Annotated in this window: 31 protein-coding genes, 1 tRNA gene and 2 pseudogenes (1 of these 34 only partly in view); 16 read left to right on the top strand and 18 right to left on the bottom strand. The window is 26.4% G+C overall.

Annotation, left to right across the window (positions count from 1 at the left end; all coding sequences use genetic code 11):
* On the top strand, positions 1–535 hold the 3' portion of the coding sequence (locus ERUM_RS01455; protein WP_011154949.1) for a 2-oxoglutarate dehydrogenase E1 component. The gene continues 2207 nt to the left of window position 1, outside the view; 535 of the gene's 2742 nt are visible here — the last part of the coding sequence; its start codon lies off the left edge, out of view; its stop codon occupies positions 533–535.
* Between the two features lie 1333 nt (positions 536–1868).
* Here ERUM_RS01455 and ERUM_RS01460 read toward each other — a convergent pair.
* From ERUM_RS01460 to ERUM_RS01475, 4 genes are all read right to left on the bottom strand, one after another.
* Positions 1869–3059 carry a phage major capsid protein gene (locus tag ERUM_RS01460; RefSeq protein ID WP_044148627.1) on the bottom strand — a complete coding sequence of 397 codons (1191 nt, stop codon included), beginning with the start codon at positions 3057–3059 and terminating at the stop codon, positions 1869–1871.
* 234 nt (positions 3060–3293) lie between these two features.
* Entirely contained in the window at positions 3294–4184 is an 891-nt protein-coding gene (gene dapA / locus ERUM_RS01465; RefSeq protein WP_011154951.1) for a 4-hydroxy-tetrahydrodipicolinate synthase, read from the bottom strand.
* A 358-nt stretch (positions 4185–4542) separates the two neighbouring features.
* Positions 4543–4884: a histidine triad nucleotide-binding protein gene (locus ERUM_RS01470; protein ID WP_011154952.1), complete on the bottom strand. Its 342-nt coding sequence runs from the start codon at positions 4882–4884 to the stop codon at positions 4543–4545.
* Between the two features lie 11 nt (positions 4885–4895).
* Positions 4896–5954 (bottom strand): hypothetical protein, encoded by a 1059-nt coding sequence (locus ERUM_RS01475; protein ID WP_011154953.1) that lies wholly within the window; start codon positions 5952–5954, stop codon positions 4896–4898.
* A 220-nt stretch (positions 5955–6174) separates the two neighbouring features.
* Between ERUM_RS01475 and mutS the strand changes: the two genes are divergently transcribed.
* Complete coding sequence (mutS, locus tag ERUM_RS01480; protein WP_044148716.1) at positions 6175–8559, top strand: DNA mismatch repair protein MutS; 2385 nt, start codon at positions 6175–6177, stop codon at positions 8557–8559.
* A 617-nt stretch (positions 8560–9176) separates the two neighbouring features.
* Here the strand turns inward: mutS and ERUM_RS01485 are convergent.
* The 3 genes from ERUM_RS01485 to hemB all read right to left on the bottom strand — a co-directional run bounded on the left by ERUM_RS01485 (position 9177) and on the right by hemB (position 13685).
* Positions 9177–9386 carry a hypothetical protein gene (locus tag ERUM_RS01485; RefSeq protein ID WP_011256041.1) on the bottom strand — a complete coding sequence of 70 codons (210 nt, stop codon included), beginning with the start codon at positions 9384–9386 and terminating at the stop codon, positions 9177–9179.
* Between the two features lie 502 nt (positions 9387–9888).
* Positions 9889–11430 carry an NAD(+) synthase gene (gene nadE / locus ERUM_RS01490; RefSeq protein ID WP_011154955.1) on the bottom strand — a complete coding sequence of 514 codons (1542 nt, stop codon included), beginning with the start codon at positions 11428–11430 and terminating at the stop codon, positions 9889–9891.
* A gap of 1265 nt (positions 11431–12695) precedes the next feature.
* Positions 12696–13685, bottom strand: coding sequence for a porphobilinogen synthase (gene hemB, locus ERUM_RS01495; RefSeq protein ID WP_011154956.1), 990 nt, complete (start codon positions 13683–13685; stop codon positions 12696–12698).
* 1848 nt (positions 13686–15533) lie between these two features.
* Between hemB and ERUM_RS01500 the strand changes: the two genes are divergently transcribed.
* On the top strand, positions 15534–18272 hold the full coding sequence (locus tag ERUM_RS01500; protein WP_011154957.1) for a PD-(D/E)XK nuclease family protein: 2739 nt from the start codon (positions 15534–15536) through the stop codon (positions 18270–18272).
* Positions 18273–18440: 168 nt separating this feature from the next.
* Complete coding sequence (locus ERUM_RS01505) at positions 18441–19673, top strand: MFS transporter (protein WP_044148718.1); 1233 nt, start codon at positions 18441–18443, stop codon at positions 19671–19673.
* A gap of 1377 nt (positions 19674–21050) precedes the next feature.
* Here ERUM_RS01505 and ERUM_RS01515 read toward each other — a convergent pair.
* From ERUM_RS01515 to ERUM_RS01540, 6 genes are all read right to left on the bottom strand, one after another.
* Complete coding sequence (locus tag ERUM_RS01515; RefSeq protein ID WP_231837238.1) at positions 21051–22589, bottom strand: hypothetical protein; 1539 nt, start codon at positions 22587–22589, stop codon at positions 21051–21053.
* Between the two features lie 952 nt (positions 22590–23541).
* Positions 23542–25101 carry a hypothetical protein gene (locus ERUM_RS01520; protein WP_011154960.1) on the bottom strand — a complete coding sequence of 520 codons (1560 nt, stop codon included), beginning with the start codon at positions 25099–25101 and terminating at the stop codon, positions 23542–23544.
* Positions 25102–25249: 148 nt separating this feature from the next.
* Entirely contained in the window at positions 25250–26830 is a 1581-nt protein-coding gene (locus ERUM_RS01525; protein WP_011154961.1) for a hypothetical protein, read from the bottom strand.
* Between the two features lie 241 nt (positions 26831–27071).
* Positions 27072–28646: a hypothetical protein gene (locus ERUM_RS01530; protein ID WP_011154962.1), complete on the bottom strand. Its 1575-nt coding sequence runs from the start codon at positions 28644–28646 to the stop codon at positions 27072–27074.
* 177 nt (positions 28647–28823) lie between these two features.
* On the bottom strand, positions 28824–30785 hold the full coding sequence (locus ERUM_RS01535; protein WP_011154963.1) for a hypothetical protein: 1962 nt from the start codon (positions 30783–30785) through the stop codon (positions 28824–28826).
* 537 nt (positions 30786–31322) lie between these two features.
* On the bottom strand, positions 31323–32714 hold the full coding sequence (locus ERUM_RS01540; RefSeq protein ID WP_231837239.1) for a hypothetical protein: 1392 nt from the start codon (positions 32712–32714) through the stop codon (positions 31323–31325).
* Between the two features lie 1346 nt (positions 32715–34060).
* Here ERUM_RS01540 and ERUM_RS01545 point away from each other — a divergent pair.
* Positions 34061–35314, top strand: coding sequence for an MFS transporter (locus ERUM_RS01545; protein WP_011154965.1), 1254 nt, complete (start codon positions 34061–34063; stop codon positions 35312–35314).
* 1846 nt (positions 35315–37160) lie between these two features.
* Positions 37161–38408, top strand: a complete 1248-nt coding sequence (locus ERUM_RS01550) for an MFS transporter (protein ID WP_011154966.1) — start codon at positions 37161–37163, stop codon at positions 38406–38408.
* Positions 38409–40121: 1713 nt separating this feature from the next.
* Here ERUM_RS01550 and ssb read toward each other — a convergent pair.
* Complete coding sequence (gene ssb / locus ERUM_RS01555; protein ID WP_011154967.1) at positions 40122–40592, bottom strand: single-stranded DNA-binding protein; 471 nt, start codon at positions 40590–40592, stop codon at positions 40122–40124.
* A 147-nt stretch (positions 40593–40739) separates the two neighbouring features.
* On the opposite strand from ssb, the gene ERUM_RS01560 reads away from it, so the two are divergent.
* From ERUM_RS01560 to ERUM_RS05065, 7 genes and pseudogenes are all read left to right on the top strand, one after another.
* The gene (locus tag ERUM_RS01560) at positions 40740–42122 is read left to right on the top strand and encodes a malonyl-CoA decarboxylase (protein ID WP_011154968.1); all 1383 of its coding nucleotides are present in this window, start codon (positions 40740–40742) and stop codon (positions 42120–42122) included.
* 37 nt (positions 42123–42159) lie between these two features.
* Positions 42160–43605, top strand: coding sequence for an Asp-tRNA(Asn)/Glu-tRNA(Gln) amidotransferase subunit GatB (gatB, locus tag ERUM_RS01565; RefSeq protein ID WP_011154969.1), 1446 nt, complete (start codon positions 42160–42162; stop codon positions 43603–43605).
* 349 nt (positions 43606–43954) lie between these two features.
* Positions 43955–44028, top strand: a tRNA-Asp gene (locus ERUM_RS01570).
* Between the two features lie 74 nt (positions 44029–44102).
* Positions 44103–44924, top strand: a complete 822-nt coding sequence (gene fabI / locus ERUM_RS01575) for an enoyl-ACP reductase FabI (RefSeq protein ID WP_011154970.1) — start codon at positions 44103–44105, stop codon at positions 44922–44924.
* A gap of 296 nt (positions 44925–45220) precedes the next feature.
* Positions 45221–46615 carry a chromosomal replication initiator protein DnaA gene (gene dnaA, locus ERUM_RS01580; protein WP_011154971.1) on the top strand — a complete coding sequence of 465 codons (1395 nt, stop codon included), beginning with the start codon at positions 45221–45223 and terminating at the stop codon, positions 46613–46615.
* Positions 46614–47114: pseudogene (locus tag ERUM_RS01585) on the top strand (malonyl-CoA decarboxylase domain-containing protein); the annotation flags it as partial. The gene dnaA and the pseudogene ERUM_RS01585, both read left to right, overlap by 2 nt.
* Before the next feature lie 39 nt (positions 47115–47153).
* A pseudogene (locus ERUM_RS05065) lies at positions 47154–47291 on the top strand (hypothetical protein); the annotation flags it as partial.
* A gap of 579 nt (positions 47292–47870) precedes the next feature.
* Here ERUM_RS05065 and ERUM_RS01595 read toward each other — a convergent pair.
* A complete protein-coding gene (locus ERUM_RS01595) occupies positions 47871–48866 on the bottom strand; it encodes a hypothetical protein (protein WP_011154972.1) in 996 nt (331 codons plus the stop codon).
* 317 nt (positions 48867–49183) lie between these two features.
* Here ERUM_RS01595 and ERUM_RS01600 point away from each other — a divergent pair, with 317 nt between their 5' ends.
* Together ERUM_RS01600 and ERUM_RS01605 are read left to right on the top strand one after the other, a co-directional pair.
* A complete protein-coding gene (locus ERUM_RS01600) occupies positions 49184–49747 on the top strand; it encodes a nucleotidyl transferase family protein (RefSeq protein ID WP_231837240.1) in 564 nt (187 codons plus the stop codon).
* Between the two features lie 453 nt (positions 49748–50200).
* On the top strand, positions 50201–50917 hold the full coding sequence (locus ERUM_RS01605) for a pyridoxine 5'-phosphate synthase (RefSeq protein ID WP_011154974.1): 717 nt from the start codon (positions 50201–50203) through the stop codon (positions 50915–50917).
* On the opposite strand, the gene ERUM_RS01610 is transcribed toward ERUM_RS01605, so the two are convergent.
* The 3 genes from ERUM_RS01610 to ERUM_RS01620 all read right to left on the bottom strand — a co-directional run bounded on the left by ERUM_RS01610 (position 50904) and on the right by ERUM_RS01620 (position 54002).
* On the bottom strand, positions 50904–51188 hold the full coding sequence (locus ERUM_RS01610; protein ID WP_011154975.1) for an HU family DNA-binding protein: 285 nt from the start codon (positions 51186–51188) through the stop codon (positions 50904–50906). The genes ERUM_RS01605 and ERUM_RS01610 overlap by 14 nt on opposite strands.
* Positions 51189–51500: 312 nt before the next feature.
* Positions 51501–52391, bottom strand: a complete 891-nt coding sequence (locus tag ERUM_RS01615) for an AAA family ATPase (protein WP_011154976.1) — start codon at positions 52389–52391, stop codon at positions 51501–51503.
* Between the two features lie 1011 nt (positions 52392–53402).
* The gene (locus ERUM_RS01620) at positions 53403–54002 is read right to left on the bottom strand and encodes an L-threonylcarbamoyladenylate synthase (RefSeq protein ID WP_011154977.1); all 600 of its coding nucleotides are present in this window, start codon (positions 54000–54002) and stop codon (positions 53403–53405) included.
* Positions 54003–55294: 1292 nt separating this feature from the next.
* Here ERUM_RS01620 and coaE point away from each other — a divergent pair.
* Positions 55295–55900, top strand: coding sequence for a dephospho-CoA kinase (coaE, locus tag ERUM_RS01625; RefSeq protein WP_011154978.1), 606 nt, complete (start codon positions 55295–55297; stop codon positions 55898–55900).
* Positions 55901–57671 lie beyond the last annotated feature (1771 nt).

Genomic DNA, 57671 nt, shown 5'->3' on the forward strand with positions numbered 1-57671 from the left:
TTTTCATGTTTTACGTAGACAAGTGAATAGGGATTTTCGTAAACCACTTGTTGTTTTTACTCCTAAATCTTTACTGCGTCATAAAATGGCAGTATCTAAATTGACTGATTTTTCTGGAACCTTTTTACCTGTAATTGGTGAAGTATATCCATTGTGCAATAATAATCAGGTACGTAAGGTTGTAATATGTAGTGGTAAAGTGTATTTTGATATTATTGAAGCTCGGAGTAAAAATAAAATAGATAATATAGCGGTAATACGTTTAGAGCAATATTATCCTTTTCCAGAAGAACAAATAGCACTTGAGTTACAAAATTATAAAAATGCGGAAGTGATATGGTGTCAAGAAGAACCAATGAATATGGGAGCATGGAGCTTTGTTAACAATTATATTGAAAATGTTTTAAAGAAAATTGATATAAAATCTAAAAAAATATTATGTATATCTCGTCCTGCTTCTGCATCTACTGCAGCAGGATATACAAGTAATCATATCAAAGAACAAAATGATATTTTATCATGTATCTTAGAATAAACTAATATCACCTGTTTAGACTAGTGTTTATTAACTAACATAATATCTATAATATTTGAAAAGATATAGAATAAATGTTTATCTTATACTAGTATGTTTTGTTTATAGAAAATATTGATGCAAGGTGTCATATTAGCTTAGTGAATTATAATGGTGTTTTAAAGGTGATGTTTTAATCACTATGTATTGTTTTTAGTGTATAATGTACAGATGTTTAGAAATGTATACATAGTTAGATTTTGTGAAAATTATTTAGAAAGTTTTTTTGTAGATATATAAGTTGTTTGTTAACAGGTCATTTAATTATAGAAAAATAATTATCTTTGGGTATAGCAATAGTAACCCAAATAGGTTTAATTATGTGTATATAATCCACATACATAATAACTTTATGGAATATAAAATGACGGTGTTTGCAAAGGTAAATAGGATTAGAGTATTTCATAACAAATACTGATATACAGTATGTATAATAGTAGTAAACAAGTATTTATTGCACACAGGTGATTTATATATTTCATATCTTTGAATCAAAGTGATAATTTTATTGCAGAGTAAACTTTTAATAAATTGTGTAGTGAGAAAGAAATACTTGTGTTTAAGACAGTAGTAATAACAAATGATATTTATACTAAAAATACTTTAATTGTGCTATGCATAAGATATGTATAAGAATCTTATACATTATATAAGGAGGTAATACTAATAAGTATCATAACATGTATTAATAAGTTATAATTAATATTTGTATGTAAAAAAAATTCAATATTGATATTAATGATTGTATTAATAGTAGTTTACGATTTTCAAATAAATATAGAAGAAAATTAGTACAATTTTATATTGAAATCTATGTTTAGTACTCAAAAGTGATGTTAAATATAACTATATGCATAGTAATGTTACTTACCTAAAATAGCTTATTGATAGAGTAATACTATTTTGTGTAGAAGAATATAGTAATACGATCGTAGAACTGATTTTATATTGAATAAATAGTTACTATATTAAATGTTTAGTTATTGTCTGAGGTTCTATGATTTAATGTAAAGATCTATAGTAGTGTAAATTTTAATGTTATTATATGTATGTTAAATATATGATATAATATACTAGTTGTAATCTTATTAAAAAACTATGCAATTAATATACATTATGTTGTTAATAAGAAATATTCTGTATTGAAGTTATTGTTAGGATAAAAGGTAATTATTATATGATACACATATGATATATCTTGTTATGTCTTGTATAAAATGCTATACACATATGTGTACCATGTAAAAAAATAGGAAATATTTGTTCTGGTATTGTTAAATATTTATTATTTATATTAATCTGATTTTTCTGTATTATTGATTTGTAATATTCTCATAGCACTGCTATTAATTACTCCTCCACCTACTCGCTTTGTGGTGTAAAATGTTACAAAAGGTTTGTCTGTAAAAGGATCTCTTAGTATTCTAATATCACGATTTTCAATTATTTTGTATGCATTTTTGAAATCTGCAAGTACTATAGCTGGTTTTGGAATATCTGATGATTGTAGGATTGAACTTAATGCTGGCATATCTGATGTTTGATATACTGGTATTCCCATTAATGTATCTGGAGATCCAGTATTTAATCCTGGGTACCAAAGATATTGTCCTGAAGGAGATTTAATAGACCTAATTTCTTGTAGTACACTTCTGTGCATTAAGAACACTGCTTTTGCAGCAAAATATTCATCAAGAGAATAATAAAGTTTTATGATTGTATCACTGTCAATCTTGGTAGATGTTATCGTGTGTGAGTCATCTGTATATGATATAATGCCTTTTGGTTTACCATTTCCATCTCCAGATATAAAAGCTGCATTTTCTGTTCTACTAAAAGCATCTATTAGATGATCTATTAACCATTTACCCATGTCTATTGAAGAGTCTTCCAGTAATTTTTTTGTAATTTTTGGTTGAGCATATAATTCATGTAGATTTATGGTGTGCTTATTAACTTCTGGTAATGATTGTTGAATATTTTCGGTTTTGTGTTCTGCTCTCCAGTTTACAGATGTTTTGTCGTTATTTGTTACAAAACAATCTAGGCTATCACCAGATATTTTTTCTATAGAACATAGTTGACGCATTACTGAGTTTTTTGTCAAATTTTTATCTATATAATACGATACATTTTTTGGGATGAAGTATGATTCGTTTAAAGATGGTATTTGAGTTATAGGATGTGATTCTGGGGTACTACCTTTATACAAGTATTCTGTAAACATTTTGTAGTCATAATCTAGGTTATGATTTTTTTCGTCATACATCATTGGGCGCTGTGATAATGTTTCTAGCATATCTAAACGTTCATTCTGTTCTTCAATTATAGTTTCTGTTTTTTCTAGTTTTTCTAATATGGAAGGATATAGAGCACTTTTTTTACTGATATCTAGCAGTTTTTCTTCATTTAATGTTTTGAACTCTTCCCATGAAGATGTGAGATGGTTTAGAGATTCTTGAATTTCTGACATTGGTATTGTCATACTTACTCCGTTTTTATGAATTATGATTATATAATGAGATATCACAGCACGTATGAATCAAAAGAAAGTAATTAGAATATAATTTTAAGGAATTTATTGATTGCTGTGAAGTTTATAAGCTAATTGTATTTTATTATAATATATTATGTCAAGCATATTATCTAATGAAGTAACACACAAACATTACTATAATTATGCTATATAATGATAGCTTTAATTGAAATGATATTTTTTTTAGATAAATCCTAGCTCTTTTAATGTATTTTCAACTTTTAATTTATTCTCTTGAGTTAATTCTACTAATGGTAATCTTACTATTGGAGATATATATTCTGTAATTAAGCTCAAAGCATATTTTGCTGGTGATGGGTTAGATTCACAGAATAATGCTTGTGATAATTTAAGTATTGTCTTACTTATTTCTATAGCTTCTTTTATATTATTGGAAAAGAAAGCACTTTGCATATCTGAACATATTTTAGGTGCTACATTTGAAACAGCAGATATGCATCCAGAACCACCATGAGAATTGAATGCTAAACATGTAAAATCATCTCCTGAGAACAGAACTATATCTTTCTGTACCAATGTTTTTAAATTCAGTGGCCGACTTATATCACAAGTTGCATCTTTCACTCCTATTACTCTAGGTAAAGATAAGATACGTGCAAGTAATGTATCGCTTACATCTACTCCAGTTCTTTTTGGGATATTATATATAATGATAGGAATATTAGTTGCATCATGTACTACCTTAAAGTGTTGATATATTCCTTCATCAGTTGGTCTATTATAATATGGAACAACTACCAATGCTGCATCTACATTTAAGGAATTAACAAATAATGTACGTTTAATTGTTTCTTGTGTAGAACATGAACCTGAACCAGCTATTATTGGAACTCTGTTATTTGTAGTTTTAATACATAGTTTTATTATTTCACAGTATTCTTCAAAAGTTAAAGTTGTACTTTCTCCAGTACTGCCACATGGTACTAAACCATGAACATTATTGCTAATCTGATACTCAATAAGCTGAGTAAATGCATCTTGATCTACAGAAAAATCGTTTTTAAACGGTGTAACAAGTGCAGTAAATACACCTTTAAATTTCTCACTGTTCATCTGTAGTACCTCAATATTTTTAATCAATAATATACTAGTTTATTAATTCATATTTGTCTTTATTGTAAACTTTGTCAATAGAGATTTATTACTTTGTTTAGTTGAATATTATTGTTTATATGATTGATCATAGATTATCACATAATATACTAGCTTAATGTGTATCTTTTTTTTGTATAAGGCTGTTGTACATAATACTTATGTAACTTGTGATTTTATTAAGCATATGTCTGAATTATATTAGTATACTATTAGTTTTATTATTAATCATAAGTTGTAATATGTTAGAATACGATTAATTTTTGTGTATAGATCGGATAGTAGTATAACTAATTAAAAAAGAGAGTTGAGATAAAATTTAAAGCTGTTTACCACCTAAAATATGTACATGAAAGTGTGGAACTACTTGTCCACCTTCTTTTCCATGATTTGTAACTAACCTATAACCGTTTTTATTGAGTTGAAATTTATGAGTGATTTTTTTTACTATAGAAAAGAAGTGTATAATATCAGGCGAAGAATCAATAAAATCATCAAATGAAATATGTTTATTTTTTGGAATAACTAAAATATGTATAGGGGCTTGAGGATATATATCATGAAATGCTAGTACTAATTCATCCTCATATACTATATCACATGGAAGTTCTTTCCTTAATATTTTTGCAAAAACATTATTATTATCATAAAGATTATTCATCGTCTTATTATCTACCTATGCACTTTTCCTTGGCTACTTGATGACTTACCTTTGCTATTAGCTCCTGTAGTATTGCTTGGTGCATCAGAAATAGTACTCGATAAATCTTGTGCTATACCATCAACAGCTGCTTGTATACTACTAGGGATAGAAAAATGTTGTGATGGAGGAGGACTACTCTGCATCAGTATTTGGTTTTGAAGCTGCTGTAACATTTGTGAGCTTTGTAGAGGACTTCTCGTATAAGGCATGTCTTTAGGGTTTGTAAGTGAAAATCTGTTACTTACTATTTCTGATTCAGGATCAAATCTTTCTATGGACTCACTAGCGTCTTTTGTAGGAGCTGATGGACTTGCGGAGCTGATTTTGTCAGATTCTGGTTCTTCTTTACTAGTGGTATCTTTAGGATGGATATCGGCTGAAGTAACTTTTGGATCGAGTGAGGATTTATAAAGACGTAAAGCAGAACTTTTTACTAATTTACTGTCACGTATTCCCAAGGCCTTGAGTGCATTGTTGACTTCATTTTCTATCTCTTCTAAAGACTTATTAGATACATCTATTTCTATATTTAAGCGCTGTTTATAACTACCTGGCTTGGATTCTACAGTAAGTTTTCCACCTGTTTTTTTTAGTATTGCATCTAATTCCTTTAATTTCTGAAAATTAGAATCTGCTTCATGGCTTTTTAACAATTCTCTAGCTGCTCGAGATGGATCTAACATTGATTGTGCAATACCGCTTTTAGTCTCTTCTATATCTCCTTCTTTATCTTGTTCTTGCCATGCTGCAAATTTTTGTAAAGATTGAACAGGTATCTTGTAGTTTGGTACTTTTACTGTAACTTCATCTTGATGTCCTGGTATTCTTGTTGATGCTGGTAATTCAATACCTGCTTTATAATTATGATCTTGTATTTGTAGATCAAAATGTTTTTCAGGAGCATTTTTACTTGGTAAAAAACCTTGAATAATTTTACCTAAGCTTTCTTTATGTGGTGATTTAGTAGTGACTGGTGTAGTAGCTACTTTAAAAACAACTGCTGCACCTTTCTTGAGAAAAGAAAGCATTATGATACCATAATTAATGTCTAGATAAAACTAATACAGAATAATTATACATTACGATTTGTAATATGTCATTATGTATTATTAATATTTTGATTTGATAAGTGTACTTAAATTTTATAAATACTCATTATATTTTCATATTTATTTATGAGGTATATAATGTATGATAAAAGTTAATAATAGGTAAAAGGTGACTAATAGTAACAGTATTACTCCTGTCATGCAACAGTATGTAACACTTAAGCAACAGTATAAAGAGTATTTGTTATTTTATAGATTAGGTGATTTTTATGAATTGTTTTTTGATGATGCAATAAAAACATCTAAGATATTAAATATAGTATTAACTAAAAAAGGTAACGTACCTATGTGTGGTGTGCCTTTTCATAGTAGTGAGACCTATTTAAATAAACTGGTGAAGTTGGGTTATAAAATAGCAATTTGTGAACAGTTAGAGACATCAGAAGAAGCTAGGAAAAGAGGATATAAATCTTTAGTAAAGCGTGATGTTGTGAGAATTGTTACTCCTGGTACTATAGTAGAAGATTCTTTACTTGAAGCAAAGGAAAGTAATTACTTAGCTTGTATAGTAATGATTAAAGATAGTTGTGCAATTGCATGGTTAGAGTTATCTACTGGATTGTTTTGTTATCATATGACTTATATCAGTAAACTTGATAGTGATTTGTTACGTATTGGTCCTAAAGAACTTTTGGTTGCTGATGATTTATTAGAAATAGAAGCAGTATATTCTATTATCAAGAAATATAGGTTTTCTATAACTCAGTATTCAAGTAGTTTTTTTGACGAAAACAGAGCTTATAATACATTATGTAATGTATATGGTGTATCTACTTTAAAGGGATTAGGTGATCTAAAAGGTGTAGAAATTTCTGTATGTGGTTCTTTATTGGAGTATGTAATAGCAACACAAAAAGGTAGTTTACCTAAGTTAGGATTTCCAAAAGCATATGTACAGAGTGATTTTATGTTTATTGATGCTGCAGCATTACGTAATTTAGAATTGTTTAGTACTCAATCTGGAGAATTAGAAGGATCGTTGATTGCATCTATAGACTTTACTGTTACAGCATCTGGTGGAAGATTATTAAAAAGGTGCTTATCAGCTCCTCTTGCATCTGCTGATGCTATAAATCGTCGATTGAGTGTTGTTGAATTTTTTGTTAATAATCAAAATTTGTACAAAAGTGTTAGACAAGTATTGCGAGGTATTGCAGATATAGAGCGTATTTTAACACGAGTGAAAATTGCACGGTGTTCCCCTAAAGATTTGTATTCTTTAAAATTGACGTTAGAGAAAACTTGTGAATTAGTTGAATTGTTATGTAAGTTCAATATTGATATTATTAGTGAATTTTGTTTAAGATTAGGAAGGTATGAAGATTTAATTTGTATTCTTAATAATTCACTATTACAAAATAGTGTAAGTAGTGTAAAGGATGGTGGATTTATTAATCCTGAGTGTGATGCTCAATTATCTGAATACATATATATTCAGGAGTGTAGTAATCAGCTGATTCAGGAGTTACGTGATAGATATCGCAATATTACTAATATCCAAAGCCTGAAAATATTATATAATAACATTTTAGGGTATTATGTTGAAGTTTCATCGAATCATTTAATTGATGATAAGAATTTTATCCATAGGCAAAGTCTAGCTAATAATGTCAGGTATACAACTACTGAGTTAAAAGAGTTAGAAAGCAAAATAATATCTGCAAAAGATGCATCTATTAGTTTGGAAATCAAGATTTTTGGTCAGTTATGTTCAGATGTTATTAAATATGCGGATAAAATAACTATTACTGCTCATACTATTGCTGAAATAGATATGTTAACTTCTTTTGCTGAGTTAGCTGTGCAATATTCTTATAGTAAACCTATCATTGATGATAGTTATGAGTTTAATATTAAAAAAGGTAAGCATCCTGTAGTTGAGCGAAATGGTAAATTTATTGCAAATGATATTAATCTTTCATCAGAACAGCGAGTGCATCTAATTACTGGTCCTAATATGGCAGGTAAGAGTACTTTTTTGAGACAAAATGCATTAATAGGCATTTTAGCTCATATTGGGTCGTTTGTTCCTGCTGAATATGCTCATATAGGAGTGATTGATAAAGTATTTAGTAGAGTAGGTGCATCTGATAATATTGTCTGTGGATATTCTACATTTATGGTAGAAATGATAGAAACTGCTGCAGTAATTAATCAAGCTACTGAAAGATCTTTTGTAATACTTGATGAGATTGGTAGAGGTACAGGAACATATGATGGTTTATCTATTGCATGGTCAGTTATTGAGCAGATCCATAATGTTAATAAGAGTAGAGCTATTTTTGCAACACATTATCATGAGTTATCAAAATTAGATAAGTATTTAAAACATATAAAGTGTTTTTGCATGAAAGTAGAAGAATGGGATGGGAAAGTAGTGTTTTTACATGAAATAATACCTGGTGCAAGCGATAAGTCTTATGGAATACATGTAGCAAAACTTGCAGGTTTTCCACAGTCGGTTGTTAATAGGGCAGAATACTTAATGGACAAATTAAAAACAAATGAAGATTTATTAACTTAATAAGTAGTAATGGTTATTTAATATACTGGTTTTTACGTCTGATTTTTGATGTATAAATAATTTAGCTTTTAAGTACTATATTGTATATTTCCACTACTAAAAATATGTTATATACTAAAATAAAAAACCTAATACCTAATCTTTTGTACGATGTAAACATTATAAAATATCAATTTATCTTTTCCTAACAAAAAACTGTTAAAATTTAATTTTGTCTACAAATATATTATATATTTACGGTATAAAAACTTAAGTTAAGCATTTACTAGTCAAACATTAGTACTTTAACTCCAAATACTATACTTCTCATACCAATAAATAAACTGGTATTTATTGAACATCTATTCTATCGTAAATCATTAACTATCACACCATGTCAATATAATTGGTTGCAATTTATTATTGAGATAGATTACTTAAATACCAATAAACAAGCCAGTACTGTAAAATATCTAGTTCTATCATAATGTAATCTTTATACAAATTAACAGTAACAATATATCAAACTATGATACAACTTAGACATTTCTGGACATTACATAGAAAATTTAGGAAAAACAGTTTATTGATTATTCTGGTATCTCTTAAAAACCATTAGCTCAACTATAACAGCATCTTTAACAAATTGGCAATAATAAAAAAACATACCATATATCAGTTATCTTAAATGGCGTTCCATCATTATCTCTTTCTGATGGTTCATTTACTATACTAAAGCCAAGAGGCTTAATAATATTTTCTATAATCAGAGAATCATAAACGTTAATACAAATTCTACACACCAAAGACACTCTAATATTAACCATTACAACTTGTTTATTACTCACAACTCTAATTAAATAATATATGTCTTATGTATAAGTTTTTATTGCATAATCCCTCTTCCTACAAATTTATGAGTGTATACATAATTTCTCGTGATTATAAAATATTCAGGAAGTTAACATAACAAAAACTATTGTTTTGATTTATTAATTATTATATGCTTACAAACTAAAATGGTTGTTTGTAAAACTAATGCAAGGTCTATATATAAAGTCATACGGCTGTCAGATGAACGTTTACGACTCTCTGATTATAGAAAATATTCCTTTATTATTTCCATCAAAAAAAGATTTATAACTTTGGATTTGTAAGTGTGTAATAAATATATTAGGCTAGTATAGAGTTATGTTTCAACATATTAGTAATGCAATTTAATAGTGAAAAAATCGAATAAGATTTGTAGTTAAAAAAATTAAGTATTATTTGTATTACATAGTGCTATGATATGTTTTTGTTAAAATCTACTGTTACGTGTTATTTTAAACTATTATTTTACTTGAGAAGTCATTTATTATGTGGATGAGTTATTATTAATCCTGTAGGGGCTTGTTTCCTTTTGAATTCAGATTTTTTGATTAAATGTGCTACATAATTTACATTTTTACTACTATGACCTTTATTAATAACTTCTTCTATAGAAAGACGTTGATCAACTAATAATGTGAGAATTGAGTCTAATATAGCATAAGCAGGTAATGTATCTTGATCTATTTGATTGTAACGTAGTTCAGCAGATGGATGTTTTGTTATTATACGGTATGGAATAATATCTGTATTCTTACATAAACTATTTATAGGTATGTTTTTGTTTCTCCATTGACTTAATTCATATACCCTAGTTTTGTATATATCTTTTATTGGAGCAAATCCTCCACACATATCTCCATATAGTGTTGCATATCCGACTAATGATTCTGATTTATTACCTGTTGATAATAACATCAGTTTAAATTTATTACTTAATGCCATCAAGATTAATCCCCGAATTCTGGATTGTAAGTTTTCTTCGGTTATATCTTCTTGTGTGCCAGCAAAAATGTTGTTAAGAATTGTAAGTGAAGTTTGAAATATTGTTTCTATCGATAATGTATTATAGGAAATTCCTAATCTTGTAGCACACTCTTGAGCGTCAATCATGCTAGTTTCTGATGTATATTTTGTTGGTAACATAAATGAAAGAACATTGGCTGGTCCTAATCCATCTGCAGCAATTGTTGCTACAAGTGCAGAATCTATTCCTCCTGATAACCCTAGTATCACTTTGGTCATAGAATTTTTTTGTACATAATCTTTTAATGCAAGCATAAGTGCTTGATAATCTGATCTAATATTATTATCGCTATATACAACAGCATTGTTATAGTTACTTTTTCTTGAATCTGCTTTGAAAATTTTACTATCTTCTTCCCATGTATTTAAAAAGTTATATTGATTATTAAAAGTAAAAAAGGATTTTCCATGAAAAACTACACTATTATATCCACCTATTTGGTTTATATATACTACATGTTTGTTGTGTGTTAGTTTTACAATTGCCTCATGTCGTATATTGGTATTTTGAGTATATGGAGTATTATCCATGATTAATAATATAGTATTTTCTGAATGTATGGGTAATTCTAATTCTTCTGATATAGGATATAGTGTAAATATTGTTTTATTGATTGAAAAAGTAGTAGGAATAATTGCATGTAAAGTATTTGTTATGAATGTTACAAGTTCTGTAATTATACCATTTTTTATTAAGTAGATAGTTTCGTGTATTATATTGTTAAATTCTTTTATACTACCAATAAGTATTGCTGTATTATGTTTTTTGGTATGTATTGCTAATTTTTCAATAATATTTGAGCATTGATTAAAAAAGTCTTTGGATAAAGTTGGAATGTTTTGTATATATCCTGAAATTGCATATCGTGAAAATATTGCTATATCAGCTGATAAACTTGTTGACTTGTTATATGATTTTAAGATTTTATTATAATTATAATTAGGATCTTCTGGTATATAATTGAGTTGAGAAATAAAAATTGATAACTTATTCATAAATTATGGTTTAGTTTAGTGTTAATATTTAGTATGTATTTATTACAGTAGTTTATTATAGTTTCTATACTATAGAAAAATATATCTATGATAATATTATCAGTAATAATTTTATTTTAAATAAAATTACATCAATAATAACTAAAGTAGCTGTTTTTTTGAATTATATTGATATTATGCCCATGGTAATAAGATATGTAAATTACTATGTTATTTATTAAGATATGTTTATGCTTGTTTTTTATATTACAAATGATTTTATAGTATGTAATGTATTTTCTATATTCTGAAGATATATGTTGATATTTAAGATATCTTATGTAAGTAGATATATGAAAGAGTTGATAGCAAGCTAATTTATTTTTTTTATTGATATTAGCTATAGTAAATATTTTAAAATATTTTTTTGTTGCTATGTATTTAGCACTTAATTGGGATTTTTACATAACTTAGTTATCATGTATGATGATGCTGTGATGCGTTTTTAATTTTTATATGCATATTTAGGTATTTATCTAATCTATATAAGAATATGATAAGGTAAGATATTGCTATAGTAGTAAAATGTACTTTTACATTATCAATCTTGCTTGGTATGTATATGTTTTTTATTACATTATGTAAAAGCTAAATATATATAGGATTAATAAAGCTATAGATTATTTAAAGTGGTAATGTGTTGTACTTAAATACTTAACGTGAATCTATGCATAACTAAATTATAATTTAAACAGATTGCTTGGTATGTATATGTTTTTTATTACATTATGTAAAAGCTAAATATATATAGGATTAATAAAGCTATAGATTATTTAAAGTAGTAGCGTGTTGTGCTTAAATACTTAACGTAAATCTGTGCATAACTAAGTTGTAATTTAAACAGATTGCTTGGTATGTATATGTTTTTTATTACATTATGTAAAAGCTAAGTATATACAGGATTAACAAAGCTATGGATTATTTAAAGTGGTAGAGTGTTGTGCTTAAATACTTAACAGAAATCTGTGCATAACTAAGTTGTAATTTAAACAGATTGCTTGGTATGTATATGTTTTTTATTACATTATGTAAAAGCTAAATATATATAGGATTAACAAAGCTATGGATTATTTAAAGTGGTAGAGTGTTGTACTTAAATACTTAACATAAATCTATGCATAACTAAGTTGTAATTTAAACAGATAGTTTTGTAGTGCAATTATAATGAATTGTACTCTAAATATCCTTATAGTATTACTAGATAATACATGTGGTATATCTGAGAATTAATTATTTAAAATCATAAGAGCTACATCCATAGCTGCATATGTAAGTATACTTTTTGCTCCTGCACGTTTAAAGCTTAATAAAGATTCATATATAGCTTGATCGTAATCTAATAAATGGTTTTGTGAAGCAACTTTAATCATTGCGTATTCACCACTTACTTGGTATGCAAATATGGGGATTTCATATTTTTGACTAACAGATTTGATCACATCAAGATATGGCATCCCTGGTTTTATCATAACAATATCTGCTCCTTCATTAATGTCCATTTGTACTTCAATAAGTGCTTCGTTGATATTTCCAGCATCTACTTGATAAGTACTTTTGTCTATAGTTTTAGATGTTTTGCATGATCCAACAGCTTCACGAAATGGTTTGTAAAAACTTGAGCAATATTTTACTGCGTAAGATAAGATGCAGATGTCTTGAAAATTACAGTTATCTAGTGAGTTTCTAATTTCTTTAATTCTACCATCCATCATGTCTGAAGGTGCTATAATATCACATCCTGCTGCTGCTAATACTAAAGCTTGCTTACATAAAGTTGCTACAGTTGCATCATTATCAATTTTTTGATCTATGATAATTCCATCATGACCTGAAATTGTGTAAGGATCTAGTGCTACATCGGCAATTATGCCTATTTTTGGAATGTTGTCTTTCAATGTTTTTATTGCTCTACATATGAGGTTGTTAGGGTTGAATGCTTCCTCTGCCTTTTCAGATTTTAAATTGTTTTTTACTACTGGAAATAGTGCTATTGCATTTATTCCTAAATCTGCAGCTTGTGCTACTACATTTAACAATTCAGGGATAGAATATCTTTTAATATCTGGTAATTGTTTTATGGGTTCTGATACTCCTTCATCATCATGAACGAATAAGGGAAGAATTAGATCATTTACAGATAGATTATTTTCTCTTACTAGATTGCGTAACCATTGATGTGAGCGTTTACGTCTTAGTCTTGTGGTAGGAAATTGCATATTGTTCTATTTTTTGTTATACAGGTATGTTATTTTTTTTGATACTGAATATCAATATTATTCTTTCAAAATGACAATGAGTCTGGAATATACTTAACTGAGGTATATGTATTATTGCTAATATTATTAAATAAATAGTGATTTTGTCAGTATCACCTATTTAATTTTATATTGATCAATTTAAAAGTAAGCATTGAATTTACAAATAAGCAATGTTCCAATAGTAAGTAGTATCTATATAATGTAATCTCATTTTTAAAAAGTGAGAAGTGGGTAATAGAATAAGTTAACTTTGTTAGAATGTAATATAATAATCTTGACTTTTGTAAAGTAGGAGGTAGTCAAGCTACAAATTTCAACAGTTTATATATAGGCTTTTTTTAGAGTAAAGTGGATTATTGGAGTAGTTAGTTTTGTTAAGGTAGTAGTGTATTTATAATTGATGAAAAAAGCATTGGTATTTTTTTTATTATATTGTCTTTCTTATCAAGAAAATCTATTTAGAAAATACTACAATTATATTTTGTGAATTTGCTGTTCTTTATATAAAGAGAAATTAAGTGTATGTTCTTATTTTTTAGATCAAATCTCTTTCATATTTTATAAAGATTGTAAAACTCTTCTATGGTTTGTGAGAAGATGATTATTAACTGTAAATTAAATATCTTAATATTTTTAGTAGTTAGTATTGTTTATATATTTTTTATAAAAAGTCTGTTTATAAAACACTAATATTAACTAATTAGTAGTTTGTTGCTTTTTTGCTTGGAAAAAAATCTATTACATAAGCTTCTTATGAGTGTTGTTGTAGTGCAGAGATAGTACTTGATATATTTTATCACTATGTTTTTTATAATTATATATTAAGTAATATAACATTAGTTATATTAAAATAGATTTTATGTATTATTCTGTAACAGAGTTTCTCTGTTATATAAGGAATTTATTTGTATAATTCAGTTTGGTGTTACTGTAGTGCAGGTGTATTCCTTGGCATATCTTTGATAATTTTATATTAAGTTTGTAACATTAGTTATATATAAAATAGATTTTATGTATTATTCTGTAACAGAGTTTCTCTGTTATATAAGGAATTTATTTGTATAATTCAGTTTGGTGTTACTGTAGTGCAGGTGTATTCGTTGATATATCTTTGATAATTTTATATTAAGTTTGTAACATTAGTTATATTAAAATAGATTTTATGTATTATTCTGTAACAGAGTTTCTCTGTTATATAAGGAATTTATTTGTATAATTCAGTTTGGTGTTACTGTAGTGCAGGTGTATTCCTTGGCATATCTTTGATAATTTTATATTAAGTTTGTAACATTAGTTATATTAAAATAGATTTTATGTATTATTCTGTAACAAAATTTCTCTATTATACGGGAAATGTTATTTGTATAATTCAGTAGCATTTAATATTTTTGTGGCATATTTAATTTTTTTTAATTCAGTAAAGTATCGATAGTAAGAAATGTTATATTATCAGTATTGTTAGGGGATTATTATTACATTATAAATTATCTTCAGCTGACTGTTTAGGTATTATTGGTATATTTTTTATTTAAATACTGTGTACTTTTTTATTGACCAAGTGGTATTGTTTTATATGTGTAGTATTCTACATGTAAGTCTTAAGATTAATTTGTGAACTACTTTGATAGCTGATTCCTATTACATTAGGAAGATATCTAAATTATGTGTTTTTTATTGATAAAGTTACTATTGAAATCTTGTTGGTAGTTAGTAAAAAATATAAGCAGCTACTCTTGTTATATTTTTCTGATAATTTATCAGAATAACGTGATATAAGAAGTTATCTTATGTATATTTTATATATTAATGGGAAAAGTTTTTTCAGTTCATTGTTCAGAATCTTTTTTAAATGTAGTAGCAGAATTTACGCTAGATGTATTCTATAGTAGTACAAATTCTGTTTCTAATATTATAGTTATAGTTTCTAGTAATGAAGAGATGACATTATTAGATAAGTTATTAGCTAAATCCTCTTATGGTAACTATTCTAGTCTCAAAATCAAAGTTATATCATTGTCTGATATAGATCATGATGTATTAGTAAATAATAGTGATTTTGTCAAAATTATTAGTCCACTTAGAAAGCTAATGCTATTGATGGAATTCATAAAATTATGGAATTCTGAACATTGTGATAACTATCCTTTGTCTTTAAGCTATGAATTATCTGCTTTGTTAAATGAAATGTATACGCATTGTATACCATTATCTAGTTTTGAAAATTTATTTGAATATGATTTACCTGAACATTCTCAAAAAGCTGTAAAATTTCTATCGTGTTTTTCAAAGAAATGGACAGAAATACTACAACAAGAGAATGTACTTGATATATTAGAGCATAGAAGCTTGTATATTAATACCTTAATTAGGTATTTAGAAGAAGGTTCTAGCAATAGTACTATTATATTTGCTGGAATGGCATTTAATACTCTGATTATAGATTTTGTTAGAACTTTATATAAATTACCTAATACTCAAATAATACTTCCATATGTAGATGTGAGTATTGATGAAAAAAATTGGAAATTGTTAGAAGAGTCACATTATCAATATTGTGTGAAAAATTTGTTAGATGTTTTAAAAATTGGTAGAAATGATGTTGTTTTTTTGGGAAAACAAAATAATCGTGTATTTATAGATAGTATATTTAATTTCGATCTATTTTTAGAAGAGTATCATAAAGGTAGGATTCAGATATGTGATAGTTGTGATTATGTTCAAGTAATTACTTGTATGTCAGATGAAGAAGAATCTCACGTTATATCTGCACTTATGAAAAAATATAAGTCTAAAGATGTTGCTGTATTTACAAATAATGTTTTGTTAAGTAAGCGAGTAGATTCAATAGTAAATTTAGAGAATATACCTCATGAATTAGATGTTAATTATTTGATATTATCTTTTGTATCTAATGTATTAGAAGTTGTTATTAGTTCTTGGAATCCTATATCGTTACTCTCATTACTGAAACATCCTTTTATCAATTTAGGATATAGTGAAGATGAATACAGTACTTTAATATCTAATTTTGAATTGAAAGTTATTAGATTGTATTCTAGTTATGATTTTGTGAGTATAGATGGTAATGTAAGAGAAAAGGTTCCTGACTTAATACATTTTTGGGAAAAGATAACTAGTATTGTACTTCCTTTAGTTGATGTAAAGCATTGTACTATTTCTTCTATAGTAAAGGCTCATATTGTATGTTTACGTGATTTACTAACTGGTAGTACTGTGTTTAGTTATGAAAAAATAGAAGGGTTTTTTGATAATTTTCAAAGTGCATGTGCTAATATCAGAATGAGTGGTATAGATATATATTATGAGATTTTGATATCAGTGTTGCATAATAATCTTTTTGTTGAAAATTATAGATTATCTTCTGTGAATTTATATAAAAGGGAGGTTGTGATTTTTTCAGGATTCAATGAGCTAAATTATGGAACTGGCTTACATAGTACATTATTAAACAACCGAATGCGTAGTAAATTAGGATTACCTTCTATTCAAAGGGAAAAAGGTTATTTTGCCTATATGTTATATAGTTTTTTTTATTCAGATAAGATTTATATTACTCGATCTTTAAAAAGTTTTGGGAAAGTCAATGAAGAATCTATCTGGATAAAAAAAATTAAAATTATGGCAAAAATCTATAACTATAAAAATTTAGAGCGTGAAGATTATTTAAGATCAGAAAAGGGATGTACAAATAGTGTTACTAATTTGTGTTATTTAAGACCTCAACCTAACCCAGAAATTAATCATAGGGTAATGGCATTTAATATCCTTTCAACAACTGCTGTGGAAATTTTAGTAAAAAATCCATATGTATTTTATTTAAACAATATTCTCAATATTTTGCCGTACAAAGATATTAATGAAAAATTTTCTATGAGAGATTTTGGAATTATTGTACATAATGTGTTACATAAGTATTTAGTGACTCCTAAAAATCAGCAGGACTATGAAAGATTAATAAAAATTGCAGAATCAGAATTTCTTAATAAGTATAAAAATTTTCCTCAAGTTGAAACTATTTTATGGCCTAAATTTCAACAAATAGCTGAACAATTTTTTGAAATGAACTTAAATAGAAATAGTAATATCGATAAAATTATCACAGAACATTTTTTTTCTTGGGAAATTAACAACAATGTTAAAATAATATCTAAGTGTGATAGAGTAGAATGTTTAAAAGATAATAGTATTGCAATTATTGATTATAAAACTGGTGTGATTCCGTCTCAGGTAGATATCAGCCGTGGAATAGCATTACAAATGATAATACAAGCATTAACTGTAAAAAAAAGTTTGAAAAAAAATATTTCGGATTTGATGTACTGGAAAATAGGTGCAGAAGATATTAAAGTAGTTTCTATAGATAATTATGAAGAAATTATGGAAAAAACAGAGATTGCTTTAAAGGAACTGATATTAGAATATTTAGTTAATAGAAAACCATTTATTGCATCTCATGATATTGCTGGATTTGGTAGTTATGATCTTTTAATTCGTCTTAAAGAGTGGTGGAATGTAATATATTAAGTTTTAGCATGAAAGTCATAACTCTTTTGATATTGAGTTTGATGATGAGTAAATATGACTAAGTATACTATCTCATTTTGGATTAATTGGTAATTAATATGCTTATCAAGATTAATATCTATGTTATACATAATATACTTGGTGTATTTTATTGGTAATAGTTTATACATGTCACATAACATTAGTATTAAATCTATAATTGCAATTCTTTTAGGTGCTTTCATAGAGTGTTATGATTTTTTACTCTATGGAAATTTTAGTCACATATTTAGTAAAATATTTTTTTCTCATATTAATGAAACTTTATCCTTAATATTATCATTTATTATATTTGCTATAGCTTTTTTTGTTAGACCTTTTGGATCATTGTTATTTGGGTATATTGGAGATAAATATGGGAGAAGAGTTTCTCTTTTTATGTCTGTAAGTTTACTCATGATTTCAATGGGAGGTATTGCATTTTTACCTCTTTTTGATTCTATAGGTATATTATCACCAATTTTGTTAGTTTTATTACGTACTTTGCAAGGATTATCTTTTGGTGGTGAAGCAGGTGCAATTGTATTAATGGCGGAAAGTGTTAAAGAAGATCAGGTTATATTGATATCATTTGCACATTTCGTAATAGCGATACTTGGAGGTGCAGCTGGTTCTTTTATTTTTCAGTTATGTTATAGTTTTATTTCAGAAACTGAATTTTATGTTTGGGGGTGGAGAGTTCCTTTTATTATTGGTTTATTTATGTCTACGTTATTACCTGTTTTGCGTAATTCTATAGAGGAAAGTTATCAATATTTAAGATATAAATCTCACAATAAAAAGATTTCTAAAGTTCCTATTCTAGATATAATATTACATCATAAAAAATTTTGTGTTATCATATTTAGTGTTGTTGGTATCAGTAACATGTTGTTTTACATGTTTTTTGTATTTTTAAATATACAACAGCAAGTAAATATTACAACTTACAGCTTTTTAATATTAGTGATGTTAATTTCTGGGTTCTTATCTCTCTTTATGTATAAGAGATATAGATCTGAAGATGTAATAATAGTATTTCAAGTGTTATTTGTGTTTTGTATATCTTGTGTTGTAAGCTTTTTTGGATGTTATTCATTAGTTACTTATTTTGTGCTTGCTATTGCATTAGGGATATATGCTACACCTGCATTATCAATGGTAATACTTTTATTTCCAGTTAATATTAGACAGACTGGGTTTTCATTATGTTATAGTATCGCAATAGCTGTGTTTGGTGGTACTACTCCTGCAATTTGCTTATGGTTAGTAAAAGTAACAGGAGTGAGTATATCTCCTATATTATATTTCGATGTATGTGCATTATTATCATTATATGGTTTATTTGCTTTAAAAAAATACAATATGGTAGGGAAAGTTTAATATTATATGTATATTTTTTATGATGTGATCTGATAGTATAAACCTTACATTAATTACTTAGACTACTAGTTGTAGTGTTGTTACTTTAATAGTGCAAGAATTTTTTCTACATGAAATTATTATATGAAATATACATGTATAGTATGACTTTTATTGTCTTAATAATTAGTTTTGTTAAATCATGATAAATTGCTTATAGAGAATGAGAAATTGTTAGTTTATTATTAAGGTATACAAGTATATATGAGTGTGAAGATTTTATGGAAGTAATATGCCTCTAAAATAAATAAGTATTAATAAAATTGGTGATAAATACCATTTACATAAGTATGTACTGTATATAGATTAGTACTGTAAGTTTTTGTAGAAGTGTTAGATATTGTTATAGGTTTTAATTCTTATTAGCTAATATTAAAAGTTGTGATAACGTTAAATAAATGTGTTTTTTAATATACACATTGTATGTATCTGTGTTTATGATTTTAATCTGCTTATTGGTTATATTTTTTTAAAGATACATATTGTAAGTACTATAATATTAGTATTCAGACAATTTGTAAGTTATACTGATATGTTAGCTAATATTAATAAACCAAGTAATTTTATGAATAACATGCTTTTATTGATGTTACTAGCACTTAAAAAAGTAAGATATATATTTGATATTTAAGACATTACTGTGTTATTAGTGTTTTTGGAACAATAAGTTAAAAAGTTATAGCTTTTATGACTTTGCGGTTCTTTAATTACGTTATTTGTACTATATGTTATTAAGAGATGAAAATGGAAAATTATTGTATATTTGTTTTTATCTTTAGAAATTGTTAGAATATAATATGAATATATTGAAATGTGTTAATAATATTATCAGTTAGTATTTTTATAAAAATAGTATTTAGATTTAAGTTTATATGCTAGTTGTCGTGTTAGGAAACAAATGAAGTTTTTTAGAATGATACATTTATGAACATTATTTTTAAACATGAGGAATTAAAGCATATTATTAAATAGTTGAAATGAGTATATTACTTATTATCTATACAGTATAGCGTATGTTGTAATTTACAAGCAATTATATAAGGTTGTTACAAGTAATTGGTAACTTTTGTGTATGTTTTTAACTATATTACTAGATCACGTTACTAAAAAATATTATGCAATAATGGGTACGTATTATATTTTTGTAGTTAAAAAAAGCTAATATATTTGTTTAAAATACCTGTTTATATGATTTCTACTGGAAGAAGAATTGTATCACAGACATATTATGTTGTTATTAGGAAAAAGTGTATAGTTTTGAAGTGGCTGTTATCATAGGCAGAGTTCTTTGTTATATATGTTAGGGTTCTGTTATAATATTGATATAGTTATTCATTATTAACTTAGCCATGTTATTGTACTTGTATTGGTACTGCTATTTATTGGAGTTTTGAGAGTACTATTTACTTTTTTCTTTTCAGGAGCAAGTAAGCTTACATTATCTACTTCTACAATTAAGTCTTGTTGTTGTTCAACATAACATAACATATATCTTTTGCAATGGTTTGTAATTTGTTGTCTTGCACGTGTAATTAATTCGGAAATACTACATGCTTCTTGGTTCTCATCTAATAGTATATTTAATAGATTAGAAAGATCCTTATTTTTAAAATTAGTATCACGTTTAATTATATCATTGGTATCAAGAGAAGATATAATCTCAGAAATATCAACTTTATCTTCTTTATCTAAAATCTTACGGATGAACTCATTTGTTTTCACGTTATGATTATTAGTGTCATAGTTTTCACAAACAGCAAGAGTGCAAATATATTTGAGTAGTGCACCACGTCTTATATAAGCATGTATTAAATTATGTATCCATTCATAAGCATGATATACATGACGATTTTTATATAAGCAGGTATAATCATTTGTATCAGCAGATTTGGTAAGGTAGGTAGATTGAATATTCTCGAAAATGTATTGATTAAACTTATCATTGTTTTTGTATGTAGTTGTTGTACAATTATCAATATAGTGTTGAATGGTTTCTATTTTTGTTTTGACTTGCTTTACATCCAATGAAGAAGGAAAGTGCTTGTATTGTAGGGTATGTTGTTTACCAAACATTGTAAAGAAAGAGATAGCGATTTTACCCTCTGGAGTATTAAACCACTGATTTTCATCATTAGGTTCTGTATCAGGACACTTTTGTAAAATATCTAATGCTATGAGATCATATATAGTTAATTCATGATCGTTTTGTAAGTCATGTGTAACTTTGCTTTGTAGTAGTGTGTCTAGTTCTTCAATAGTATAATCTGTTATTTTTTGAGTATTTTTTAAAATTTTTAAATTTGTAAATGAAATTAATAATTTTTTGTTTTTTAAGCTTGCGTAGTTATACAGTTTTTTTGAGTCTTGAATTATTTGTTGTGATATATTAGAGTTGGTTGTTATTAATAATCCAGATGCATTTGGATTGTTTTTAATTTCATTAATTGTGGTTTCATCTATGACTAAGTCTATACGGCTAATAGTTTTTAATGGTTTAGGTTTTGTAGTATTGAACAATCCTTGGTTTTGTGTTATATGAGCGTTCATAGTATTAGACATATCTTCTATGCATGTTATGTCTTCATCTACAGGTTCAGTATGGTATTCTATAATATTACATGCAGGATTTATTTTAGGTAATTCACTTATTGGAATGGGTATAAATATACTACTTTGTTTACTTAAATTAATATCTAGTGCTTGATTTTTAGTATGACTTTTTATTGTTATTCCTTTGATGTGTTTTATGCGATTTATTAAGGTAGTAATAAATAGTGTGCTTATAAATAATGTTATGATAGCGAAACTAATATAAAAATTAATCCCGTTAAGTTGTTGGTTAAGTTGAAAAAAAATTACAGCGGTACTTAGTAACATTATAAATAATATAGTAAGTAATAAGTTCGACTGTGTTTTATTCATAGTAGTTTTTATATAGTAAATTAAATATTTAATATATTACAATAAAAAACAATTAATTATATATAATTAATTGTTATTATTATTAATTAGTTATTAAAAATAAGATATTTAGAGTAAGGTGTTGATATACTAACATTAACAGTTGTTACGGAAGATAATGTCTTAAGTTTGCTAAATATAAGTGGTTAAGCTATTATTCCAAAGGGAATGTAATTAGGCAATACACATATATTATTTGACGTAATATATTTATCAACTAATGTACTGATTAGTGTGTAAGAAGTAATCATTGTAATTTATACTGTATGAAGTTACTGGATAAAGAGTAGCTTTAAACTTATATAGCTTTTATAATATCCATATTACCAAAACAGATTGAATAATATTTGTTATAGGTATATTTATTTAATAGTATGTTACTTAATATTCCTAAAATAAAAAGTATTATAGTTATAATACAAATGTTGTATAGGAATTGTTATGTAATTCTATATAATTTTTAAAATAGCTATGATACTAAAAGAAAAAATTAAATAATATTTGAATGTATTTTCTTGTTTTAAAGATTATGAAAATTGATATACACCATTAAAGGCATATCAATTTTCATAATCTTATAAAAGCCACAATAGTTGATAGAACAGAATAGATGATGTGCTAAATAAAGCTCTAGATTTTGTTTGATTTATAGTAATCTTATAAATTATTTAATGTATTTTAATATAAAAAATTAACGATCTTAAATTTTATTATATAAATGTATTATTATTATTGCTGTATTGCATGTTCTAAAGTGGGATTACTATATTAATTACAAACAATATCTTAAAAGTCTGATAAGTATGGAGTATCATTGTTTGATGAATAACATTGCTACTATAATGTAACTTAAAAGAATTCTCAAATATTATCTAGTATGTACTTGAGGTTGAGTAGTATTGCCTTCCAGTACTGAGCTATTTATAGATGTAGTAGGTGATATTTTTTCTTTTTGTGATTTTGTAGATAATTGTGTTACATTAGCTACTTTTAACTTTATTGTTGTTGTTCTTTCAAGATTAGATGGTATATGTTTTTTTAAAAAGGATGTAACATAATTTCTTGCACGCTTTTTCAGTTCAGGAACAGTACACTTTTTATCTCCATGCGATAACTCTCTTAATAAGCTAGTGATATCACCATGGTCCTGAGTACAATCAATAAATCCATAATTATCTTGAATGTCATTAATTTTTTGTGTTAAGATAGTAAATAAGTCATTCCTGTTTGATAGATGTCTAATAACAAGACGTGTCATTGCATTACTTCTAGTATTAGAATTACTTCTAGTATTATGCTCAAGGTCAAAGGTAGAAAGAACACAAATCTGTTTAAAGACTTCATTTTTTTTAATCTCCTCTTGCAATATTTTTCTAAGGTGATTATTGTCTTGACCTATATCTAATGATAAACATGGGTAAATGTTCATTTCATAAGAATAATTATAGTATGTATGAGCAATTCTGGCACAGATTGCCTTATCATAGTTATTATCTTGTGGTATTATTTTTTTATCTTGTTGGATATAGTTATGAATAAATGTTAATTTATCTTGTAATTCTTTTGGTAAATCAATAGATAGTCTATTGCTATCTAATATATCTTTAATAGGAAACTTTTTGAAAAAACTTATGGCAATTTGACCTTGTCTAGTAGTGTACCAGTGATGTTCAGGTCCTGATTCTTTTATATCTTCTAAAAGACTTAATGCTGTGAGATCGTATATAGTTTCTTGATTCTTAAGTGTGTAATTTCGATGATTACTGGCTTGAGACTTTAAGATGTTATGTAATTCTTGATGGGTGTACTTTTGAAAATCATTCATGATATATGATATTTCAAGTGATAAAGTTCTATCCGATTGTAAATTTAGTGTATAATTAGTTATTGTGTTTTCTTGACTTATTTCCTTTAATAAAGGATTAGAGTTTGTAGTAATTAATAATCCTGAAATATCTTGACGAGATTTAATACTATTAATAATGTTGTTATTAGTAAGTAGTAATATTTCTTTAATGTTGTGTTGTAATTTTGTAGGCTTAAAAAAGAGACCTTGATTATATTTTATGTGAACTATGGGATTCGTTTTTTGATTATTGATAGAAATTTTACTGATATTGTGTGTATAATCCGTATCACATAATTCTTCAGGAGGTATCGATATTAGTATACCGTATTGATTTTCTGTGTTGATATTTAAGGCGTGATCTCTATCTTTATATTTTAGTGACAAGCCATATGTAGTGTAATATATATACTTTGCTATACTGAATAGGAGAAATCCAGCTATTATACTGAAAGTGATACTAAAACTATAGAAGAATGTAGGACCGTAAAATTGTTGTTTTAACTTGGAATAACTGGAAAGAGCTGCTATAAAAGCTATAAGTGATATATAAAATAAAATACTAGATGTTTGTTTTTTCATAATGATCCAAAAGAAATATTAATAATCTATAATTTATATTTAATAATATGTTTTACATTTTAAAGTAAAATTTCTATTTTAGAAATATATTAATAAATATAAGTTACATTATTTAATACTATTTATTAAATAATGTAACTTTTTAGTACTAGTTACGAGGTTGTAAATGTTGCTGAACACCTGCTTGTTCTGTTGTTTCGGGATTAACTGTATTAGCAGGTGGTGCAATAAGTTCTTCTTTGTGATTTAACAATGTAATATTATTTACTTTTACTGGCTCTAATTCTGCATGGCGTTCTACATAACCGTGCATATATTCTTTAAATTCTTCTACTATTGCAGATCTTGCACGTCTTATTAATTCACCAATACTGCATTCTTTATCATTATGAGATAATTTTTTTAGTAATGCAGTCATATTTGGATTATTAGCATAATTCTGAGTGAGATCAATTAATCCAGTATTAGGGTCTACACTATTTATAATTTGTTCTACACTAAATTTTTGTTTAGTATTTAACAACATTGTCTTAATAATTGTATTTGTTTTTTTATCTTCTGTGCTAATATCATACTGATCAATAACTGCAAGAGTACACATAAGTTGGAGCATGACATTATCCTGTATCTTTTTATTTACTAATTTTAGGATATAATTAGAGTTGCGACACAAATGATTTTTCCATAGATGAGAATAGTGGTTTATATCATAAGAGTACGTATAGTATGCATCTTTAATAATAGCTGCAATATCCTGATCATGTTCAGATGTAATTATTAGTTTACCATTGGCTTTAGCAAATTTAATATAATCTTGGATATGTTGGAATTTATTTATTAAGTCTATAGGTAAGTTAAGAGGTAATTTGTTCTTCTTGAGGAAATCTTCAAAATATGTAAAAAATCTGAGAGCGATTTTACCTGCGTTAGTACGAAACCAAGGATCTTGGTCAGTTTCGTTTTCATTTTTTATCTCTGGGCATTCTTGTAAAATTTTTAATAATACATAATCATATACACTGAATATAGAATTAGAAGTATCCTTACTTATTGCTCGGTTAGTTAGCAAATAATGTAATTCTTCATTATTGTAGGTGCGGAGAGTATCGTTCGGATGGAAAGTTTTGATATAGGAAATTAACAATGATACTTTTCCATTTTTTACAGTTGTAGCACACTGAGTTATTTCTTCCAATTTAACTCCTTCTGGTAGTTTAACCTTAGATTTTGTAGTAATTAATAGTCCAGAAAGTTCTGTAAGTCTCTTAAGTTTATTATGAGTTCTTTCATTGGTAACTAACAATATTCCTTTTTGGCTATTATATTTATCAGTTGTATCAGTTATTAACCCTCTGTTATGTCTTATACTAACTGTATTACTAAGTTTGGTTTCTGTAGTTTTAGTAGTAATCTCAGTAATGTTGTATTTATTGCCTATTTTAGGTAAGTCTGTTTCAGGTATAGGTATATATATACCTGATTCTGTATTTATATCAATATTTACAACATCTTCTTTAATTTTATGTTTTATTGTAAAACCTAAAGTCTGCCATATACGGTGTACAATGCTAACAAGAAGGAACATGGCTAGTTCTGCTAGAATAGTTAAGACACCAATGTGAGCTGCATCATTAGTAAGTTTTTGTCTAAATTCTAAGTATGAATAAATAGCAACAGCAAGAGCAGTGATGAGTATAAAAATTAATGCAGTGGATATTTTCTTGTTCATGATAATCCTCTATATAGTCTATTAATTATTTAATATATTATAGTATAAAAAGTTAATAGTATATAATAAAAATTAATAACCATTAAAAATTTATTAGTAGCTAATATCAAAATATTTAAAATACCTTAAATAAGCTTTTTTATTGATGAATTTAAGAATTGAATATGAAAAGCCACATCTAATTTGTAATGTTATTACAAATATGTAATGTGACTTTTTAATAATTCTGTGTTTCTCTTATCTAACTAAAAACAGCAGGTGCATCTTGTGTTAGTGGATTAAGAAGACTAGCATCAGCTGTTATTAGTCTTTTTGAAGGATTTACTCTTGGTTGTTCGGATACCAATGTTACAGAATTTACCTTTGCTTGAGTAATATTGATCTTTCTTTCAATATAAGGCATCATATGGGGTTCACAAAAATTTGTCACATAGGTTCTTGCATTTTCTATTAATTCACGTAGAGTACAACTTTTCTTTTTATTAGATAATATTTGTAATATTTCTTTAATATTATCATCATAATTATCAATGTGAATTATTTTACTAATATTATTAACTGTAGTAATATGTGTAATATCAGGTAATGGTTTTATAGTAGCACTACGCGACAATAATTCAGTAATAGCTGTATTTGTTTTGTCATTATCTGAATTGGTATCATAAGCACTATGAGTAGCAAGGAGACAGATAAATTGAAATTCTGTATCAATATTAATTCTATTTTGTAGTATTTCTAAAATATGACTTGAATCTTTAGTAAGACGGTTTTTCCATAAGTGGGAATAATGATGTGTATCATAAGAGTGTTTAAAATATGCGTCTTTTATGTAATCAAGAATTATTTTATCGTGCTCATCATGCTCAACAAGTGTTTTTCCTTGATGTTCAATATACTCAAAAATTTTCTGCAATTTATGCTGTGACTGATTTGTTAATATTTTGATATTAATAGTATTGAATTTACCAAATCTTGTAAAAAATCTTATAGCAATTTTGGATTCTTTAGTGTTGTACCAAGTATCTTCAGGTGCTAATTCATCTATCTGTTCTAAAATATGTGATGCTACAAAATCATATACAGTGCTTTTACCAATAGAATCTTTAGAAACAGCAGGGGTCGTTAATAAGTTAAGTAGCTCTTGTGATCTATAATCCTTTGGATTGTGTATTTCATCATAAGGTCTAGCATAATATATTTCAAGTGATAGTTTGCTATCTGTCCAGATGATAGGAATACACCTAGTTATTAGATTTTCCTTAACTTGTTTTTCTGTAAGAGCTTGTTTTATGGTATCATGTTGTGCTGTAATCAATAATGCTGGAGAATCTATTTTATCTTTAATTTCATTAGGATTACTACTAGTAATTAGTGATATTTTTTGAGTTTTAATATTTTGTGGTGTGTCAAATAATCCTTCGCTATATGTTAATTGTATCTTAGGACTAGTATTATCTTTTGTATCATGAGTAACATGAAGTGTATGAATATTATACTTACGTATACTCGATACTTTATCAGTAGGTATGTCTATTGCTACTGTAAATTGTTTATCATTTCCGTTTAAAGATTCACTTCTTCCATTTAAAGATTCACTTATCGTAGATTTACGATTGATTTTTAAACCTAAAAAATGTATTATAAAGTCTACAAAAAGCACACTAGTAATGAAAAATAAAGCAACTAAAGCTATAACAAAGCCTAAGTTAAATCCTATTGTATTGAATTGTGGTCTTAATGTTATATATACTGCAACAGTGCCAAATAGTGCGACAAGTGATGTACCAAAGAAGATACCAGATACTGTCTTACTCATAATAACCCTCAATAAAAATATATTAATTAATTTGTATTTTTAGTATATATCATAAAAGAGAGATTTAATATATAAAAAATTAGTAAATTTTTAATATATCCTATAAGTAACACTTTTTTTATTTAAAATATATTAATATTATAAGAATTTAACTTTAAATAGTTCAAAATACTAAAATTATGATTGTTTATATTGTATAGTTGAACTTAGATCTGTGACCTGTTCTGGTGACGTTATAATAGAATGCTGATTACTTATTGTTGTTTTTTCAGGTAACCATGCGATATTATTTACTTGTACATTATTTATTTGTATTTCTCTTTCAATGTAAGATACCATATATTCCTTACATAAGGTTGTTATGTAATGTCTTGCGTGTTCTATTAATTCATGAAAAGAGCAAGGTTGATTGTCAGGGAATAGTGTAGGTAATATGCCATTTTTACTAATAAGGTCATTATCAGGACTAATTAGCCCACTATTAGCATCTATCATAGATGTCATTTTATCTGTTATACTTATCAATGGTTCAGATTCTGGTTGTGGTAATATATGTTTGATAGCTTCGTTAGTTCTTTGATTATTTGTGTTGGTGTCAAAAGTATCAATTACGGCAAGATTGCAGATATCTTGAAGTTCTGTATTTTGATCAATTTTTTCTTTTAATATATCTAGAATACGAAGTGAGCCTTCCTTAGAAAGACGATTTTTCCACAAATGTGAATAGTGATTTATATCATAAGATGTATTAAAATATGTATCTCTAATTTCAGAAATAATTGCTTTATTGTATTCAATATCTTGTATTATTTTACTATGGTATTTAATATTGTTAATGTAGTTTTGTGTACTTTTTATTGGATTACGTAATCTTGTAATTAAAGCATCAAATAATGCTAGGGAATCTTGGGTAGCATCGTTTATTGGGTGCTCTAAGGTACTTTCGAGATGATCTCTATAATTCAGTATATCTTCTAGTTGATACTGTAGGTCTTTTATTATTGATTTAATAGATAACTTGTGAATATCTTGAGAATTTTGAGTACACTCAGGTATGCGTTTTAGTGTGTTTTTTAGCTTGTTTATTAGCTTCATAAGTGGTTCATTAATATCTGTTTCAGAATGTTTTATTGATTCTTGTAATATGCTATCTAGTGTTTTTGTTGATTGATAAAATAATTTATAACTATATTGAAGATGTTTAACATAATCTGTAATATGTTTTAACTTGATATTTAGCTCTCTTGTTAAATTCATAGATAATTCATCAATGTCAAAACCATTCTCAGGATTAAACTTTGTGAAAAAAGCTATAGCTAATTTACCTTCTTTAGTATTAATCCAAGGATTATTTATATCTAACTTTGTGACAGGACATTCTTCTAAAATCTTTGACACTATGTGACCATATACACTTTGCTTAACATTAGATGTAGTATCATTACAGATAGCTTGGCTCATTAAAATGTCATGTAACTCTTGTTTAGTATAGTATGTTAAATTATTTATAGAGCTATCAAATATAGCATAGTATAGACTGAGCGAAAGTGTTAAGTTGTTGTGTAGAGTTGGAATACATCTAGTTATTTGTTTTCCTTGGATTTGTTGTTGTAAAGTATTATTTTCTGTATTGATCAATAACCCTGAAACATCTTCACGTTTTTTTATTATGTCAATACTTTCATTAGTGTTTAGTAGTAATGTTTCGTGAATATTAATACCTGGTGATGTAATATTACTAAGTAATCCTGCAGAGTATTCTATATAAATTTGAGTACTAGAGTTACTTTTTGTATCTTTAATAGAAAATTTTGTAATCTTGTATTCATGTTCTATCTTAGATAGTTCATCAGAAGACATACTTATGAAAATACTAGATTGTTTGCTTGTATCAATATTTAAAGCCTGATCTCTACCTATATATTTTATTGAAAAACCAAAGTGATATTCTATAAAATCTAATGCTAAGAAAAAAATAAATGCACCTAAGATGTATAAAGTGCCAATAAGATACTTATCAAAAGAATCCTTGTTCAGTGGTCTTATGAATTGAAAATAAGTTATAAGTATTATGATTACTATAGTAACTAATATACCTAATAAAATAAGAGGTACTTTTGATCTGTTATTAATTATCATAAGAAAAAAATTATTAATAATTAACTACTTAGTATCATAAAAAAAATAATTATGTAAGAAAAATTAAAATTTTTATTTTTTAACATATATCAATATTTTTAAAATTTAATCGAATAATTATATAATGTTACTACAGATATAACTTTAAATAATTTATACTGATTACCATGGTTAATATATAGAAGTTAACATTAATATTTGTACTTTCTTAATATTTATCTATTGGTGTAGCATATTGTAAATTATTTGCTATGAATATTTCATTATTCAGATAACAATGATGTATTATCTGCTTCTAAATATTCTATGTTGTGTTTTTCTTTCAATAATAAGATATATTATAATTTTTACAAAAATTTACTACATAGTTTCTTGCATGTCTTATTAATTTATGTAAATAATATTGTTGATCTTTACAATATTATTTGAGTAGTGTTGCGGTAATGTGATGATTACAAAAATTATTAAAGCATATAATAATATCTGTTTAGATATTGTTATACATATGAATTAAGAAAAAAAAGCCTACTAGTTAACCTAATGTATGAGTAACATTCTTGTACTACTAAAATCCTCAAGAGAGTTAGTATCAAATGATGTATTGTGTATTCTTGTGTATTCAGGAGTAAATACAGTTATATGTTCTGGATTTAAGTTTATAGTGTGCTGTGTTATGCTATAAAATTGCATATGTGGTAAACAGCTATCTATGATGTATTTTCTTGCAAGTTTAATTAATTCATGACAAGATACTTGTTGTTGAGTACCTAGTAATTCATGTATTGTCTTGTGCAAATCCTTATCTTTAATGTACATATTACGTGTAATCAAAATGTTGGGATTTTCAATAAGGGATATAATAGGTTGAATGTTGATTTGAATATTTTCTTCATTAAGTATGTCTTTAATAAACTGATTTGTTTGTTTATCTAGATCATTATCACCGTAATTTTGAACAGCAATACTACAAATGTATTTGTATAATGGTTCATTATTAATATTCCATCGTATAAAATCAGAAATACTATTACCAAAAGTATTTATATAGCGATTATTATGTAAGTGTGAGTACTGAGTTGTATTATAAGATGTTTTATTGTATATTTCTTTAATTAGATTAAATATTCGTTCATCGAATTCATGTGTATATTGTTCTCTTGCTATATTGTGAATATATTCTTGAACACGTCTTACTTTAAATTTTAAATCTCCTGTTATTGCAGACTTGAAGTACATATTGTGATCTAAAATATTCTGGGTACTGAACATTCTAAAAAAGCTTATAGCAATCTTGCCAGCTTCGGTTTCAAACCAAGAATTGTCATAATGATATTCTGTAGTAAATGTATTTAAGATATATGATACTACATGGTCATATACAGTAGTACATTCAGAATTGTTTAAGCCTTCAATAGGTATAGCTTTATCTTGTATTGCAATATAAAAATCTTTTGCAGAATAAAGATGTTGTGTATTCCCTAGTTCTTCTGGATCATTACTATCAATTTTAATATGGGAACAGTGTAATACTAAATTTTTTTTGTGATTATGTGAGTAATATATGAATATGTTATTTAATAATATGTTTTTTAATTCTTGTAATTTAGTGTCGGATTTAGTTACGATACATATCCCTGTGGCATCTTTAATATTGTTAACATCTTCTTGACTAAGTAGTAGCTGGATCTGTGTAGTATTTTTTAATGAGTATGGTCCTATAGAAGGTGATAATCCTCGGGTTTGTGCAATGTGTACTGGATAGTTCATTAATTGATGGTCTGCATGTTGAAAGAGATATGTTATATTATAATTTGGTGCTATTTTGTATAGTTCATTTTCTGGTATATGTATAAATATAGCAGCTTGTTTCTCGAAATCTATGCTTAAATCTTTACTTTCATATTTAATAGGTATTCCTTTTCTGTGCATTATAAAATTTACTATACTAAAAATTAAAAATATACTTGATGTTGCTAAGAAGACGTAAAAACTAATAGATAGTGAATTAAATTTCCGTGTAAAACTAAAATAGCATAAGCAAGTTGTAATTAAAAGTATAGATATTGCAATGGGTAAAAATGTAGATGATATTTTATTCATAAAAAGTCTTAAAAAATTTACTTAATTAGGTTAATTATGTTATATAAAGTTAATTAGTAAAGTAAATTATTAATTTTTTAATAAGATAGTTAATTTTTGTAATCAATATTGTTATAGGATAACTGGCATCTTAGTATTTATAATTGAATATATAGAAATATTACTAATACTTTTTATATATATTTAAATACTAAATAAATTGAAGGATAATAAATCTAAATAATTATATTTAATTATATTTGTGATTATTACTTAAGTAATATGTACTGTGAAAAGTTACTTTGAATATTATAGTTAACAGAAATAAGATTATTGTAGTATTGGTATATAAAATCAATGGTTGGTTGTAGCAATTTTATTCGATATTGTGATAGTTCTTTGATAGATTTATTGTAGTTTTTCTAATAATTCTTTTTATGTGTATTTAAATAATATGTTACTTAAGTGTGTGTATTCTGATGTTAATTAATATAGTGTATAAAGAATTTCTGAGCTTGAAGATATTGTTTACCGATGCATTAGTGAAATGCTATATGTGAATGAAGTATGTGTTTGTTTATATATTATGTAGAACTATTTTTTCTTAATTACTTGATTAATATACATAGATTAAAGAGTAAATGATAATTTTGGATATTACTATCATAATGCTAGCAAAAAAGGTTATTAACTTTATTATTGAGTATTTATAATAGTTAGTAATATTGTGTGTATAAGAATAATTGCTAAAATTTTTTTTATTAATCTGTATGTAGTATGTTTTACAAGTACATATAATATTTATTTATAGCTGAGATTACAGTATCTAGATCTATTATGGGATTAAATATTTACTTAAGCTATTATTTCATCATAAATATAAATGTGGAATGAATATATATTTTGAATAATGATATTTAAAAATATTTTAGATATTTAAATTTTGTGATAAATGTTGTGCTACCTTATAAAAAAATAGGAAATTGAGTTTTTATTTTATTTATGGAATGCAACATTCTTTTAGAAATCTGTAATAATTACACAATAATCAAAATAAAAAATGTAAAAGCTAAAGTACCTTTCTATAGTAAGAAATATTATTGTTTTATATATCAATAATATGAATATGGTTATTATTGACATCCTTATTGAAGAAATTTAGACTTTTATAAGTAGTTAAGTGTGTTAATTTATGTATGTTATCTAATATTAGGTTAAGATCAGTACTAGCAGTGCTATTCTGTGCTTTTATAGAGTGTTATGATTTTTTACTATATGGAAACTTTAGCCGTGTATTTAGCAGGCTATTTTTTTCCCATATTACTGAGACCTTATCTTTAATATTAACATTAATTATATTTGCAATAACTTTTTTTATTAGGCCGGTTGGGTCAGTGCTATTTGGATATATTGGAGATAGGTATGGAAGAAGAATTTCCTTATTTATATCTGCGATTGTGTTAATTATTTCAGTTGGTGGGATTGCATTTTTGCCTCTTTTTGATTCTATAGGTATATTATCTCCAATTCTACTGGTATTGTTACGTACTTTTCAGGGGTTGTCTTTTGGAGGTGAAGTAGGTGCAATTGTGTTGATAGCAGAAAGTGTTAAAAAGGATCAGGTTATATTAATGTTATGTGCACATTTTATAGTAGCTATCCTTGGAGGGGCTACTGGGTATTTTGTTTTTAAAATATGTTATAATCTGATACCAGAAACTGAGTTTTATTCTTGGGGATGGAGGATTCCTTTTATTGTTGGCCTAATTATGGCTATAATACTACCTATTTTACGTAATTCAATAGAGGAAAGCTATCAATATTTGCATTACAAAGGTAGTAAAAAAATTTCTAGAGTTCCTATATTGGATATAGTGCTATATCATAAGAAATTTTTTATTATAATCTGCAGTATAGTTGGATCAAGTAATAGTCTGTTTTATATGTTTTTTGTATTTTTGAATATGCAGCAGCCAGTAAGTATTGCTATGTATAGTTTTTTAACACTTACAATATTAATTTTTGGAATAATCTCTTTTTTCTTATATAGGAAATATAAGCCTGAAAATGTTGCAATAGTATTTCAAATATTATTTATTACTTTTATATCTCCAGTAGTATGTTATTTTGGGTTTAAGTCTTTAATAACTTATTTTATTTTTGCAGCTTCTTTAGGAATATATTCCACTCCTATATTATCTATAGTAATATTTTTATTTCCGGTGAATATCAGACAAACTGGATTTTCATTTTCTTATAGTGTTGCAGTAGCAGTATTCGGCGGTACTGCACCAGCTATCTGTTTATGGTTAACAGAAATAACAGGATTAAGTATATCTCCTATATTTTATCTCGATGGATGTTCATTATTAGCATTGGGTATGTTGTTTTTGTTAAAAAGATATAATCAGATGATTCAAAAGCGTGAAGATATAGCAGCTTATACATAATTTTGTTTGATAGAGTGTTAATTTTATGTTGGTTTTATAAAACACTTATATGGCAATAGTTAAATATATATTGGTATAGGTCTTACTCATCTTCTATGGTATTTCTGTTGTAGATAAAATTTTATTTATTTCTTTTCAAAAGAAGTATTGATTGCATAAATTATAAGGGGAAGTGTCGTTTTTAATATCTATGTTTTAAGTATATTACTGGGTAATTTATAATTGTAATAGTATATTCTAAAGTAATACCACTTACTAACTATGCATATGATTTTGATAAGACAATTAGTAAATTGATTAAATACAAAGGAAATATTTATTTTCAAAAATAATCTTAATTTGTAAATTAGCAAAAGAAAGTTCTTAGATCTATATCTTAAGTATGTTATCAATAATAATATTCTTGGATAATGTAACTTACTTAGTTATGCATGTGATTTTATGAGATAATTATTAATAAATCCATAGAATAAATAGTAGATTATTAGAGATGAGGAAATAAGTATTTTAATGTAAGTTTTAATATTCTGTTTCTTATAAAATTATATATTTAGATAAGTAAAATAAGTAATCAAAAATACTACAATCTTAAAATGATGTATATGACTTAACTGATATTATTTTATCTATACTAAAGGTGATACAATTATTAATCTTATATAGTTATATAAGTAATTTAGTCTATTGATCCTAATGAAAGCAAAAATATATTGATTGTATTGGATTCAATAGTATTAGTGATGTTTATAGTTCTAGAGAATTGGTTATCATTTAGTATAATCAGTGCATGATGGTTTTAATTGAAATATTAGCACAATCTACTTAATGTAAGTGAATTTATATATTTTTGCTAAATCATCTTATTAAGTTTTGTGTATTGAATTAAAATAAGATATGTTGAAAAGCGTAAGTATTATATAGATAAAACATTATTTCAAAGTAGATAGAGAATGACATGCTTATTTAAATATTATATTTATATAGTTGGTAAATTTGTACTCATATAAATAAATTATATTCATGTAATTATTTAATTGTTAAGTTAGATAAGTGATCATTTAGTGAATTTGTATAGTACTAGTATAGTGTTACATCATAGCTATAATACTATTTTGTACATTAATTAGTATATGTTTATATATAGCTTTATGTATTATTAATGATATTGGATTAGCTACTGAATATTTTACTAACTTTAAACATATGGGTATAATACTTGTATTGAGTTTTAAAAAAATAATTATTGTTAATTATTAATACTTAAAAAGTATGTTATTTATCATACAAAATATATATGAGAAACAGTAACTAATACGTATCCTGAATTATCATATATTGAAAGGAAATGTTATCAATTTCGAGATATTATTGTTTTTATATTGTATAAAATGTTTTGTTGTGGAATTACAAGTACTCACTTATTAGTAAGTAATACTAGTTTATGAGTTAATAAAATATGCTGTGATATGTATATATTTGAAATGTACAAGTTCTAAACTATCATATATAAAATGTTGATTTGACTATATATGATCTAATGTCTAGACATGATAAAGGCTAATATTTAGTATTTGTAATGGTTAGCAGTGTTAGCGTTAAACTGTATGCTTTATGTAGATTTTGTAATGCTTTTTATATAATAGATATCTATTATCTTTCTACTATTAATGTATTTTTATTAGTATTTAATTAACTTTAGTAACTTATTACTGAGATATAGTATGGGTTGAATTAGTATATAAAATTTACTCGCTTAATTATTGCAAGTTAAAATTTATAAATTAATTGACATACTTAAATATGAATTATACACATGATAACTATGTTGATATAAATATGCATAAAAATGTCAAAATTCTCTAATATTAAACCTACATTATCTGTTCTGATATGTGCTTTTATAGAATGTTATGATTTTATGGTCTATGGAAACTTTAGTCGTATATTTAGTGAAATGTTTTTTTCACATCTTACCGAGGAATTTTCTGTAGTATTGTCATTTATGACATTTGCTATAGCTTTTATTGTTAGACCATTTGGTTCATTATTGTTTGGATATATAGGTGATAAATTTGGAAGAAAGCTTGCTTTGTTCAGTTCTGCAACTTTGCTAATTATATCATTAAGTGGGATTACTTTTTTGCCACAGGTTGAGGCTATAGGTGTACTATCACCTATTTTATTAATTATATTCCGTATTCTACAAGGGTTGTCTTTTGCAGGTGAAGTTGGTTGTATGCTATTAATGATGGAAAATGTGAAAGATAATCGTGATATTGTATTTCCTATGGGTGCACACTTTTTAATTTCTATACTTGGTGGTGCTGTTGGATGTTTTATATTTAAGTTGTGTTATAATTTTATTCCAGAGTCACAATTCTACTCATGGGGATGGAGAATTCCATTTTTTGTGGGATTAATTATGTCTATGTTATTACCTTTTTTACGTAATTCTATAGAAGAAAGCAGGCAATATTTAGAGTACAATAGGAAACAAAAAATCTCTAAGATTCCAATTTTAGATGTAATATTACATCATAAAAAATCTTGTTGTGCTATAGTTTTTAGTGTACCTTTCTGTAACTCTTTATTTTATATATTTTTTGTATTTTTAGGTATCCAGCAAAAAGTAAGTATTTCTCTTTATGCTTTACTGATTTTGATGATCTTGATATCAGGAACAATTTTTTCTATGATTTGTAGAGTATATAGGCCAACAACTGTGGCTTTGTACTCTCAAATTTTCTTTATGATTGTAATATCACCCATTATATATTTTCTTGGATTTGATTCTTATATTACTTACTTAATTATAGCAATTTCTTTAGGTATGTGTTCTACGCCTCTTTTTGCTTTATTTATGCTTGTATTTCCAGTTAATGTAAGGCAGACTGGATTTTCTGTTTCTTATAGTATAGCTGCAGGATGTTTTGGTGCGCTTACTCCAGTACTATTTTTATGGCTATCTGATATCTTACAACTTGTCACTGCTCCTATATTTTGTATAGATTTTTATGCGATAGTTTCACTATATAGTTTTTATTATCTTAAGACACATGAGAAAGTCATAGAATATGAGAGTGTATATAGGTAGCGATTATATTACTTTGTTTATTTATGTCTTTGATATTTAATTTGTAATCGTATGTTGATAGCGTAATTTTATTATATTATCTACTTATATAATGAGTACATTTGTAGTGATGCTAACTTGTATTTTTATAGTTTATTAAATAGCATATATAAGTTAGTGGCCTTGTATTGATTACTCAATTTATAAGTTATTTTGTCTTAATAAAGTTGTTAGCTTTATAAACGAAAATTTATGTTCAAGATTTGTTGTGCTCTTATTTTATTGTATATTGAGTTTAATAAGAATTGGCTACAGTTTTCTTAGATTTGAATAAGTATTATCTATTTATCTAATTTTTGATATAGGTAGTTATTTGTTTTGTGGAATTGTTTTGTTATGATTTTTTAGAAAATTTAAGGTGTGTATAATCTTGAAATTAGTATGTTATTGATTTGGAGACAGTATAGGTTTGTATGTGTAAGCAATAGAGTTATGGTAATGAAAATACATAGGATATGATGTTTGTAGGATTAAAATGATAGATTTATTTGTAAGATAAATATGTTGTTAACTGGTAATTAACTATTTTATCCTGCTATAAAAAATTTTTAAAATCCTTAAATAAGTGTATTGTAAAAGATATTGAGTTTTTATGGATAATAGTGTTTTAAAATAGAAAACCAGTATTTTTTTAGTGATATATTATTTTTTAATAGTGAATACATAGATAATATGTAAGATAATACTTGTTGTTTCTATTTTGTACCTTCAATGAAGATATAAATGATGTATATAATTGTAATATATTAGTGATTTTTGTAATAACACATAATAACTGTATAGATAATGTGTAATATCTATCTACTAAAACTTAGTAGATTATCAATTACTTAATAATAGTAATTAGTATAACACTTTGATTGTGTATGCCATATTGCTTACTATATTAAGCATATTAATTTTAAGGATAGTAAAGCTTTTATTTTAGTATATTATTTAGATGTTTTTTTTGTTTTTATTTAATAAATTTAGATTTTTGATCATTACTTAAATGGTTGATTAGATTATTTATACATTATATTAAGTTGTTTTTTTATATACCAAAGCTGTTATTTTATCTATGATAGTTGAAGTTTTTGTTAGATGACTTTAAAGTGTTAGTTATAGTTATTAATTAATGGACTATATCTTGTATTTTGATATTTAAGTAAATATGTCATCTATGTATAAAGTTGATTTAGGATTACAAAACTATTAGGCTTTTGTACATATATATTTTTGTTGTTATCATTTATAAATTGAATGTTATTTATATAACGTAAGTGTATATGTAATAGATATGGTGATGTATAAAAATATATGTCTGTGGTTTTAATGTATAATTGAATAATGCTGGTTAATACTGTACTATTATTTTTATCATTAATCGAAAAAGCAAGTATTATTCAATGTGAGTTGATATAATTAGTTTTTTATAGATAAAGTGCAATAAATTATAATATTAGTGAAGTTAAGCATTGTCGTTTTCATAGTTAGTGTTTTGCAGTAATAATACTCATATAATTATGATAACTTATTAAAGTGTTATTTTATATAACTATGTATGCACTATAGAATTAGAATATATTATAAATATATATAGCTTATTTTACTTATTGATTATATACAGGATATTTAACTATTAGTTATACTAACACTATTGCTAAGTAAATCCTATAGAAAAATGTTATTTAGTTAAAATGGTATTTCATCATCAATTATAACATCTTCACAACTATTTTGAAAAGGCATTTTATTGAATTCTTCATTGGCGTACCCTTCAGATTCTGAATTATTATCTGTTGTATTGCCTTTGGAATCTAACATATGTAATGCTGAATTAAATCCTTGTAAGATTACTTCTGTTGTATAGCGATCAATATTGTTCTGGTCTGTCCATTTTCTTGTCCTTAGTGATCCTTCAATATATACTTTACTTCCCTTACGTATACAGTTTTTAATTATCCTTACTAACCCTTCATTAAACACTACTATGTTATGCCATTCAGTTTTTTCTGTACGTATACCTGAGGATTTATCTACCCAACTTTCAGATGTGGCAATAGAAAAACTTGCCATCTCTTTACCATTTTGCATTACCCTGATATCTGGATCTTTACCTAAATTGCCGATTAAAATTACTTTATTGATACCCATAGTGGACATAGCTATATTCTTAACTTTAAGTTTGCCGCTTTCATTATCGTATTTTATTAATAAACCCGTCAATATTTTTATTTTATATTTAAAAAATAGACTAATAATAGAAAATGATGTTATTTTACATATCTATTTTGTAAATTAGGGTTTTTGATGGATAGTTCATTACCGACAATAAGAAAAAATAAGACACTAGATAGTGTATTCAGAGTTATGGGTGGAATGGCTGAAGCTATATTTTCTTGGGTTGGGAGTATCAATAAAGATTTAACAAGGGATCAGGATATCAAAAACCTTTATGAAAAAATGAAGGAATGTCTTAATCCGAAAGGTGGGGAAATTAAGGCAAGATATAATACTATATCTCTCGGTAATTTGTACCTTAATTTATCTGATATAGGTAAAACAACGTTTTTCAGGTTATTAGAGGAGCAGTTTAGTGCTGATAGAAATGAGATAGATGAGAAAATAAGGGATTATATACGTGAAATAGATGAATACGAAAAGAGAAAACTTGAATTTGAATTGATGGGGGTACTTGAATCTCCTAGATTTTGTATACTAAAGCAGTTTATTTCATTACCAGATGGTTTAAAGTTTCTTGTTGACATGAGGGCTGATGTCATGCAATTACGAGATAAAAATCAGCAATTTTTCTCTTTAGAAAAGGATTTAATAAATATTCTTTCTTATTGGTTTGATATTGGGCTTTTGGATTTGCACCAAATTACATGGGATTCTCCTGCTTCTTTGTTAGAAAAGCTTATTTTATATGAGGCAGTACATGCAATTTCTTCATGGGATGATTTACGTGATAGATTGGATTCAGATCGTAGATGTTTTTCCTTTTTTCACTATAAAATGTTAAATGAACCATTGATTTTTGTAGAAGTAGCACTTGTTGATGAAATGGCTAGTAGCATACAAACATTATTGGATTCTCATGTTCCTCCGAAAGATCCTAAGGATGCCAAAGTAGCGATTTTTTATTCAATATCAAATACTCAACGGGGGCTTTCTGGGATTAGTTTAGGTAATTTTCTAATAAAGCGTGTTGTAGGTAAGTTATCGGAAGAGTTTCAAAATATAAAAACTTATGCAACATTGTCACCAATACCTGGTTTTGTAAAATGGCTTACAAAATCGTTAAGTTTGGATGATATTGAATTTTTAAATGAACTTAAAATTACTATGTCTGTAGATGAAATAATATTTCATCTTAATGAGAAGAAGTATTCTAGTTTTTCTCAAGATCTAAAGGGATTATTTCTAAAGTTATGTGCTTATTACTTAGTAGAATCTAAGAATAATGATAAAGCATTAGATCCAGTAGCACATTTTCATTTAAGTAATGGAGCGATTATAAAGAAATTAAACTGGATGGCTGATACTTCAGAGAAAGGATTAAACTGTTCTATGGGTATTATGGTAAATTATCATTATGAGTTATCAAAAATAGATGATAACTATGAAGATTATCTAGTAAATAGAAAAATTAATTGTTCAAAAGAAGTGTTGTCACTATTGAAGCGTTGATTTAACATACATTATTTAGGATAGTAATATATATTTTATGAAAATAATAAAGGGAAAGAAGTGTGATTGGGAAATGATAATAGGTTTAGAAGTACACGCACAGGTTATATCAAATAGTAAGTTGTTTTCTGGTGCTTCTGCAAAAACTTATGACTCTTTACCTAATACTCAGGTGTCACTTTTTGATGTAGCAATGCCTGGTATGTTACCATTGCTGAATCAATATTGTATTTCTCAAGCAGTCAAGACTGGGCTTGCGTTGTCGTGTAAAATTAACAATTATTCAGCTTTTGATAGAAAGAATTATTTTTATCCAGATTTGCCTTCTGGATATCAGATAACACAATTTTATTATCCTATAGCAACAGACGGTAAAGTTGTTTTAGAAGAATCTAATGATAAAGAAGTTCGTATTACTAGAATTCATCTTGAGCAAGATGCTGGGAAAAGTATTCATGAATATGGTAAAACTTATGTGGATTTTAATAGAGCAGGTGTTGCCTTAATGGAAATAGTATCTGAACCAGATTTAAGATCTACTGATGAAGTTGCAGAGTACTTAAAGAAATTACGTATGATATTACGTTTCATAGGTACATGTGATGGTGATATGGAAAAAGGATCTTTTCGTTGTGATGCAAATGTTTCAGTAAGACCTCTTGGAAGCGATAAACTTGGAATAAGATCTGAGATAAAAAACCTGAATTCAATTCGCTATGTAGTGCAAGCTATAGAATATGAAGCTAATAGACAAGTGATAGCTTTAGAAAATGGGGAAGAGCTTATTCAAAATACATTATTATTTGATGTTATTTTAGGAGAAACAAGGGTTATTAGGAATAAAGAAGATGCTCATGACTATAGATATTTTCCAGATCCTGACTTATTTTCATTAGAAATAGATGATCAATATATATCAGAAGTCAAACTATCTTTGCCAGAATTGCCTATACAGAAAAGAGATCGTTATATTCGTGACTTCAAGTTGAATAAATATGATGCTGATATTTTAGTTGCAGATAGAGATGTTGCTGCATATTTTGAAGAGGTTGTACAAAAACATGATGCGAAACTTGCTGCGTCTTGGATAGTATGTGATCTTTTTGCTAGATTGAATAAGTTAGGCATTAGTATAAATGAATCTGCAGTCAAAGCTGGAGATATGATACAATTACTTGATTTAATAGTTGATAAGACTATATCTGGTAAAATTGCAAAACAAGTGTTTGCTATCATGTTTGAATCTGGTAAGTCACCTATATCAATAGTAAATGAATATGGTTTAAAACAGTTAGATGATGGTGATTCGGTATCCGTCATTGTAGAAAATGTTTTGGCAAATAATAAAGATAAAGTACTTCAATATAAACAAGGCAAGGAAAAGTTGTTTGGATATTTTGTAGGACAGGTTATGAAAGAGACACAAGGTAAAGCAAATCCTGAGTTAGTGAATTCTATTATTAAAGAAAAGCTTCAAGAATGATCTTATATATCATTATGTTGTTTTAGGTAAATACTAGTTTTAGTAGATAGTAATGGCTATCTTTATGGTGTCTCTGTTTTTAAGTTGTGTATTAGTTATATTTGATATACATAAATTTATAAGATTGTAGTAATGATTTCTTAGCTTATTATTAAATATTTTTGGTATGTGTTGATATAGAATAATATTTTTATATTATTTAATAGGAATAAGTATTGATTGATGTTATTTATGTTAATAATATTGCTTATTATTTAATAGGTTGGAAATTTTGAAAATTTAGTTAAATTGGTGAAACTTTGTTGACAACTTCTATAATGCTGATTAGCATTATATTATCATGCTTATCGGGAGTGTAGCTCAGTTGGTTAGAGCGCAGGCCTGTCACGCCTGAGGTAGCGAGTTCGAGTCTCGTCTCTCCCGCATCTTAAAGTGTTTTATGTAATCTTATTAATTATGTATTATTAGAGAATGGGTAATAAAATAAGGAGATATGGGTGACTGCTAGTAATATAATGAAAGGGAAAAGAGGGTTAATTCTTGGTATTGCCAATGATAAGTCTTTAGCATGGGGGATTGCTAAAACTTTGGCTATGCATGGAGCAGAGATAGCAGTTACTTATTTGTCTGATATTTTTAAGAAAAGAATAGATCCTTTAGTTGAGTCTATAGGAGTAAAGTTAGTTTTACAGTGTGATGTATCACAGGAACAATCTATAGATGCAATGTTTGATCTTTTGAGTGAGGAATGGGAAAGTGTGGACTTTTTAGTGCATGCTGTTGCTTTTTCTGATAAAAATGAACTTAAAGGTAGGTATATTGATACATCATTAGATAATTTCTTAACATCTATGCATATATCATGTTATTCACTGACTTACCTTACTAAAAAGGTTGAGAAAATGATGTGTCATGGTGGTAGCATATTAACATTATCTTATTACGGTGCTCAAAAAGTAATGCCTCATTATAATGTTATGGGAGTATGTAAAGCAGCTTTAGAAGCAAGTGTAAAATATTTAGCAGTTGATCTTGGTTCTCAAAATATTAGGGTGAATGCTATTTCTGCCGGTCCTGTTAGAACTCTAGCATCTTCTGGAATAGGTGATTTTCATTATATATTAACATGGAATAAGTATAACTCACCACTGCGGCGTAATACAACAATAGAAGATGTGGGTGGTGCTGCACTTTATTTATTGAGTGATTTAGGTAAAGGTACTACTGGAGAAATTTTATATGTTGACAGTGGTTACCATGCTATAGGTATGAAAGCAATAGATGCTCCTGATATTCATTATATTGAAGGGAATAAATAGATATTATATCTTATGAGTAATTTTATGGTCTGTTATTTTTGCTGTATCTATAGTTATTAATGTTTGATTTTTATATTTTAGTAAGTTTCTGTTATTCATGTATATTTACTATATGTCCTTATAAAGAAATTATTATTCTATATGTTTAAGGTTGTATGTTATTATGTTTATGGTAAATTTAGTATATAGGTGAATAATTAATAGATGAGTTTATTTTTCTATTGTATAATGCAAATGGTGATAATCTTTATTAAGATTATAGTTGTAGGTTATGATTGTAGTTTTGGATTGGCTATATGAATAATGATAATACTGAAGTTTTAGAAAACTATCCACAGGATGGACTTCAATCTAATAGCCATATAATTTGGAAAGGCATTCAAAGTAGGTTACATAAATTTTATGGCAATGCTATATATGATAGCTGGTTGAGTGTATTACTGTATGTCAGTACTGAAAGTGGTAAAGTACTACTTTCTGCACCTACTAGGTTTATTAAAGAGTGGATATTAGTTCACTATTTAGATCAGATTTTAAAATATTGGCAAGATGAAGATCAAAGTATCTGTTCTGTAGATATTTGTGTTGTTAGCAATCAGGATCCTAACTTATTGGTAGATATAAAAGATCGAGTGGATAGAGGAATAAAAGGTAATTGTGATAACGTAAGTTCTCCTTTGGATCCTAGGTTTACTTTTGATAATTTTGTTGTTGGTAAACCAAATGAATTGGCATTTGCTGCTGCAAGGAGAGTTGCAGAGTCTAATAGTCCAATATCTGGTAGCAATCCTTTATTTTTATATGGTGGGGTAGGACTTGGTAAAACTCACTTAATGCATGCTATTGCATGGTATATTATAAAATCTTGTTCAAAGAGAAAAATAGCATATCTTTCAGCAGAAAAGTTTATGTATCAATATGTTACAGCATTGAGAAGTAAAGATATAATGTTATTTAAAGAACAGTTTCGTTCAGTGGACATATTGATGGTTGATGATGTACAGTTTATTAGTGGTAAAGATAGTACTCAGGAAGAGTTCTTCCATACTTTTAATGCATTAATAGATCAAAATAAACAGTTGGTAATATCTGCTGATAGATCACCTAGTGATTTAGATGGTGTTGAAGAACGAATAAAATCACGTCTTGGGTGGGGATTAGTTGCTGATATTAATGAGACAACTTTTGAACTACGGTTAGGAATATTGCAATTAAAAGTCGAGAAAATGGGCATTAATATTCCAAATAAGGTATTAGAGTTTCTAGCTAAAAATATAAAATCCAATATTAGGGAGTTAGAAGGTGCTCTTAATAAGGTAGTAGCTCATTCTTCTTTAGTTGGATGTAGTATAACTTTAGATACAGCAAGTGATATTTTATCTGATTTATTACGTGCAAATCACAAGTCCGTTACATTAGAATGTATCCAGAAAAAAGTTGCTGAGTTCTTTAATATTAAGGTATCTGATATGTATTCTACTAGAAGATTAAGAACTTTAGCTAGACCTAGGCAAATTGCTATGTATTTATCAAAAAAATTAACTCAAAAAAGTTTACCAGAAATTGGTAAGAGCTTTGGTGGAAGGGATCATGCTACAGTGATTCATGCTGTGAAACAGATAGAAAAATTAATGGATACAGATAGTAAATTACGGGATGATATTAACCTTCTTAATAGAATGTTAAGATAATTTTCTCATCAAGCGAGTTGTAGGTAAGTTATCGGAAGAGTTTCAAAATATAAAAACTTATGCAACATTGTCACCGATACCTGGTTTTGTAAAATGGCTTACAAAATCGTTAAGTATGGATGATAATGGATTTTTAAATGAACTTAAAATTACTATGTCTGTAGATGAAATAATGTTTCATCTTAATGAGAAGAAGTATTGTAGTTTTTCTCAAGATCTAAAGGGATTATTTCTAAAGTTATGTGCTTATTACTTAGTAGAATCTAAGAATAATGATAAAGCATTGGATCCAGTAGCACATTTTCATTTAAGTAATGGAGCGATTATAAAGAAATTAAACTGGATGGCTGATACTTCAGAGAAAGGGTTAAACTGTTCTATGGGTATTATGGTAAATTATCATTATGAGTTATCAAGAATAGATGATAACTATGAAGATTATCTAGTAAATAGAAAAATTAATTGTTCAAAAGAAGTGTTGTCACTATTGAAGCGTTGATTTAACATAGATTAATTTAGGATAGTATATATATATTATATGAAAATAATAAAGGGAAAGAAGTGTGATTGGGAAATGATAATAGGTTTAGAAGTACACGCACAGGTTATATCAAATAGTAAGTTGTTTTCTGGTGCTTCTGCAAAAACTTATGACTCTTTACCTAATACTCAGGTATAAGGTGTATTGATGGTAAATTTATAACGTAAATAGTTAAAAATTTAAATAACCTTTTTGATAAATTTAGTTGTATTTATAGTGATATGTTAGTTTATTCTAGTATTGGCATAGTGGTGTGCTTTTTTGTTATTTTTATTCTGTATGATTGTATATCCTGAAGGTAGTATCTTATTATTATGGTATATCTTAAGGTATTTTGTGTATCTATAGGTGCCTTTGTTATAAGCATAAATGGATGAAAAAGGTATATGCTTAAATATTATATATGTTATTGACCTGTAATAGTGCAAAGAAAGCTTATTTTTTTACTTATGTAATACATATTATAATAAAAGATATTGTGTTTCATATAGTAGATCAAAAACAAAAATATTTTCAAGTTTGTTGCAATAAGCAGTATGAGTACATAGAGATAATTATGCAGATTTTATCTTTTTTAATTATTTCTAAGCGTTGTATAAGTTTTATGATTTGTGGTATATAGTGAAGGTAGTTTATCTTGCTTCTTGTATAAATATATATCTACTGTGTTACTGTTCGTCTAATAAGTAATTTTATTTCTAGGATAAACCTATTTTACTTATACTTGCTTGGTGTATCTTGTGACTGCTTTGTACTTTGTTGTTGTTCTAGCATAGCAGCATAATTTTTTGGTTCTTCATGAGTTAGTGGTTGATGTGTTATACTTTCTGGAAAAGGATTATGTATAGTTCCTTCTTTATCTCTATCATGTGTAACTATTGCATATACGTTTTTACCAATAATACCTATAACAAATAATGGTAATAATGCGCCTCCTAAACCTGGCATACTTAGTGTAAGGGCTGTAATTAGGAAGACAGAGCACACTAATGGTGTGCTGAGTGACGACTGTAGTAAGATTTCATCTAAAGATTCTAAATGTTGTTTAGCGTCTGTTTGTTTGCCAAAATTAAGTTTTTTCTTTATAGATTGCAGTGGATTACAAAGGTCTATACCTGTGAGTTCCTCGAAATGTTTAGAGATTACATCAAGTGAAAAACCGCCTGTTTCTCTTTGATGTGCAGCTATTGCTTCCTGTAAATTTATTTGTTTTTGCATTGGGGGAATATCTGTTTTTAGGTGAGAACAAACTATTATTACTTTAATAAGGGCTTCAAAATCTTTATTTGACATGTCTTGCATTGTTTGGTTCATTTCTTGTAAAAATGCAAGCTTATATATTCCTTTGAGGATTAATAATTTTTTTTCTTCAGGCAACTTTCTTATACAGCTAGTTAGTATTTTTACTTTTTCTCCTATATGTGTGCTATCAGATAAAGTACGTACTATTTCATTTTTAAGCATTTGTTGAGCATTAACGTCTGCTTCAGTGGCAAACTCAGGAGTTGAAAAATATTGTTGAATTTCTTCAGGAGTTTTTCCACTTTCTTCTAATTTTGACTGTTTGTGTTGTATATACTGAAGCTTTAAAGTTTTAAAAAGCTCATCTAATTGTTCATTTGATTTATTCATCAAAGATAGAATATACTCTATAGATGGGGAACTTGTATCAGGGTATATACTTTTAATATCTCGCTCAGAGTAGAACATATATTTGTTTATTAACTATTTATGTATAATTGTATAAAAAATCTTTATGTAATCAATAAATGTACGTATCTATCTTAAACAATATATCACGTATTAATTATTAATAGACTATATTATCTAATAAACTTATTAACAATATTATACCCATGGAGATAGAATAACAAGATAATTATTTATACAAGTACTATATTTGTTAATAATTAAATTTTATAAAAGTTAAGCAATTTTTATTCTTGTACTGCTGGGTACTTATAAATCTAGAGTTTATTTTTAATTTGTATAGTATTTAATGAATAATGTTTTTGCGAAAATTTATTATGCTAAGAAAATTAACTATAGGATTATTAGGTGGTTCTTTTAATCCTCCACATTATGGTCATATATATGTTACTAGAGAATCTATTAAGAGATTAGGATTAGATATGGTATGGTGGTTAGTGGTGTCACATAATCCTTTAAAGCTCAGTGGAGGGTACGATGTACATGAGAGAATTATTTTATCAACTAAATTAACTTCAGATGATAGAAAAATTGGTATTGTAGAAGTACAAGACTGTTATAGTTACAATATTGTGGTAAAATTACAGACCAAGTTTAAACATATTAATTTTGTATGGTTAATGGGATCTGATAATCTTTTCTCATTTCATTTATGGTATAGATGGCAGGATTTTTGTAAATTATTGCCCATTGTAGTTTTTGAACGTACAGGGTATGTATATAGATCTTTTGGTACTCCATTTGTTAATTATATGCGAAATGTGTATTTTGTAGATATTAAATCGTTAATGTATAGTAAATATGGGTGGAGTTTTATTAGATTGCGCACTTGTGATATGTCATCTTCTAAAATAAGAGGATATACTTTGAATAAAATATAGTATTATTGTGTTACCTAGTGTACAGGTGTATCTTTATAGGTTGCGATATTTCTGCTAGTAGTTTGTGGATGGTGTGGTTTTATATAGTTATAGCAATTGTGTATTTCTTAGTATTACAGAATAGATTGTATTTGTATTAGTTAACTATAGTTTTGAAATTTTTTATTTGAAATATTACTTATAAACTGTTTAAAAATTGTATATGCTTGCCTGATATGTCATAGTAAAACTCAATTTCTTTGATATGTAGTGTGAGTAAGAAAATAATTATTTGATATCTTATAAAATATTTATATATACTAAATATAGCTTTATTGTATTATGTTAGTGTGGTGTTTCAATTTTTCACAATAAAGGTGTACAATTTTAAGATATAGTGCTTGTGTGAAAATTTTATTGGTAATATATAACGTGCTATACAGCTATAAGTGTATATAAGAGTAAGAGGGTTTAATGTCAAGCATTGCTTTAGGTGTTAATATTGATCATATTGCTACATTACGTAATGCCAGGAATACTGAGTATCCAGATCTTGTTGAAATAGCAAATATAGCTGTAAATAATGGTGCAGATTTTATTACTGTTCACTTAAGGGAAGACCGCAGACATATAAGGGATAGTGATGTTTTTCGGCTGAAAGATAATTTAAATGTACCATTAAATTTGGAAATTGCTGCAATTGATGAAATGTTAGCTATAGCAATAGCAGTACAACCAGAGTGTGTTTGTTTAGTTCCTGAAAAAAGACAGGAATTAACTACAGAAGGGGGATTAGATGTGAAAAATATGTTTACTTATTTAATGCCTTTTATTACACAATTACATAACCACAATATTAAAGTAACACTATTTGTAGAGCCTGATATCAATCAAATTAATTATGCAAAAAAACTATCAGTTGATAATATAGAATTACATACAGGTGTATACTGTAATCATAATACACAAAACGAACTTAATAGAATACTAGAAGCTGCAAAACATTGCTATACAAACAAAATAGAATGCCATGCAGGACACGGTCTAGATTATCAAAGTGCTGCTACTATAGCGAGAGTACCATATATATCAGCACTTAATATAGGACATTTCTTAATTTGCGAAGCTGTACTACATGGGATAGGTACCTCTATTTACAAAATGAAAAAGGTCATTACTAATCCTCTATAGAGTTTATAGAATTTGACAGCTTTTTACTGGATCTGAATCTGACTCTTTTCTTAGGGGACAATGTTTCTAGCTTTCCAGTTTTAGGGTTGTGGTATTTTTTTTCTGCACACTGAATTACATGAAGTGTTCCAACATTGTGTAATCTAATTAAATGAGATGTTTTCAATGCATTTTGGATATTAAGCATTACCAGATCATACGCTTGACTTGATGTTTTTTTTGTTAAACCCAATTCTGCCATCAGTGTTCTCACTACCATATCCTTACTCATAACGTAACTCCTAATTTTACATAACTGAACATAAACCTAGGATATTAGGTTAGTTAAGATAGTCAACTAAATTTATTGCTATTACTTAAAGCATTGTTAATTAATGTGCAATTTTTAGTAGATAATTATATTATTTATGACTTATTTTAGAAAATTAATAATAATTTTTACTAACTTATACAAGAAACTTGTTTCAAATATACTAATTATAATATAAATAATTTTTTATATGAACTCAAAGTATTTTTTTTATTATATTTAGATATCTTATTAGTTGCATTTTGAATGATTTTAAGTAATCTAGAGTATTGATTATTTGAGTAAGTCGGCTAGCATATTAGTTAGGTTTAGTAGTGATGATTTTTTATCTAGTTGAAATTTTCTAGTACAGAATATTAAATGTTGAATTTGAGATATTTTTGGTAGAAGTGTTTCTATGTGACTATTATTTTTTATTATACATGTTAAGTTGTGATGAAGGCTTAAATTTGTTGTGGTGCCTAATGTTTCTTTTATGATGTTTAATATTATTGTAAGTAATATGTGTTCTATCTTGTAAAAACTAATATTTGTTGTGATGACTTCTTCTACTACTGAATTACTATATTGTGTTGAAATTATTGAGATCATGTTTTCATATAAATGAATTTCTTCTGTAATTTCTTGAGTAACCATTCCTGGTGTGCCTGGATAGATATAGCTTATCTTTTTGTAATCTAAATCTGGATAAATGGTTTGTAGTACTTGCTGGGTTTCGCTAGTATTTAAATCTGATAAACCTAATAAAAAGCATCGTGATCTTATAACTACTGGTACAGCATGTAAATTATGACTGATTAAAATTATTATGGAATTATTAGGTGGCTCTTCTAAGATTTTTAATATTGCATTTGTTGCATTAATATTTAGATTATCTATGCTATCTATAATTACTATTTTGTTATGAGATCTTGCTGTACTTAAGTATAGAAAGTTTTTAATATTTCGAATTTTTTCTATACCTATGATTCCTTCATTATCTCCAATTATTAAAAGATCTGGATTGTGACATTTAAAATCTATAAATTGTGTTATGTGTTGGGCAAAATTATATGCTAGTGTTGCCTTACCAATACCCCTACTACCATAGAGTAACCATGATTGTATCTGAGGGTTGTTTATTAGTGTATGCTTTGCTAATTTATGTCCTATGATTGTATCCATGGTTTTTTATATAAATTAAATTTTATATACTATTTCATATTTTATTAAAATCGACTACTCAAAACTGATTATGTGTGATTATAGGTTTATAAATATAATCTACTATAGTATGAATGTTTTTTTATAAATAGATACAGATATTGATGACTATTGATGTAATATTCCTTTTTTATGTTCTATGAATACTTAATCTGTTATAGGATAACTAAATAGTGATAGGGGAGTATAAAGTATATAGGAATATACAGTATATAATGTGAATATAATCATATAATAATTATTCTGAATATATTATATATACCTTATAAACTTGATAAGTAAGCGTAGAGGATTTACCGAGTTTAATATGGTGTAAATTTTCAAGGCAGTGATTACCTAAATAGTAATTAAATGATGAGCAGATTAGTTAACAGTAATGAATAAGAATTTTTAATACAAGTATATAGGAATAATGTTTATACTGAATAGTAATTAATACACTGTAAAGTAACTAACGGTTATTGGTAAGTGTTTGAAAATTTATAAAAATATTTATGAAATGTAAATATGTAGGTTATTTTAATAGTATTTTTAATGTTATGTAAATTATTATAGTAATGATATATAGTGTTAAAGGCTTTATCAGGGCAATGAATACAGTATAATGTAAGGTAGAATTAGTTATTAGTATATAGAAAAATTTCTTACAGTACTAAAAAATGTCTATTTAGTAATATATATTCTAGTTTTTTGTATTGAGTAAAACTGTTTAAATTTATAGAATATCATTCATGTACTACATAAGTGTAATATCTGATAAATGTAATCTTTTGTGTTAAGCATTCTATGATATATAGTATAAGTTGATTATGTAGTTTGTAAAAGGGGACAAAAGCAATTCTTTACCTGAAGATAAATCTCCTAAATTAGGTATAAGTAAACTTCTTGTATTAAAGAAGATAAAGCTAAAGTATCGATTGAAAGTAAATCTTCTGAATCTGTTTTTTTTATTAAGGAAATAATATATTTATTTTATGGAAGTATTATATTAATTTTTTTTAATATTTCTTGAATTTTTTGTTTTGTTACTGCACCTTTTCTTAATATTTTATATGAAGTGAGATCAATCACTGTTGATGCAGTTCCATGAACTAACCTATTATTATCTATTATAAAAGAAATATTTTTTTTAATATTATCTGATATTTGATCAACACTAATTGCATCTTGTTGTCCAGATATATTAACACTTGTTGCTGTTATTGGATGATCAAAATTATTTAAAATTGCTAAAGCTATTGGATGATTTGGAATGCGTATTCCAATCTTATTATAAAAAAATTGTTTTGGTAATTTACCATAATTGTGTATTGGTAGTATAAAAGTAATTGGCCCTGGAGATAGTTGTTGTATTATATAGGCAGTATGTTCTGTCAGATTAGAAAACTGCTTTATTTGATCTATATTGCTTAGTAATAGTGATACTGGTTTGTTATATGGTCTGTTTTTTATTTTGTATATTTTTTGTATTACTTCAATACTATATGCATCTCCAGCTAATGCATAAACAGTTTCAGTAGGGAAGCATATAAGTTGTTTATTTTTAAGTGCTTCTACTGCTTTTGATATCATAATGTGCCTATATTTATTATGTAGTAGGTTTAAAATTATATGTAAGATAATATAAATGTACTAGTATTAGTAAATAACAAAAATTATGTATTTTTCTCTATTAAGTTGTTTATTTTTTGAGTACTTCTACTGCTTTTGATATCATAGTGTGCCTATATTTATTATGTAGTAGGTTTAAAATTATATGTAAGATAATATAAATGTACTAGTATTAGTAAATAACAAAAATTATGTATTTTTCTCTATTAAGTTGTTTATTTTTGAGTGCTTCTACTGCTTTTGATATCATAGTGTGCCTATATTTATTATATAGTAGGTTTAAAATTATATGTAAGATAATGTAAATGACGAGTATTAGTAAATAACAAAAATTATGTATTTTTCTCTATTAAGTTGTTTATTTTTTGAGTACTTCTACTGCTTTTGATATCATAGTGTGCCTATATTTATTATGTAGTAGGTTTAAAATTGTATGTAGGATAATGTAAATGTACTAGTATTAGTAAATGACGAAAATTATGTATTTTTCTCTATTAAGTTGTTTATTTTTGAGTACTTCTACTGCTTTTGATATCATAGTGTGCCTATATTTATTATATAGTAGGTTTAAAATTATATGTAAGATAATATAAATGTACTAGTATTAGTAAATAACAAAAATTATGTATTTTTCTCTATTAAGTTGTTTATTTTTTGAGTACTTCTACTGCTTTTGATATCATAATGTGCCTATATTTGTTATGTAGTAGGTTTAAAATTATATGTAGGATAATGTAAATGATTAGTATTAGTAAATTACGAAAATTATGTATTTTTCTGTGTATGTTATTTTTTTATAGGTTAACAGAATATATGACCTCAGCTAATACTAATGTGTAGTATGTATTCTTAAATTTATATTTTGTGTTTATTTATAGGAATTAATGAATGTATTAAAGCAGTATTGTTAGAAATATTTATAGTGTTTTTACTGTAGCCATAACTATATTTCATTGATAAACACAAATAACATAAGTGTATTAGTACTTTAAATCTCCAAGAATTGTATATTTTTTATTATATTTATTTTTATAGATCCACAAATTGTATGCTATACATTAAGTAGATTATTTTTTATGTGTACTTTGTTTTAATAAGAGATAGTAGGTATTTTGGGAAAGTGATATTAGATATTTATAGTGTTTTTAGTCATATGTAATAGATTTATAAAGATGTTCTATATGTTATTTATATAGATGTATATGTGATATGTTACGTTTAATTTCCTGTGTTGATTATTATTTGATAAAGATATGATTATTTTAGGATTGACAGGTGGAATAGGATCTGGGAAAAGTTTGGTTGCTAGTTATTTTAATAGGTTTGTTAAGGCAGTAGTATTTGATGCTGATAATGTAGTGAATAATTTGTATAATTTTGATAATAATGTTATAGAACTCGTGAAATCATATTTTCCAACTTCTGTAAATAATGGAGTTGTTGATAAGAATGATCTAAAACATTATTTTTTACTTTATGATGATTTATGGATAAAATTTCAATCTGAGTTGCATTCAATAGTCTGGAAAATACAAAAAGATTTTATTCTTTCTAATAGTAGAAGGGTAACAAAATATGTAGTGCTTGATGTTCCTCTGTTGATAGAAGCTAATTACCATAATTGTTGTGATTTCGTAATTCATGTCAAAGCTAATAGTATTTTACAAAGACAAAGATTGTTAAAACGTGGTATGTCAAGGCACGAATTTGAATTAATTTCTAGGTTACAACTATCTGATAATGATAGAAAGCGCCTTTCAGATTTTACTATCAGGACTGGGTTAAGTAAAAATTTTGTTGTATCACAAGTTAAGGATATAGTATTTCAGATAGATAGTAGAGTTGGTTGTAAAATCTAAATACATTATATTGTATTGAGTAGTGAGGTAATTTCTAGAGGATTCCTTGATAATTATATTAGTGTTTTTAAGTTCTGTTAAAAATTAGATTTTTCATGTTATTACTTAATGTATTATTATTATCTTATTACATTTGTAAAAGATTTTAATATTAAAGTAATGTAAAACTACGTAAACAATAGAATTACTTATTCTGATAGGTGATTTTATTGTGTAATAATGTTTTTGATAGTAAGAATTGTATGTTAGATATATATGGAAACTTGTATCATGTATATGTAAAAATAAAATAATGAGTTAACTTGAAATAATAATATTAGATTATAATGGTATTGATGTTTAATCCTCTATAGTATTATAGAAGTTGTATTTGCATGGTTCAGTAGTTCAACTTGTTACTTGATTTCAGAGATAGCGAAATCTTTTTACTATGAATCTTTATGTTCTAAGCACGCAACATCTTAATGTTTTGTTGAATATGTGGATTAAAATTCTGCTCAGTGAAATTAACATATCAATTACAGCTTAACTCTACCTAATAAATAAAAATCTTCTGATAACACAACATATTTAGTTATAAATCTATACCTGTGTTCATGATTTAATGTACGAAAAGATATTATAGAATACACAGAATAGCTCTGAATGGAATAGGTTAGAATGATAAGAATTCTTATGAGTTCAATAAGTTATAAATATGTACAATATGTACAGTGTTTAATATTTGCTATTCATCTGTGTAACAAAATTAAATCATCAGTTTGTAATGTGATTTTATTAAGTAGATAGAACATTTCACAATAGAATTTCTTGTAGATTAAGAAAAGTTTAAATTGTATAGTACAAGTTGATTTTAGTAATACTTACCTCATAATACTAAATGTAAGTCTATATTCTAATTAAATGGTGATTATATAAGAGTTAAAGTTATTATTTTAACTTATACTAAATCTAATATATTCAATAAGGAAGTATTTAATACCTTTAATTGAAAATGCATTTAATTAGTATCTAATAGTTGAATTGTAATATTTTATTTATTATTTAATACTAGCTAGAATATATTAACTTAAACATTTTAATAATATGTGTTTAATTAAGGGCAATTAATTAGTAATTTAGGTGATGTACTATACTGAACTAATATTATTTAATTGTATAAAATAGAGTTAAGTTATTATTATGATATAGTGAGTTAGAAAGATTTATATTATAGCATAATTAAGATAATAATATAGTTGTCTGCTGAAAGTTCAGTACTTTACTTAGAGTGACTCTAATGTATTTTTTTGTCAGTGGTCCTCAATCATTAGGTTATATATTCATTTTCTTTATGCTTTGAAAGTAAGTCGGTGTATTTAGTTATGGGTACTTTTTTATATAAAAATAGGATTATATTTATGATTAAACTGTATACTATGCTATGGTAAAACATATAATGCGTCTAATAAATTAATTGTGATAATACAGGTATTTGAGATAGAAGAGTATTGTAATTTTACTACTGGTAGTAAATATTTATGAATAGATAATTTTTATGTGGGAAGGTAGTATTCATTTAATTATAAAATAATGGTGATAAGTAGTTCTCACACGATGATCATGATAATGTTTTAAGGATGAGATTAATGAGTACAAAGTAGTACATTACAATATAGATAAAAAAATTTGAATTAAGAATGACTATTATTGTTATGATTTAGTGATGAAAGTTTTGTAGACCTGTGTAATGTAACGTAAGATAACTTTGAATTCACAAATAAATATCTTG

The organism is Ehrlichia ruminantium str. Welgevonden, from assembly GCF_000026005.1.
Taxonomy (GTDB): Bacteria; Pseudomonadota; Alphaproteobacteria; order Rickettsiales; family Anaplasmataceae; genus Ehrlichia; species Ehrlichia ruminantium.

What these genes read in the sequence shown, in the direction of transcription:
- ERUM_RS01545 (WP_011154965.1), top strand. Translation starts at nt 34,061, where the DNA reads ATGTTATCTAATATTAGGTTAAGATCAGTACTAGCAGTGCTATTCTGT.
- ERUM_RS01610 (WP_011154975.1), bottom strand. Translation starts at nt 51,188, where the DNA reads ATGAGTAAGGATATGGTAGTGAGAACACTGATGGCAGAATTGGGTTTA.
- ERUM_RS01535 (WP_011154963.1), bottom strand. Translation starts at nt 30,785, where the DNA reads ATGATAATTAATAACAGATCAAAAGTACCTCTTATTTTATTAGGTATA.
- ERUM_RS01600 (WP_231837240.1), top strand. Translation starts at nt 49,184, where the DNA reads ATGCTAAGAAAATTAACTATAGGATTATTAGGTGGTTCTTTTAATCCT.
- dnaA (WP_011154971.1), top strand. Translation starts at nt 45,221, where the DNA reads ATGAATAATGATAATACTGAAGTTTTAGAAAACTATCCACAGGATGGA.
- ERUM_RS01595 (WP_011154972.1), bottom strand. Translation starts at nt 48,866, where the DNA reads ATGTTCTACTCTGAGCGAGATATTAAAAGTATATACCCTGATACAAGT.
- ERUM_RS01500 (WP_011154957.1), top strand. Translation starts at nt 15,534, where the DNA reads ATGGGAAAAGTTTTTTCAGTTCATTGTTCAGAATCTTTTTTAAATGTA.
- ERUM_RS01530 (WP_011154962.1), bottom strand. Translation starts at nt 28,646, where the DNA reads ATGAGTAAGACAGTATCTGGTATCTTCTTTGGTACATCACTTGTCGCA.
- ERUM_RS01475 (WP_011154953.1), bottom strand. Translation starts at nt 5,954, where the DNA reads ATGCTTTCTTTTCTCAAGAAAGGTGCAGCAGTTGTTTTTAAAGTAGCT.
- ERUM_RS01470 (WP_011154952.1), bottom strand. Translation starts at nt 4,884, where the DNA reads ATGAATAATCTTTATGATAATAATAATGTTTTTGCAAAAATATTAAGG.
- ERUM_RS01540 (WP_231837239.1), bottom strand. Translation starts at nt 32,714, where the DNA reads ATGCACAGAAAAGGAATACCTATTAAATATGAAAGTAAAGATTTAAGC.
- mutS (WP_044148716.1), top strand. Translation starts at nt 6,175, where the DNA reads ATGCAACAGTATGTAACACTTAAGCAACAGTATAAAGAGTATTTGTTA.
- nadE (WP_011154955.1), bottom strand. Translation starts at nt 11,430, where the DNA reads ATGAATAAGTTATCAATTTTTATTTCTCAACTCAATTATATACCAGAA.
- ERUM_RS01525 (WP_011154961.1), bottom strand. Translation starts at nt 26,830, where the DNA reads ATGAACAAGAAAATATCCACTGCATTAATTTTTATACTCATCACTGCT.
- hemB (WP_011154956.1), bottom strand. Translation starts at nt 13,685, where the DNA reads ATGCAATTTCCTACCACAAGACTAAGACGTAAACGCTCACATCAATGG.
- ERUM_RS01560 (WP_011154968.1), top strand. Translation starts at nt 40,740, where the DNA reads ATGGATAGTTCATTACCGACAATAAGAAAAAATAAGACACTAGATAGT.
- ERUM_RS01615 (WP_011154976.1), bottom strand. Translation starts at nt 52,391, where the DNA reads ATGGATACAATCATAGGACATAAATTAGCAAAGCATACACTAATAAAC.
- ssb (WP_011154967.1), bottom strand. Translation starts at nt 40,592, where the DNA reads ATGTCCACTATGGGTATCAATAAAGTAATTTTAATCGGCAATTTAGGT.
- ERUM_RS01460 (WP_044148627.1), bottom strand. Translation starts at nt 3,059, where the DNA reads ATGACAATACCAATGTCAGAAATTCAAGAATCTCTAAACCATCTCACA.
- ERUM_RS01505 (WP_044148718.1), top strand. Translation starts at nt 18,441, where the DNA reads ATGTCACATAACATTAGTATTAAATCTATAATTGCAATTCTTTTAGGT.
- ERUM_RS01620 (WP_011154977.1), bottom strand. Translation starts at nt 54,002, where the DNA reads ATGATATCAAAAGCAGTAGAAGCACTTAAAAATAAACAACTTATATGC.
- ERUM_RS01515 (WP_231837238.1), bottom strand. Translation starts at nt 22,589, where the DNA reads ATGTTACTAAGTACCGCTGTAATTTTTTTTCAACTTAACCAACAACTT.
- ERUM_RS01550 (WP_011154966.1), top strand. Translation starts at nt 37,161, where the DNA reads ATGTCAAAATTCTCTAATATTAAACCTACATTATCTGTTCTGATATGT.
- dapA (WP_011154951.1), bottom strand. Translation starts at nt 4,184, where the DNA reads ATGAACAGTGAGAAATTTAAAGGTGTATTTACTGCACTTGTTACACCG.
- ERUM_RS01520 (WP_011154960.1), bottom strand. Translation starts at nt 25,101, where the DNA reads ATGAAAAAACAAACATCTAGTATTTTATTTTATATATCACTTATAGCT.
- gatB (WP_011154969.1), top strand. Translation starts at nt 42,160, where the DNA reads ATGAAAATAATAAAGGGAAAGAAGTGTGATTGGGAAATGATAATAGGT.
- coaE (WP_011154978.1), top strand. Translation starts at nt 55,295, where the DNA reads ATGATTATTTTAGGATTGACAGGTGGAATAGGATCTGGGAAAAGTTTG.
- ERUM_RS01605 (WP_011154974.1), top strand. Translation starts at nt 50,201, where the DNA reads ATGTCAAGCATTGCTTTAGGTGTTAATATTGATCATATTGCTACATTA.